45 protein-coding genes (2 of these 45 cut by a window edge) are annotated in these 57,671 nt (G+C 71.3%); 17 read left to right on the forward strand and 28 right to left on the reverse strand.

The genetic code is table 11. The annotated features are described in order from the left end of the window. From P2424_RS25200 to P2424_RS25235, 8 genes are all read right to left on the reverse strand, one after another. Nucleotides 1-1,079 carry the 5' portion of an ABC transporter substrate-binding protein gene (locus P2424_RS25200; protein WP_276477995.1) on the reverse strand. Its footprint begins 565 nt before the window's first position, so 1,079 of the gene's 1,644 nt are visible here — the first part of the coding sequence; it begins with the start codon at nucleotides 1,077-1,079; its stop codon lies off the left edge, out of view. Between the two features lie 197 nt (nucleotides 1,080-1,276). Beyond that, nucleotides 1,277-2,323: a dipeptide ABC transporter ATP-binding protein gene (locus P2424_RS25205; RefSeq protein WP_276477996.1), complete on the reverse strand. Its 1,047-nt coding sequence runs from the start codon at nucleotides 2,321-2,323 to the stop codon at nucleotides 1,277-1,279. Beyond that, nucleotides 2,316-3,293 carry an ABC transporter ATP-binding protein gene (locus P2424_RS25210; protein ID WP_276477997.1) on the reverse strand — a complete coding sequence of 326 codons (978 nt, stop codon included), beginning with the start codon at nucleotides 3,291-3,293 and terminating at the stop codon, nucleotides 2,316-2,318. Before P2424_RS25210 ends, P2424_RS25205 begins: the two co-directional genes overlap by 8 nt. Before the next feature lie 17 nt (nucleotides 3,294-3,310). Next, a complete protein-coding gene (locus P2424_RS25215) occupies nucleotides 3,311-4,219 on the reverse strand; it encodes an ABC transporter permease (RefSeq protein WP_276479122.1) in 909 nt (302 codons plus the stop codon). 28 nt (nucleotides 4,220-4,247) lie between these two features. Continuing rightward, nucleotides 4,248-5,177: an ABC transporter permease gene (locus P2424_RS25220; protein WP_276477998.1), complete on the reverse strand. Its 930-nt coding sequence runs from the start codon at nucleotides 5,175-5,177 to the stop codon at nucleotides 4,248-4,250. A gap of 86 nt (nucleotides 5,178-5,263) precedes the next feature. Then, nucleotides 5,264-6,874: an ABC transporter substrate-binding protein gene (locus P2424_RS25225; RefSeq protein ID WP_276477999.1), complete on the reverse strand. Its 1,611-nt coding sequence runs from the start codon at nucleotides 6,872-6,874 to the stop codon at nucleotides 5,264-5,266. A 445-nt stretch (nucleotides 6,875-7,319) separates the two neighbouring features. Then, nucleotides 7,320-9,191, reverse strand: coding sequence for a translational GTPase TypA (gene typA, locus P2424_RS25230; protein WP_276478000.1), 1,872 nt, complete (start codon nucleotides 9,189-9,191; stop codon nucleotides 7,320-7,322). A gap of 211 nt (nucleotides 9,192-9,402) precedes the next feature. Next, a complete protein-coding gene (locus P2424_RS25235; RefSeq protein WP_276478001.1) occupies nucleotides 9,403-11,661 on the reverse strand; it encodes an ABC transporter family substrate-binding protein in 2,259 nt (752 codons plus the stop codon). Between the two features lie 600 nt (nucleotides 11,662-12,261). Between P2424_RS25235 and P2424_RS25240 the strand changes: the two genes are divergently transcribed. The 6 genes from P2424_RS25240 (at nucleotide 12,262) to P2424_RS25265 (ending at nucleotide 18,523) form a co-directional block, all read left to right on the forward strand. Then, nucleotides 12,262-12,549 (forward strand): hypothetical protein, encoded by a 288-nt coding sequence (locus P2424_RS25240; protein WP_276478002.1) that lies wholly within the window; start codon nucleotides 12,262-12,264, stop codon nucleotides 12,547-12,549. Nucleotides 12,550-12,700: 151 nt separating this feature from the next. Continuing rightward, nucleotides 12,701-13,483, forward strand: coding sequence for a hypothetical protein (locus tag P2424_RS25245; RefSeq protein ID WP_276478003.1), 783 nt, complete (start codon nucleotides 12,701-12,703; stop codon nucleotides 13,481-13,483). Nucleotides 13,484-13,499: 16 nt separating this feature from the next. Beyond that, nucleotides 13,500-15,485 carry a fumarate reductase/succinate dehydrogenase flavoprotein subunit gene (locus P2424_RS25250; protein ID WP_276478004.1) on the forward strand — a complete coding sequence of 662 codons (1,986 nt, stop codon included), beginning with the start codon at nucleotides 13,500-13,502 and terminating at the stop codon, nucleotides 15,483-15,485. After that, the gene (locus tag P2424_RS25255; protein ID WP_276478005.1) at nucleotides 15,482-16,270 is read left to right on the forward strand and encodes a succinate dehydrogenase/fumarate reductase iron-sulfur subunit; all 789 of its coding nucleotides are present in this window, start codon (nucleotides 15,482-15,484) and stop codon (nucleotides 16,268-16,270) included. Before P2424_RS25250 ends, P2424_RS25255 begins: the two co-directional genes overlap by 4 nt. 83 nt (nucleotides 16,271-16,353) lie before the next feature. Continuing rightward, nucleotides 16,354-17,784, forward strand: coding sequence for a histidine kinase (locus P2424_RS25260; protein WP_276478006.1), 1,431 nt, complete (start codon nucleotides 16,354-16,356; stop codon nucleotides 17,782-17,784). A 13-nt stretch (nucleotides 17,785-17,797) separates the two neighbouring features. Continuing rightward, complete coding sequence (locus P2424_RS25265) at nucleotides 17,798-18,523, forward strand: response regulator transcription factor (RefSeq protein ID WP_276478007.1); 726 nt, start codon at nucleotides 17,798-17,800, stop codon at nucleotides 18,521-18,523. A 97-nt stretch (nucleotides 18,524-18,620) separates the two neighbouring features. Here the strand turns inward: P2424_RS25265 and P2424_RS25270 are convergent, their stop codons facing one another. From P2424_RS25270 to P2424_RS25280, 3 genes are all read right to left on the reverse strand, one after another. After that, the gene (locus tag P2424_RS25270) at nucleotides 18,621-19,400 is read right to left on the reverse strand and encodes a phosphatase PAP2 family protein (RefSeq protein ID WP_276478008.1); all 780 of its coding nucleotides are present in this window, start codon (nucleotides 19,398-19,400) and stop codon (nucleotides 18,621-18,623) included. 261 nt (nucleotides 19,401-19,661) lie between these two features. Further along, entirely contained in the window at nucleotides 19,662-20,453 is a 792-nt protein-coding gene (locus tag P2424_RS25275) for an ABC transporter permease (protein ID WP_276478009.1), read from the reverse strand. A gap of 100 nt (nucleotides 20,454-20,553) precedes the next feature. After that, nucleotides 20,554-21,498 (reverse strand): ATP-binding cassette domain-containing protein, encoded by a 945-nt coding sequence (locus P2424_RS25280; RefSeq protein WP_276478010.1) that lies wholly within the window; start codon nucleotides 21,496-21,498, stop codon nucleotides 20,554-20,556. Between the two features lie 166 nt (nucleotides 21,499-21,664). Between P2424_RS25280 and P2424_RS25285 the strand changes: the two genes are divergently transcribed. After that, a complete protein-coding gene (locus tag P2424_RS25285) occupies nucleotides 21,665-23,044 on the forward strand; it encodes a histidine kinase (RefSeq protein WP_276478011.1) in 1,380 nt (459 codons plus the stop codon). Continuing rightward, nucleotides 23,041-23,727 (forward strand): response regulator transcription factor, encoded by a 687-nt coding sequence (locus P2424_RS25290; RefSeq protein ID WP_276478012.1) that lies wholly within the window; start codon nucleotides 23,041-23,043, stop codon nucleotides 23,725-23,727. The genes P2424_RS25285 and P2424_RS25290 overlap by 4 nt, the downstream gene beginning before the upstream one ends. A gap of 139 nt (nucleotides 23,728-23,866) precedes the next feature. On the opposite strand, the gene P2424_RS25295 is transcribed toward P2424_RS25290, so the two are convergent. The 4 genes from P2424_RS25295 to P2424_RS25310 form a co-directional block, all read right to left on the reverse strand. Continuing rightward, a complete protein-coding gene (locus P2424_RS25295; RefSeq protein WP_276479123.1) occupies nucleotides 23,867-25,969 on the reverse strand; it encodes a SpoIIE family protein phosphatase in 2,103 nt (700 codons plus the stop codon). A gap of 253 nt (nucleotides 25,970-26,222) precedes the next feature. Next, on the reverse strand, nucleotides 26,223-28,808 hold the full coding sequence (locus tag P2424_RS25300) for a SpoIIE family protein phosphatase (protein WP_276478013.1): 2,586 nt from the start codon (nucleotides 28,806-28,808) through the stop codon (nucleotides 26,223-26,225). Nucleotides 28,809-29,000: 192 nt separating this feature from the next. Continuing rightward, entirely contained in the window at nucleotides 29,001-29,216 is a 216-nt protein-coding gene (locus tag P2424_RS25305; protein WP_276478014.1) for an SPOR domain-containing protein, read from the reverse strand. A gap of 143 nt (nucleotides 29,217-29,359) precedes the next feature. Then, nucleotides 29,360-30,112, reverse strand: a complete 753-nt coding sequence (locus P2424_RS25310) for a GntR family transcriptional regulator (RefSeq protein ID WP_276478015.1) — start codon at nucleotides 30,110-30,112, stop codon at nucleotides 29,360-29,362. Between the two features lie 391 nt (nucleotides 30,113-30,503). Here P2424_RS25310 and P2424_RS25315 point away from each other — a divergent pair, with 391 nt between their 5' ends. Together P2424_RS25315 and P2424_RS25320 are read left to right on the forward strand one after the other, a co-directional pair. Further along, the gene (locus P2424_RS25315; protein WP_276478016.1) at nucleotides 30,504-31,073 is read left to right on the forward strand and encodes a hypothetical protein; all 570 of its coding nucleotides are present in this window, start codon (nucleotides 30,504-30,506) and stop codon (nucleotides 31,071-31,073) included. Nucleotides 31,074-31,369: 296 nt separating this feature from the next. Next, the gene (locus P2424_RS25320) at nucleotides 31,370-31,768 is read left to right on the forward strand and encodes a hypothetical protein (RefSeq protein WP_276478017.1); all 399 of its coding nucleotides are present in this window, start codon (nucleotides 31,370-31,372) and stop codon (nucleotides 31,766-31,768) included. A gap of 119 nt (nucleotides 31,769-31,887) precedes the next feature. On the opposite strand, the gene P2424_RS25325 is transcribed toward P2424_RS25320, so the two are convergent. The 3 genes from P2424_RS25325 to P2424_RS25335 all read right to left on the reverse strand — a co-directional run bounded on the left by P2424_RS25325 (nucleotide 31,888) and on the right by P2424_RS25335 (nucleotide 35,560). Continuing rightward, nucleotides 31,888-32,550, reverse strand: a complete 663-nt coding sequence (locus tag P2424_RS25325; protein WP_276478018.1) for a helix-turn-helix domain-containing protein — start codon at nucleotides 32,548-32,550, stop codon at nucleotides 31,888-31,890. A gap of 14 nt (nucleotides 32,551-32,564) precedes the next feature. After that, nucleotides 32,565-33,908: an MFS transporter gene (locus tag P2424_RS25330; protein WP_276478019.1), complete on the reverse strand. Its 1,344-nt coding sequence runs from the start codon at nucleotides 33,906-33,908 to the stop codon at nucleotides 32,565-32,567. Nucleotides 33,909-34,141: 233 nt separating this feature from the next. Then, nucleotides 34,142-35,560 (reverse strand): FG-GAP and VCBS repeat-containing protein, encoded by a 1,419-nt coding sequence (locus P2424_RS25335; protein WP_276478020.1) that lies wholly within the window; start codon nucleotides 35,558-35,560, stop codon nucleotides 34,142-34,144. A 537-nt stretch (nucleotides 35,561-36,097) separates the two neighbouring features. Here P2424_RS25335 and P2424_RS25340 point away from each other — a divergent pair. Then, a complete protein-coding gene (locus P2424_RS25340) occupies nucleotides 36,098-37,387 on the forward strand; it encodes a glycoside hydrolase family 18 protein (protein WP_276479124.1) in 1,290 nt (429 codons plus the stop codon). 160 nt (nucleotides 37,388-37,547) lie between these two features. Here the strand turns inward: P2424_RS25340 and P2424_RS25345 are convergent, their stop codons facing one another. From P2424_RS25345 to P2424_RS25360, 4 genes are all read right to left on the reverse strand, one after another. Further along, nucleotides 37,548-40,874 (reverse strand): lantibiotic dehydratase, encoded by a 3,327-nt coding sequence (locus P2424_RS25345; protein WP_276478021.1) that lies wholly within the window; start codon nucleotides 40,872-40,874, stop codon nucleotides 37,548-37,550. Then, nucleotides 40,871-42,268 carry a lanthionine synthetase C family protein gene (locus P2424_RS25350; protein ID WP_276478022.1) on the reverse strand — a complete coding sequence of 466 codons (1,398 nt, stop codon included), beginning with the start codon at nucleotides 42,266-42,268 and terminating at the stop codon, nucleotides 40,871-40,873. Before P2424_RS25350 ends, P2424_RS25345 begins: the two co-directional genes overlap by 4 nt. Before the next feature lie 195 nt (nucleotides 42,269-42,463). Beyond that, nucleotides 42,464-42,616 carry a hypothetical protein gene (locus P2424_RS25355; RefSeq protein ID WP_019357929.1) on the reverse strand — a complete coding sequence of 51 codons (153 nt, stop codon included), beginning with the start codon at nucleotides 42,614-42,616 and terminating at the stop codon, nucleotides 42,464-42,466. 130 nt (nucleotides 42,617-42,746) lie between these two features. Next, nucleotides 42,747-44,846: an ABC transporter ATP-binding protein gene (locus tag P2424_RS25360; protein ID WP_276478023.1), complete on the reverse strand. Its 2,100-nt coding sequence runs from the start codon at nucleotides 44,844-44,846 to the stop codon at nucleotides 42,747-42,749. 506 nt (nucleotides 44,847-45,352) lie between these two features. On the opposite strand from P2424_RS25360, the gene P2424_RS25365 reads away from it, so the two are divergent. Further along, nucleotides 45,353-46,543, forward strand: a complete 1,191-nt coding sequence (locus tag P2424_RS25365) for a hypothetical protein (RefSeq protein WP_276478024.1) — start codon at nucleotides 45,353-45,355, stop codon at nucleotides 46,541-46,543. Between the two features lie 116 nt (nucleotides 46,544-46,659). Here P2424_RS25365 and P2424_RS25370 read toward each other — a convergent pair whose 3' ends face one another. After that, entirely contained in the window at nucleotides 46,660-47,883 is a 1,224-nt protein-coding gene (locus P2424_RS25370) for a GNAT family N-acetyltransferase (protein WP_276478025.1), read from the reverse strand. Nucleotides 47,884-47,950: 67 nt separating this feature from the next. Here P2424_RS25370 and P2424_RS25375 point away from each other — a divergent pair, with 67 nt between their 5' ends. Then, a complete protein-coding gene (locus tag P2424_RS25375; protein ID WP_276478026.1) occupies nucleotides 47,951-48,268 on the forward strand; it encodes an ATP-binding protein in 318 nt (105 codons plus the stop codon). Between the two features lie 607 nt (nucleotides 48,269-48,875). On the opposite strand, the gene P2424_RS25380 is transcribed toward P2424_RS25375, so the two are convergent. The 5 genes from P2424_RS25380 to P2424_RS25400 all read right to left on the reverse strand — a co-directional run bounded on the left by P2424_RS25380 (nucleotide 48,876) and on the right by P2424_RS25400 (nucleotide 54,050). Next, nucleotides 48,876-49,373: a nitroreductase family deazaflavin-dependent oxidoreductase gene (locus P2424_RS25380; protein ID WP_276478027.1), complete on the reverse strand. Its 498-nt coding sequence runs from the start codon at nucleotides 49,371-49,373 to the stop codon at nucleotides 48,876-48,878. Continuing rightward, a complete protein-coding gene (locus P2424_RS25385; RefSeq protein ID WP_276478028.1) occupies nucleotides 49,370-50,533 on the reverse strand; it encodes an FAD-dependent monooxygenase in 1,164 nt (387 codons plus the stop codon). The genes P2424_RS25380 and P2424_RS25385 overlap by 4 nt, the downstream gene beginning before the upstream one ends. Continuing rightward, nucleotides 50,530-51,123, reverse strand: coding sequence for a TetR family transcriptional regulator C-terminal domain-containing protein (locus P2424_RS25390; protein WP_276478029.1), 594 nt, complete (start codon nucleotides 51,121-51,123; stop codon nucleotides 50,530-50,532). The genes P2424_RS25385 and P2424_RS25390 overlap by 4 nt, the downstream gene beginning before the upstream one ends. A gap of 423 nt (nucleotides 51,124-51,546) precedes the next feature. Next, entirely contained in the window at nucleotides 51,547-52,809 is a 1,263-nt protein-coding gene (locus P2424_RS25395; RefSeq protein ID WP_276478030.1) for a hypothetical protein, read from the reverse strand. A 122-nt stretch (nucleotides 52,810-52,931) separates the two neighbouring features. After that, entirely contained in the window at nucleotides 52,932-54,050 is a 1,119-nt protein-coding gene (locus tag P2424_RS25400) for a TOMM precursor leader peptide-binding protein (RefSeq protein ID WP_276478031.1), read from the reverse strand. 1,077 nt (nucleotides 54,051-55,127) lie between these two features. Between P2424_RS25400 and P2424_RS25405 the strand changes: the two genes are divergently transcribed. From P2424_RS25405 to P2424_RS25420, 4 genes are all read left to right on the forward strand, one after another. Further along, nucleotides 55,128-55,592 carry a hypothetical protein gene (locus P2424_RS25405; RefSeq protein WP_276478032.1) on the forward strand — a complete coding sequence of 155 codons (465 nt, stop codon included), beginning with the start codon at nucleotides 55,128-55,130 and terminating at the stop codon, nucleotides 55,590-55,592. Next, nucleotides 55,589-55,909: a transcriptional regulator gene (locus P2424_RS25410; protein WP_276479125.1), complete on the forward strand. Its 321-nt coding sequence runs from the start codon at nucleotides 55,589-55,591 to the stop codon at nucleotides 55,907-55,909. Before P2424_RS25405 ends, P2424_RS25410 begins: the two co-directional genes overlap by 4 nt. A gap of 290 nt (nucleotides 55,910-56,199) precedes the next feature. Then, a complete protein-coding gene (locus P2424_RS25415; protein WP_276478033.1) occupies nucleotides 56,200-57,135 on the forward strand; it encodes an ABC transporter ATP-binding protein in 936 nt (311 codons plus the stop codon). Beyond that, nucleotides 57,132-57,671: the 5' portion of an ABC transporter permease gene (locus tag P2424_RS25420; RefSeq protein WP_276478034.1), read on the forward strand. 249 nt of this gene lie beyond the right edge of the window; only the first 540 of its 789 coding nucleotides appear in the window; its start codon is at nucleotides 57,132-57,134; its stop codon lies off the right edge, out of view. The genes P2424_RS25415 and P2424_RS25420 overlap by 4 nt, the downstream gene beginning before the upstream one ends.

The raw sequence follows: 57,671 nt of genomic DNA on the forward strand, positions 1-57,671 counted from the left end.
CCCGGCTGGTAGCCTCCGGCGGCCTTGAGTACGGGCGAGGTGAGGTCGGTCGCCGGCTCCCGGGTGCCGTGGTAGATCTTTTCGGACACCTGCTTGCGGTTGATCGCCATGGAGATTCCGCGGCGCACCTTGATGGCCTTCTCGCTCTGCCACGCCTTGTCGTACATCGGGAAGGAGATGGTCTGGATGATGCCTGCGGGCTGGTTGATGTAGCGCCCGCCCAGGTCCCGCTTGGCGTTCTTGAGCTGCCCGGCGGGGAGTTCGTCGACGACGTCCAGGTTTCCGGCCTGGAGGTCGGTGTAGCCGGTGTTCTGGTCGGTGTAGACCTTCAGCTCGACGCCCTTGTTGCGGGGTTTGTCATCCCCGGCGTAGTGGGTGTTCCGGGACAGTTTCATCGACTGGCCCTTGGTGTAGGAGTCCACCTTGTACGGGCCGTTTCCGACGGGCTTCTCCAGCCAGCCGCTGTGATCGGTGAAGAAGGATTTCGGCAGTGGCGCGTAGGCGCTGTACCCGAGGGTCTGCGGCCAGAGGGAGAACTTCTGGTTGAGCTTCACGGTGAAGGTACGGGCGTCCTTCACCTTGAGTCCGGAGAGGGTCTTCGCCGTCGGCTTGCCCTTTTCCGGGTGGACATCCTGATAGCCCTCGATGTACTGGAAGAAGTACGAGTTGATCTGCTTGTTCGTGACGAGCGCGCCGTAGTTCCAGGCGTCCACGAAGGACTTGGCCGTCACGGCGGTGCCGTCGGAGAACTTCCAGCCCTTCTTCAGCTTGACGGTGAAGTTCTGCTGGTCGTCGCTCTCGATGGACTCGGCCACGGCGTTCTCGGCCGCGCCCGTGGTCGGGTTGTACTTCTTCAGACCCCGGGAAATCATGTCCAGGACCTTGCCGCCCTGCACCTCGTTGGTGTTGGCGGGCTCGACGGGGTGCTGCGGATCCGTCCAGAACGCGCGTACGACCCCGTCCGCAGAACCGCCCCCGCCGCCGTCCGAACTGCTGGCACACGCTGTCGCCGTCAGAGCGACGGCCCCTGCGGCGGCGAGCGCCCGCCGGATCACGGTGGTGCGGGTGGCTGCACGCATGGTGCCTCCTGGTGCGCTGGGGTCCGAGTACGCCTCAGATCCACATAACACCTTTTGACACCATATGCCTGGCTGCCCTGCCCGGCGCGGAACGGGCCGGAACCCGTTCGGAGGACACCGCCGGCCGACGCCGGCGGTGTCCTCTCCCCTCCGAGTCCCCTCCGAGCCCCCCAGCCGGGGCGCGAAGGCCCGCGATGTCAGGCGGCGACCACCGCGGCGTCCTCCTTCGCGAAGTGGCAGGCCGAGGGGTGCGCCGCACCGGACCCGGTGCCCTCGAACACCGAGGGCACCGCCAGCAGCGGCACCTCCTCCGCACACCTGTCCGTGGCCTTCCAGCAGCGGGTGCGGAACCGGCATCCGGAGGGCGGGTTGGCCGGCGAGGGCACATCGCCCTCCAGCACGATCCGCTCGCGCTTCCCCTCCGCCTCCGGGTCGGGCACCGGCACCGCCGACAGCAGGGCCTGGGTGTAGGGGTGGGTGGGGTGCTCGTAGATCTGCTCGTCCGTCCCGATCTCGGCCATCCTGCCGAGGTACATCACGCCGACGCGGTCGGAGATGTGCCGCACGATGGACAGGTCGTGCGCGATGAACATGTAAGAGAGCCCGAACTCGTCCTGCAACTGCTCCATCAGGTTCACCACCTGCGCCTGCACCGACACGTCCAGCGCCGAGACCGGCTCGTCGGCCACGATGATCTCCGGACGCAGCGCCAGCCCCCGCGCGATCCCGATCCGCTGCCGCTGACCACCACTGAACTGATGCGGATACCGGTTGATGTACTCGGGATTCAGCCCGACCACATCCAACAGCTCCCGCACCCGACGACGCCGGTCCCCCTTCGGCGCCACCTCCGGATGAATGTCGAACGGCTCCCCGACGATGTCCCCCACCGTCATCCGCGGATTCAACGACGTGTACGGATCCTGGAACACCATCTGAATGTTCCGCCGCACCGCCTTCAAAGCCCGCCCCGACAGCTTCGAGATGTCCTCACCCTTGTACCGGATGCTCCCGGAGGTCGGCCGCTCCAGGTTCATCAGCAGCTTGGCGACCGTGGACTTGCCGCAGCCCGACTCCCCCACGATGCCCAGCGTCTCGCCCGGGTACAGGTCGAAGGAGATGCCGTCCACGGCCTTGACCGCGCCGATCTGCCGCTTGAAGAGGATGCCCTGCGTCAGCGGGAAGTGCTTGGCCAGATCCCGCACCTCCAGGATCGGCTCGGAATTCTCGCACCGCTCAGGCATCGATCGTCTCCTTCCAGAAGTGGCACGCGCTGCCGCGGGCGTCGTCGACCTCGGCGAGCGGGGGGAGCTCGGTGCGGCAGATGTCCCGCGCCGCCGGGCAGCGCGGATGGAAGGCGCAGCCCTCGGGCACCCTGGCCATGTTGGGCGGCAGCCCCTGGATGGCGTACAACTCCTGGCCCTTGCGGTCGAGCCGCGGGATGGATTCCAGCAGGCCCTTGGTGTAGGGATGCGCCGGGGCCCGGTAGAGCTCCTTGACCGGCGCCGTCTCCACGATCCGGCCCGCGTACATCACCGCGATCTTGTCGGCCACGTCCGCCACCACGCCCAGGTCGTGCGTGATCAGGATGAGCCCCATGTTGTACTCGCGCTGCAGATCGGCGAGCAGCTCCATCACCTGGGCCTGCACCGTGACGTCCAGCGCCGTCGTCGGCTCGTCCGCGATGATCAGATCCGGCTCCAGCGCCAGCGCCATCGCGATCATGATCCGCTGCCGCATACCCCCGGAGAACTGATGCGGGTAGTCGTTCACCCGGGCTTTGGCCGCAGGGATCTTCACCCGCTCCATCAGTTCGATCGACCGGGCCTTGGCCTCCTTGCGCCCGAGGCCCTGGTGAACGCGGAACATCTCGGCCAGCTGGTAGCCCACGGTCAGCACCGGGTTCAGCGACGAGAGCGCGTCCTGGAAGATCATCGCGATCCGGGCGCCGCGTATCTTGCGCCGTTCCTCCTTGGACATGGTGAGCATGTCCTCGCCGTGGAAGAGGATCTCGCCCTGGGGTATGCGCCCTGGCGGCATGTCGAGGATGCCCATGACCGCCTGCGCGGTCACCGACTTGCCCGAACCGGACTCGCCCAGCACCGCGAGCGTCTCACCGGCCTCGACGCTGTAGTTGACGCCGTTGACGGCCTTGACGACACCGTCCCGGGTCTGGAAATCGACGTGCAGGTCGCGCACTTCGAGGAGGGTCATGTCTTCTCCCGCCTCCCTCAACGGCTCTTCGGATCGAGGGCGTTGCGGACCGCATCGCCTAGCATGATGAACGCCAGCACGGTGAGGGACACCATGACGGCGGGGGAAATCAGAATGTGCGGCGCGGTGCGCAACGCGTCCTTGCCGTTGGAGACGTCCACACCCCAGGAGACCGCGGGTGCGGCCAGGCCGATGCCCAGGTAGGAGAGGGTCGCCTCGGCCGCGATGTAGCCGCCGAGCGCCGTCGTGGCGACGACCACCACAGGGGCGAGCGCGTTGGGCACGATGTGCCGGAACATGATCCGTACCGTGCTCGCGCCCAGCGACTTCGCAGCGTGCACGTAGTCGCTCTGCTTGACCGTGATCACCGAACCGCGGGCCACCCTGGCGATCTGCGTCCAGCCCAGGAAGAGCAGCGCGGCGATGACGACCCACAGGTTGCTCTTGGTGAAGGTGGTGAGCACGACCATGGCACCGAGCAGGAAGGGGATGCCCTGGAAGATGTCGGTGATCCGGGAGAGCACGCTGTCCAGCCAGCCGCCGAAGTACCCGGCTACCAGGCCGACGATGCCGCCGACCAGCGTCACCGACAGCGTCACCAGTACACCGACGAGCACGGAGGCCCGGGCGCCGTGGACCATGCGAGCCCACACGGATCGGCCCTGGGTGTCGTACCCGAACCAGTCCTCGCCGAAGAAGTGGGTGTAGCGGGGCTCGCCCTGGTAGTGGTGCGTCAGGTCGCCCACTGTCGGAGAGGCGGAGGTGAACAGGCCGGGGAAGGCGACCATGGTGAGCAGCAGCACGATCAGCACGGCCGAGATGACGAACATCGGGTTGCGGCGCAGGTCCTGCCAGGCGTCGGTCCACAGACTGCGGCCCTTGGCCGGCTTGGCGTCCGCGCCCGACGGGTCGGGCTGCGGGTCCATGGACGCCGATGCGGGCACGTTCAGGGTCTCAGTCATAACGGATCCTCGGGTCCAGGACCGCGTAAAGCAGGTCGACGAGCAGGCTGGCGACGAGATAGACGATGACGATCAGCGTGGCGATGCCGACGACTGTGGAGCCCTCGCGCCGGTTGAGCGCTTCGAAGATGGTGTTGCCGACGCCGTGCACGTTGAAGATGCCCTCGGTGACGACCGCACCGGCCATCAGCGCGCCGATGTCGGTACCGAGGAAGGTGACCACCGGGATGAGCGAGTTGCGCAGCAGGTGGATTCCGACGACCCGGCGACGCGGCAACCCCTTGGCGATGGCGGTGCGTATGTAGTCGGCCCGCAGGTTCTCCGCCACCGAGGTGCGGGTGAGCCGGGTGACATACGCCAGGGAGAGCGCCGCCAGCACGATGGCGGGCAGCAGCAACTGCCCGATATCCCGGGAGTCCTGCACGGTGGGGGTGAGCCAGTCGAGCTGGAAGGCGAAGAGGTACTGGAAGAGGTAGCCGAGCACGAAGCTGGGGATCGAGATCAGCAGCAGCGTGAAGATCAGGACGATCCGGTCGAATGCCTTGTCGGCGAACAGGCCGGAGACCATGCCGAGCAGCACGCCCACCAGGACGGTGAAGACGAACGCGAAGAGCGTGAGCCGGATCGTCACCGGGAACGCCTGCTCGATCACGTCGGCCACCGGCCGCTGGGTGGCTATCTGGGTACCGAAGTCGCCCTGGAACAGCCCGATGAGGTAGTTCCAGTACTGGTGCCACAGGGGCAGGTCCATCCCGAGCTGGTGCTTGATGGCCGCGATCTGTGCGGGGTCCGGCTGCTTCTCGCCGTAGAGCGCCGCCACGGGGTCGCCGGGCAGCGCGTACATCATGCTGAAGATCAGCAGAGTCGACCCGATGAAGACCGGGATCATCTGGAGCAGTCGCCGCGCGACATAGCGCCCCATAGTGCCTCCGTAACGGAAAGAGGATTCAGGCGACGGCCGGGACCGCCCGCGTCCGTGCGGGCAGCCCCGGCGTCAGCGACGTGCTGCTACTTGACGGTGATGTCGGTGATGAGGACGTTGCCGTCGAAGCCGACCTTGACGCCGTCGATGTCCTCGCCGTGCACGATGTTGGCCGCGTAGTCCCACAGCGGGATCGAGGGCATCTTCTTCAGCAGTTCCTTCTCCGCCGCCTGGTAGTCCTTGACGGAGGCTTCGAGGGAATCGGCGTGGTCGCCCTTGGTGAAGAGCTCGTCGACCTTCTTGTCGGAGAACCGGCCGTAGTTGGTGGAGGCGCCGGTCTTGTACAGGTCCTGCATGAAGTTGATGTTCAGCGGGTAGTCCGCGAGCCAGCCGCCGCGGTACATGCCCTTGACCTTGTCGGCCTGGCGGCCCTCGAGGTCGGTCTGGAAGTCGGGCTTGGAGTCACCGACGCACTTGACCCCGGTGGCCTTGGTGATGCTGTTGCAGACCGCGGTCACCCATTCCTTGTGGCCGCCGTCGGCGTTGTACTGGATCCAGATCTTGTTGCCCGGGATGCCGCCGCCGTCCTCGATGTACTGCTTGGCCTTCTTCGGGTTGTAGGACAGCACATCGGTGTCGAGCTTCTGGTAGCCCTTGACCTGGGGCGGGGTGAAGCCCTTGGAGGGTATGCGGGTGCCCTGGAGCACCGTCTTGGTGATCGTCTTGCGGTCGATGGCCATCGACAGGCCCTGGATCACCTTGGGGTCGACGTCCTTGAACGGCTTGGAGTAGAAGGCCGGGACGATGCTCTGAGTGCCGGCGTAGGGCACGTCCAGGGCGCGGTCGCCGAAGTCGGCCTTACGCTTGGGCAGGTCCTTGGGACCGACGCCGTCGACCAGGTCGAGGTTGCCGGAGAGGGCGTCCTGGTAGGCGGACTCCAGCTTGGAGTAGTTCTTGAACTGGATGCCCTTGTTCTTGGCCTTGTTGGACCCCTTGTAGCTGTCCACGGCCTTGACCTGGATCAGCTTGTTGTGAGTCCACTTCTGGAACTCGTAGGGGCCGTTGCCCACCGGCTTCTGGCCGAAGCCCTTGGGGTCCTTGTAGAACGACTCGGGCAGCGGGGTGAAGGTCTTGTAGCCCAGCTTGTACTCGAAGTACGGGACCGGCTCGGACAGCTCGATGGTGAAGGTCTGGTCGTCGACGACCTTCAGCCCGGACATCTCGTCCTTCTTCGGGTCGCCCTTCTCCGGGTGGACGTCCTCGTAGCCCTTGATGTCGCCGAACCAGTAGCTGTTGGCCTGCTTGTTCTTGACGTTGGCCATCCAGTTCCACGCCTTGACGTAGGACTCGGCGGTCACGTCCGTGCCGTCGTGGAACTTCCAGCCCTTCTTGAGCTTGACGGTCCAGGTCTTGTTGTCCTTGGTGTCGACCGACTCGGCGTTCATGTTGACCAGGCCGCCCTTGGCGTCATACCCGACCAGCCCGGTGAACAGCGCGTCGATGACGTAGCCGCCGAACTTCTCGTTGGTGTTGGACGGCATCAGCGGGTGCTGGGGCTCGCCGTTGAACATCGAGACGTACCCAGCGGGCTTTCCGGCGGCCGAGCCGCCGTCACCGTCCGAGCCGCCGCAGGCCGTGGCCGCCAGGGCCACCGCCGCCGCGAGAGCGGACCACTGCATCGTCTTCGCGCCGCGCATGGGGCGTCCTCCTCAGAGTTTTCGCCAAGAGAAAGGGGGCGGTGCCCGGATCCGACAGTTCTGCCGGATCAACACAACACGCCCCCACGCTCGCGGAGTCGGCACCCACATGACGGTGCGTGACTCTCTAACCCGAGCTCGATGACTTCACTATCCGCCTTCACCCCCTTGTTGAACCAGAGTCAACGAGTCTCATTTTGGTTACACATGCAACTTCTTATCCGTTATTCGGAGAGCGAAAGTGCGCCAATACGGATCAAACGGACAATCCCTCTAGGGATTCTCTGCTTACCGAACACGAGCGAAGGACGGTGCGCAGTCCAGGATGCACGAAGGGGCCCCACCCGTCGGGTGGGGCCCCTGTACGCGCGAGCGGACCGCTACGGAACGCAACCGGGATCGGAGAGCGGACGGCGGCGCCGCGCCTCCGGAAAAGCTCCTGCGGTCAACGCTTGGCGCGGGCCGCAGCCCGCGCGCGCTCCTTCATGTCGAGGTTCACCTTCCGGATCCGCACCGTCTCGGGCGTCACCTCGATGCACTCGTCCTCGCGGCAGAACTCCAGCGCCTGCTCCAGCGAGAGCCGCCGCGGGGGCACCAGGTTCTCCGTGGTGTCCGCGGAGGCCGCCCGCATGTTGGTGAGCTTCTTCTCCTTGGTGATGTTGACGTCCATGTCGTCGGAGCGGGAGTTCTCGCCGACGAGCATGCCCTCGTACACCTCGGTGCCGGGCTCGATGAAGATCGTGCCGCGCTCCTGCAGGTTCATCATGGCGAACGGCGTCGCCGTCCCGGGGCGGTCCGCGACCAGCGATCCACTGCGCCGCGTGCGCAGCTCGCCGAACCACGGCTCGTGCCCCTCGAAGATCGAGTGCGCGATACCGGTGCCGCGGGTCTCGGTCAGGAACTCCGTACGGAAACCGATCAGCCCGCGCGAGGGGACGAGCCACTCCATGCGCACCCAGCCGGAGCCGTGGTTGGTCATGGTCTCCATCCGGCCCTTGCGGGTCGCCATGAGCTGGGTGATGGCGCCCAGGTGCTCCTCGGGGGCGTCGATGGTCATCCGCTCGACCGGCTCGTGCAGCTTGCCCTCGATCTCGCGGGTGACCACCTCCGGCTTGCCCACGGTCAGCTCGAAGCCCTCCCGCCGCATCGTCTCCACCAGGATGGCCAGCGCCAGCTCACCGCGGCCCTGCACCTCCCAGGTGTCGGGGCGCTCGGTGGGCAGCACCCGCAGCGAGACGTTGCCGATCAGCTCGCGGTCCAGCCGGTCCTTGACCAGCCGCGCGGTGACCTTGTGGCCCTTGCCTCCCTTGCCGACCAGCGGGGAGTTGTTGGTGCCGATCGTCATCGAGATGGCGGGCTCGTCGACGGTGATCAGCGGCAGCGCCACCGGGCTCTCGGCGTCCGCCAGCGTCTCGCCGATCATGATGTCGGGGATGCCGGCGACCGCGCAGATGTCCCCCGGCCCGGCCTCGCTGGCGGGCTTGCGGGTCAGCGCCTCGGTCATCAGCAGCTCGGTGATCCGCACGTTGTGCACCGTGCCGTCCCGCTTCATCCAGGCCACCGTCTGGCCCTTCTTCAGCGACCCCTCCTTGACCCGCAGCAGCGCGATCCGGCCCAGGAAGTTGTCCGCGTCCAGGTTGGTGACGTGCGCCTGCAGCGGCGCGCCCTCCTCGTACACGGGCGCGGGCACCGTCTCCAGCAGGGTGGTGAAGAACGGCTCCAGGTTGCTGCTGTCCTCGGGCACCGCACCGTCGGCGGGCTGGGTCAGCGAGGCGACACCGTCACGGGCGCAGGCGTAGACGATGGGGAACTCGATCTGCTCCTCGTCCGCGTCCAGGTCCAGGAAGAGGTCGTAGGTCTCGTCCACGATCTCGGAGATCCGGGCGTCGGGGCGGTCCGTCTTGTTCACGCAGAGGATCACGGGGAGCCGCGCCTGGAGCGCCTTGCGGAGCACGAAGCGGGTCTGCGGCAGCGGGCCCTCGGAGGCGTCGACCAGCAGGACCACCGCGTCCACCATCGACAGGCCGCGCTCGACCTCGCCGCCGAAGTCGGCGTGACCGGGGGTGTCGATGATGTTGATGGTGACCGGGTCGCCGCCGTCCTTGGGGTGGTACCGGACCGCGGTGTTCTTGGCGAGAATGGTGATGCCCTTCTCGCGCTCCAGGTCGTTCGAGTCCATCACCCGGTCGTCGACGGATTCGAGCTGGTGGGCCGCGAAGGCTCCGGCCTGCTTGAGCATGGCGTCGACCAGGGTTGTCTTGCCGTGGTCGACGTGGGCGACGATAGCGACGTTGCGGATGTCGTGGCGCGTGGGCACTGGGGGGTGTCTCCCGGGTTGACGGATCGGGCCGCGCTTCCCCGGCCTCCCGGCCGGTGGTGCCCGGCCCTGTGCGACCGGCCGCGGTCCCTGACGCCGGGCACGGCTCGCCGCGGCCTCGTCAACCATGGTACGGCCCCGTCCGCCGAGTGCCGGACGGGGCCGTGGTAGCGGGTCCCGGCGGTCCGGCAGGCCGGGGCCGGGAGCCCGCTCAGCTCTTCCGGCGGCCCATGTCCTGGTACGCGGGAGAGGCGAAGCCGGAGGCGCCGACGTTGGCCAGGTCCCGCTTGACCGCCACGAGCTGCGGGCGCTGGTAGAGCGGCAGCGAACCGGCCACCGCCCAGATCCGCCGGTCGGCCTTCTCCATCAGCTCCTGGCGGCGCCCGTCGTCGAGCTCGGCCGCCGCCTGCTCGAAGAGCTGATCGATCCGGTCGGTACCGACGCGCGCGTAGTTCTGCTCCACCAGCAGCGAGCCGTCGGACGCAGCTCGCGGCTTGGCGAAGATCGGCCGCGCCTCGGTGGCGGGGAAGGCCGTCGCGGGCCAGGAGAACAGCGCCAGGTCGTAGTCGCCCGACGCGATGTGGTCCTTGAAGTAGCTGTCGCCGGGCACTTCCTTGATCTGGGTGCGGATGCCGACCTCGTTCAGCATCCGGGCGATTCGCTTGCCGGTGGCCCGCAGCTGCGCCGAGCCCTTTCCGCTCGGCAGCACGAACCGCAGCGCGAGCGGCTTGCCGTCCTTGCTGCGCACCGCGCTGGCCGGATCGCCCGCCAGCAGCCGCATCTCCCGGGCCGTGGCCTGCACCTTCTCGGCCGTCTCGAGCGCGGCTCTGGCCCGGCTGAGCTTGCGCTCCGAGCCGGCCTGCTCGGCGGAGGCCAGGCTGGAGTGCGCGGCCTGCGCCAGGACGGCGCCGCGCTGGGCGGTGGCCGAGGCCGCCAGACCCAGCGGCCGGTCCACGACCCGGGCGATCTGCCCGGCGGTCAGCCGTACGACGGACGCCTCGGCCGCGGCGCGGTGCGGCGCGCGGCCGCCCGCGTCGGGGGAGCCGGCCGCCGCGGGCGGCTCGGCGGGCCCGCCGTCGGCCCGGTCCTGCTCCCCGTCCTTGCCGTCCTTGCCCTTCCCCTGCTTCTTCTGCTCGCCGTCCGCCTTCCCGGCGCTCCCGTCGGCCTTCGGCCCGGCGAGGCCGCCGGTCTTCCAGCCCGCGTCGGCCAGCAGGGACTGCGCGGAGTCGAGGTCCGCGCTGCCGAAGGCCCCGCTGTTGTCCCGGTAGCCGTCCTGGTCGGCCATCCGCAGATGGCTGCCGAGCGGATCGTCCGGCAGCCCGGTGCCCGCGAGCGCCTTCTCGGCCAGCTCGTCCCGGTCGATGGCCTGCGCCACCGCGCGGCGCACCCGCTCGTCGGCGAGCGGGCCGCCGGAGGCGTTCAGGGTGAGCTGGGTGTACGCGGGGTCGAGGGCCCGGCGCACCTCGTAGTCGCCCAGGGCCCGCGCGGTGGCGGCGCCCAGCCGCTCCCGGGCCTTGCGCTTGCGTGCCTCGCGTCGCTTCGCCTCCTGCTTGCGGGCCTCCGCCGCGTTCTTGGCCCCCTCGGCCGCGTCGGGGCGCTGCGGGCCGCCCAGCCCGTTCGAGGCGCCGATCCGCTCGGCCGTCGAGGCGCCGATGTCGGCCACGTCCACCTTGCCCTTGGCCAGGGCCGCGGTCCGCTCGTCGCGGGGTACGGCTGTCAGCACGATGCTGTCCAGCTTCGCGCGATCACCCCACCAGCGGGGGTTGCGCTTGAGCAAGGTGCGGGAGCGGTCCTTGCCCGCCTTGGCCACCCGGAACGGGCCCGCGGCGGCGGGCAGCGAGGTGCGGAGGCCGTCGTTGAAGACTTTCGGGCTGCGCATGGCCTGCTTCGGGTACAGCGGTGTGAACAGCGAGCGCCAGTCCGCGTAGGGCTTGTTGAAGACGACCTTCACCTCGTCGTTCCCGTCGCCCTTGGTGATCTTCCGGATCCGGTCGTATCCGGCGTTCCGCGCGGTCCAGTAGGCGTGGTTCTTGCCGCGCAGCGCCTTCCACTGGGCCCGGAAGTCCGCCGCGCCCAGCCGCCGCCCGTCGCTCCAGCGGGCCTTGGGGTTGAGCTTGTAGACGACGGTCTGCCGCGGGTCGGTGTCGGTGACCTCGGCGCTGCGCAGGAAGTGCGGGTCGGCCTGCGGGCGGCCGCGCTTGTCGAGGGCGAACAGCGAGGGCAGGGTGGCCCCGGCCACCCGCTGGGTCGCCTCGGTCGAGTCGGGCTGGAAGACGTTGAACGTGCTGGGCGGCGCGTCCACCGCCCAGCGCAGGGTGCCGCCGGAGGCGATCTGCTGCCGCGCGGCGGCCCGTACGTCGCCACCGGCCCGGGCCGAGCCGACGTTTCCGGCCTCGGCGTCCTGCGAGTCCGAACTCCCGCACGCGGCGAGTGGCAGCGGCAGCAGCACCCCGGCGGCCAGTGCGGCCACCCAGCGCCGGGTGCGGCGCCGGCTCCTGCTCAGCGGGACGGTGGCGTACCGGCCGGGGTTCCTCTCCGACCGGGGCGGCCTCGAGGGCCTTGGTGATTCGGCTGGGACGGCTCGCATGCTGAAACCTCCGGGGCTGACCGCGCCCGCGTACGTCCACTTTCGGCGGCTTTGGCGGTTCATCACATCTTTTCGCCCCGCCGAGGGCGCCCGCACACCCGGGAGACGGGCAACACGACGTACGGAGTACACACGCCACCCGTGCGGAGCACTCCGGAGCGGCACGCGAGGAGCGCGCAGCCCCTCCCCGGCGCCCCGTGGTCACTCGGACAGGCTGACTCGCGCGGCGATCCCGTACGGGCATTCGAGGGAGCCGGGGCGACGCCCCCGGAACACCGCCCGGAACCGAGGCCCCGGCCAGGGCCTCGCAACCAGCGGTCCCACCGGCGCCCCGGAACCGGCTGCCGCGGGCCCCGGGAGCCGCCCGGGTGGCCCGTACGGCGGAAAGGCGTACCGCACCCTTCACAAGCGGGAGTGTGACGCGCAACACTCGCCACGCGCATGGACCGCGCCAGCCGCCACCACCGCGGAGGTGGGCAAGTCATGTCTCTGCACGATGAACTGACAGCCGCTCAGCGCTGCCTGGACGATCTCGCGCGCTGCGTGGGCCGACTGGAGGAACACGTCGGCACCGGCCTGGAGATCAGGCGGGTACGCAGCGACACCGAACACCTCAAGGAGTCGCTCTCCCTGCTGAGAGCCACCGCTCCGCCACCGAGGGCCGAGCCGCCCGCGGAGATGGTGACCATCCCCGACCAGCCCTACGACCCGGGCCTGTGGACGGATGTCGACGACGAGGGGCTCGGAGCGCGCGACCGGCACGCACCGTGACTCGTTGGACAGCGAGTCGTTGAAGGCACGCCCTTGCTGCCCGGGCCTGCCCTGACCCCAGCCGTCTCAACCGGAGAAACCGTTGGCCACTGGCACCGAACCCCGACCCGACGCCGGGTCCCGCCCTACCGCGGACCCGGGATCCACCGGCGTGCGTACCAGCACCCGCGCCGACATCGACGCACCGCACCTGCGCACGGACCGGTGGTGGCTCGCACCCGCCGCCACCGCGCTCGGGCTGCTGGCGTTCGTCGTCTACTCGACGTGGCGCGCGTTCGCGAACGCCGACTATTACCACGCACCGTATGTCTCGCCGTTCTACTCGCCCTGTCTGGCGGACAACTGCTCGACGATGAAGGGCGGGCCCAACTGGGGCCTTTTCGGGGAGTGGTGGGGGCTCTCCCCCGCGCTGCTCATCCTGATCTTCCCGTTGGGCTTCCGGCTCACCTGCTACTACTACCGCAAGGCGTACTACCGCGGCTTCTGGGCCTCTCCCCCGGCCTGCGCCGTCGCCGAACCGCACAAGAAGTACACCGGCGAGACCCGCTTCCCGCTGATCCTGCAGAACGTCCACCGCTACTTCTTCTACGCGGCGCTGCTGGTCGCGGGGATCCTCACCTGGGACACCGTGCTCGGCTTCCGCAACGAGGAGTACGAGTGGGGCCACATGGGCCTGGGCACGCTGGTCTTCCTCGTCAACATCCTGCTGATCTGGGCGTACACCCTCTCCTGCCACTCCTGCCGGCACATCATCGGCGGCAGGCTGCGGCACTTCTCCAAGCATCCGGTGCGCTACCGGATGTGGGGCTGGGTCGGAAAGCTCAACGAGCGGCACATGCTGCTCGCCTGGGCCTCGTTGCTCAGCGTGGCGCTGGCGGACTTCTACGTCTACCTGCTCGCCACCGGCACCTTCACCGACCCGCGGCTCTTCTGAGAGGGATACCAGCGACATGGCACACGTCGAACGTCAGCAATGGGACGTCGTCATCGTCGGCGCGGGGGGCGCCGGACTGCGGGCCGCGATCGAGGCCCGGGAGCAGGGGCTGCGTACCGCGGTGATCTGCAAATCGCTCTTCGGCAAGGCCCACACCGTGATGGCCGAGGGCGGCATCGCCGCCAGCATGGGCAACGTCAACGAGGGCGACAACTGGCAGGTGCACTTCCGCGACACCATGCGCGGCGGCAAGTTCCTGAATCAGTGGCGGATGGCCGAACTGCACGCCCGCGAGGCACCCGAGAGGGTGTGGGAGCTGGAGACGTGGGGCGCGCTGTTCGACCGCACGCCGGACGGCCGGATCTCGCAGCGCAACTTCGGCGGGCACGAGTACCCGCGGCTGGCCCACGTCGGCGACCGCACGGGCCTGGAGCTGATCCGCACGCTCCAGCAGAAGGTCGTCTCGCTCCAGCAGGAGGACTTCAAGGAGAGCGGCGACTACGAGGCCCGGATCAAGGTCTTCCAGGAGTGCACCGTCACCCAGGTCCTCAAGGAGGACGACCGGGTCTCCGGGGTCTTCTGCTACGAGCGGGAGAGCGGCCGGTTCTTCGTCCTCGATGCGCCCGCCGTCGTGCTGGCGACCGGGGGCATCGGCAAGTCGTTCAAGGTGACCTCCAACTCCTGGGAGTACACCGGGGACGGGCACGCGCTGGCGCTGCTGGCCGGCGCCTCGCTGATCAACATGGAGTTCGTGCAGTTCCACCCCACGGGGATGGTCTGGCCGCCGTCGGTGAAGGGCATCCTGGTCACCGAGTCGGTGCGCGGCGACGGCGGAGTGCTGCGCAACTCCGAGGGCAAGCGGTTCATGTTCGACTACGTCCCGGACGTCTTCAAGGAGAAATACGCCGAGTCCGAGCAGGAGGCCGACGGCTGGTACGAGGACCCGGACAGCAACCGCCGCCCGCCCGAGCTGCTGCCCCGCGACGAGGTGGCACGGGCCATCAACGCGGAGGTCAAGGCGGGACGCGGCTCGCCGCACGGCGGGGTCTTCCTGGACGTCTCCACCCGGATGCCCGCCGAGACGATCAAGCGACGGCTGCCCTCCATGCACCACCAGTTCCGCGAGCTGGCCGACGTCGACATCACGGCCGAGCCGATGGAGGTCGGCCCGACCTGCCACTACGTGATGGGCGGCGTGGACGTCGACTCGGACACCGCGGCGGCCCGGGGCGTGCCGGGGCTGTTCGCGGCCGGAGAGGTGGCCGGCGGGATGCACGGTTCCAACCGGCTGGGCGGCAACTCCCTCTCCGACCTGCTGGTCTTCGGCCGCCGGGCCGGGCTGCACGCCGCGGAGTACGCGCGCGGGCATGCCGAGGAGCGCCCGCGGGTCGGCGACGCGCAGATCGACGCGGCCGCGGCCGAGGCGCTGCGGCCCTTCGGCGTCGGCTCGGCGTCGGAGGAGGAGCGCGCGCAGGAGCCGGCGGCGGCCGAGAACCCGTACACGGTCCACCAGGACCTGCAGCGGTCCATGAACGAGCTGGTCGGCATCATCCGCCGCGAGGAGGAGATGTCCGAGGCGCTGGAGCGGCTGGCCGAACTGCGCGAGCGGGCCCGCCGGGCGAAGGTGGAGGGGCACCGGCAGTTCAATCCCGGCTGGCACCTGGCGCTCGACCTGCGCAACATGCTGCTGGTGAGCGAGTGTGTGGCCCGCGCCGCGCTGAACCGTACCGAGTCGCGCGGCGGGCACACCCGCGACGACCATCCCGAGATGGACCGCGAGTGGCGCCGCGCCAATCTCGTCTGCACCCTCGCCGCTGCCGCGCCGGAGCCTCCGGTGCCCGGCGCGGAGACGGGTGCGGTGGCCGAGGCGGAGACCGGCCGCGCCGGGCGGATCGCGCTGCGGCGCCGCGAGATGCCGCCGATCCGCAAGGACCTCCTTGAGCTGTTCGAGAAGGAGGAGTTGATCAAGTATCTGACCGACGAGGAGCTGACGAGCGAGTGACTACCGCACCGGACACGACGAGTTACGACGCGCACTTCAAGGTCTGGCGCGGCGATGTGGACGGCGGCGGCCTGGAGGACTTCACCGTCGAGGTGAACGAGGGCGAGGTCGTCCTCGACATCATCCACCGCCTCCAGGCGACCCAGGCCCCGGATCTCGCGGTCCGCTGGAACTGCAAGGCCGGCAAGTGCGGTTCGTGCAGCGCGGAGATCAACGGGCGACCCCGGCTGCTGTGCATGACCCGCATGTCGGTCTTCGACCGCGCCGAGACCATCACGGTGACCCCGCTGCGGGCCTTCCCGGTGGTGCGGGACCTGGTCACCGACGTCGGCTTCAACTACGAGAAGGCGCGGCAGGTGCCCTCCTTCGTGCCGCCGCAGGACCTGGGCCCCGGCGAGTACCGGATGCAGCAGGAGGACGTCGGGCGCTCGCAGGAGTTCCGCAAGTGCATCGAGTGCTTCCTGTGCCAGGACACCTGCCATGTGGTGCGCGACCATGAGGAGAACAAGCCGGCCTTCGCCGGGCCGCGCTTCCTGATGCGGGTCGCCGAGTTGGACATGCACCCACTGGACGCCGCAGAGGACACCGGCCTGGACCGCAAGACCGCGGCGCAGGACGACCACGGGCTCGGCTACTGCAACATCACCAAGTGCTGCACCGAGGTCTGCCCCGAGCACATCAAGATCACCGACAATGCGCTGATCCCGCTCAAGGAGCGCGCCGCCGACCGCAAGTACGACCCGCTGGTCTGGCTGGGCAACAAGATCCGCCGCCGGACGAACTGAGAGGCGAGCGTTTCGGGGCGGCCGGTGGAGCTACGACTTTCGGCAGTACCACCGGCCACCCGGCGCCCCTACCGTCAGCACCGTTGACGGATGCACGTGAGTGGACCTCGACCCACGCCCTCCTTGTCGCCGCCGGGCTCTCGGCGCTGCTGGGGGTGCTCGCCGGCCCCTGGTGGACCGGCCTGGCCGCCGGGTGCGCCTTCCTGGCCGGACGGCGCCCGGGCAGCGCTCGTGTCCCGGCCCTGTACCTGGCCGGAGCCCTCGCCGGAGGGATGGCGGTGGCCCTGGCCCGCCCCTCCTGGCTGACCGCGGGAACCCGGTTCGTGGCGGTGGTGCTCACCGCCGGGATGCTCTGCTGGTGTGCGGGCCGGTTCTGGCGGCAGTACCAGGACCTGAACCGCGCGGGCTGGGAGCGGGCCGGCCATCTGGCCAGGGAGCGTGAGCTGATCGCCGACCAGGCCCGGCTGCGCGAGCGGTCCCGTATCGCACAGGACATGCACGACGCGCTCGGCCACGAACTCAGCCTGCTCGCCCTCTCCGCGGGAGCCCTCAAGCTGGCCGACGGACTGACCGCGGCACACCGCGACGCCGCCGCGGACATCCGCAGCCGCGCCGAGAGCGCGGTGGACCGGCTCGGCACGGTCATCGGTGTACTGCGGGAGACCGCGGACGAGACCCCCACTCGCGCGCCCGGGGCCGACGTCCGGCTGCTGGCCGAGGAGGCGTCGGCGGCCGGGCTGGCCGTCACGGCGCGGATCGACGAGGTGCCGGACGGCGACGCGCACAGCCCGTCGCCGTACACGCTCCGGGACGCGTACCGGATCGTCCAGGAAGCCCTGACCAATGTCGCCAAGCACGCGCCCGAGGCCGACGTCACGGTCGAGGTGGCCCACGGCGAGGACGGGACCCGGGTGACGGTGGAGAACGCTCCGGCCCCCGCAGCGGCCACCGGTCGGGACGTCCGTCAGCACATCGGCGGATGCGGGCTGATCGGACTCGAGGAGCGGGTACGGCTGGCGGGCGGCACGCTCTCCCACGGGGCGACTCCCGAGGGCGGATTCGCCGTACGGGCCCTGCTCCCGCACACCCGCGCCCCGCAGCCGTCGGCGGCCCCGGCCACGGTCGGTGCGGGCCCCGGGCCGGAGGAGCGGTACGCCCGCCGGAGGCTGGGCCGTACGGTGCTCGTCGCCGTGACCGGCTGTCTGTCCCTGGGAGCCGTGCTGGGCGGCGCACTGGCCTGGTGGGACACGCTGGTGACCGGGCGGGCGGTACTGTCGGCCGAGGACTTCGGCATGCTGCGGGTCGGGCAGCAGCGGGAGCGGATCGCCGGGTACCTGCCGGCGGAGCAGACCCGGCACCGGCCCGCCCACACCCCGCCCCCTCCGCAGAGAGCCGGAACCACGTGCGAGTACTACGCGATGACCGCGAACCCCTTCGACGACCGCTCCGGCGACGTCTACCGGCTCTGCTTCCGCTCGGACACGCTGGTGTCGGCCGAGGTGCTGGGTGCGTGAGGAGTCCGGGGCGGTGAGCGCGACCACGATCCGGGTACTGATCGCCGACGACGAACCGATGGTGCGCACCGGTGTACGGACCATCCTGGGCACCGATCCCGGGATCGAGATCGTGGCCGAGGCGGGCGACGGCCACGAAGCGGTGGAACTGGCGTGCAGGCACCGGCCCGACGTGGCCGTGCTCGACATCCGGATGCCCAGGGGCGACGGGATCGAGGCGCTCGCCTCGCTCGGCCGGCTCGTCCCCGGCACCCGTGTGGTGATCCTGACGACCTTCGGCGAGGACGACTACATTCTGCGTGCCCTCGGCGGAGGCGCCGTCGGCTTTCTGGTCAAGGCCGGAGAGCCGGAGGAACTGCTCGCCGGCGTACGGGCGGTGGCCGACGGTGCCGCCTACCTCTCCCCGAAGGTGGCGGCCCGCGTCGTCGCGCATCTGGCGGCGGCCGACGCCGGATCATCGGCCGGGCGCCGGAGCTCGGCACGCGCCCGGGTGGACACCCTGACGCGCCGGGAGCAGGAGGTCCTCTCCCACCTCGGAGCGGGACTGTCCAACGCGCGTATCGCCCGGCGCCTGCGCGTGGTGGAGGGCACGGTGAAGGCCCATGTCAGCGCCATCCTCTCGGGTCTGGGAGTCGAGAACCGTGCGGCTGCGGCAGTGGTGGCCCACGAGGCCGGCCTGGTATCGCCCACTCCGGATCCCGGGCCGTCGGGCGGCCACGCTCCGGGAGGGCGCGGATAGCCGCACGCCGGCCGCGCGCCCACGACCGGCGTGCGTCGGGTCGGAAGCCCCGTCCACCCGCGGGGAGAGGACAGCCGCGGCCGGCGCAGGAGTGGGCTCAGCCGCGGGTTCCGCCGCCGTGCGGGGCCGGGCCGGCCCCCGGAGGTACAGAGGCCGAGGCCGCGGGTGGCGTCCCCGTCACCGCTGGGCGGACCGGGTCGCGCCGTCGGGGCCACGCCAGGACCGCCGCCGCCGCGCACGCCGCGCCCAGCAGCGCGCCCGCCAGCACATCGTGCGGGTAGTGCACCCCCACCAGCACCCGCAGCAGCGCACCCGCTCCAGACACCGGCAGGGTCACCGCCGCGAGCCGGGGCACCACCAGAGCCAACCCGACCGCCAGCGCGGCAGCCAGCGTGGCGTGGTTGCTCGGGAACGACCAGTCGCCCGGGGGCGGGCACTCCGCCACCGGATGCGCCCCGGCCAGCGCCCGGCACGGCCGCTCCTCGTCCACCACCAGCTTCAGCAGCTCGCTGGTCGCGTAGGCCACCACGGTCCCGACCCCGGTCAGCACCGCCCCCACCAGTCGGGGGTCCCGCACACCGGCGCCCCGCAGACCACTCCACGCCACCCACAGCAAGAGCAGACCCAAGGCGACCAGAGTGCCTTCCGTGGCCACTTCGAACAGCACTCCGAGCCAACCGGGGCCGTCCGACGCCATCCCACTCAGCTCCCGGTAGCCGGAGGCCGAGACGCCGCCGGTGACCCTTATGGGGCCCTCCCGGCCGAGACCGCCCGGCCAGAGCCCCCACACGGCCGTTGCGCCGAGCGCCAGCGCCGCTGTCGCGCCGTACAGCTGGCGCAGAACCGAATGCCGCCGCTCTCCTCGTTCTCTTGACATGCACGCAAGCTACGCAGCGCGCGACCTGCGGCACCCGGCGCGAAAGTGGTCCCGCCGATTGGCCGTTCGTCGGGGTTGACGTACCGCCGCTATGTGGCACACCTTTGGGCCGACCGGCGAGGTCCGGCTCGCGAGCCGCGGCGAATCCAGCCGGCCGCCCGTTCCGAGGAACCGGAAGCCACGGGTGCTCCCCGGCGCGATCCTGCCCGCAACCCCCGCAGCCCCGCGGCTTTCTCGGCGCCCTCTCTCTTCGCCGGTTTCTCACACTTCCCTTCCCCGGAGGCTCAGCCGGCCGATGAGCAGGACCGCCGCCGTCCAGCCGGCCACGACGAGGATTCCGCCCCAGGGGCCGAGGGAGGGATCCGCGTCGGCACCCACTTTCAGTGCCTGGATGCCGGCCCTGTCCGGTAGGTAGCGCGCCACGTCCTTCAGCACCGGAACGGCCTGGGTCAGCGGGGAGAGGGCGAACAGGAAGACATAGATCGCCCCCAGCGCGCACCCCGTGGAGCGCACCGCCGTGGCCACACCGAATCCGAGCAGGGCGATCAGGGTCAGATACACCGTTCCCAGCACCATGCCCCGCACCACACCGGGCTCGCCGGGTGAGGCGCCGTGAGCGCCGAGTGCCACTTGGTCGAGAAGCCAGGCAGGCACAACGGTGGCCGCGGCAAGGGGCAACGCCACGGTCACACATACGGCTGCCTTCGCCAGGTACAGCAGCCCGTGCCGGGGCACGGCCGCCAGGGACATCCGGATCATTCCGCTGCTGAACTCGCCGGTGATCAGCAGCACCCCGAAGGCGACGAGGCCCAACTGGGTGTACCAGACGATGTCGAAGCCGGAGTCCACCGGGTTGAAATCCGGACGCACCCGGCCGTTGTCGGCGTCGAGTGCGCGCCCGACCGAGAGGCCGGAGACCAGAGCCAGGCCGGTGCTGACCACGAACGTGGCCACCAGCACGGCGAGTGTGGAGCGGAGCGTGCAGACCTTCGTCCACTCCGCGCGGATCGCCGCGAGCAACGCACGGCGGCGGGCGGCCCGCTGGACGCTCACCCCAAAGGAGGGCTCGGCCCCGGAACTTCCCCGCGTTGCCGAGGCCGCCCCGGAGGACGGCGGGTCCGACGGGCCGGGGCCGGGAGTCGCGGAGCCGGTCTCAACGCGCGGCATGCGCGCCACCTCCCCGCAGGGCGACTCCTGCGCCGCCGGAGCACCCGGGCTCGCGTGCGGTCATCTCGAGGAACGCCTCTTCCAGCGACGTCGACTCCGCCGCCAGCTCGTCGACTCCGATCCCGTGTGAGCGGGCCAACTTCGCCACGTCGCGGCTCTCCATCCCCGTGACCCGCAGGGTGTCGCCGCTCTCCGGCTCGGCCTCCGCACCGGCTTCCCGCACTATCCCGCGCAGCCGTCCGGGCTCGTGGCTGCGGACGCGGACCACACTGCGGCAGTGCTCGGCGGTGAAGTCCGAGAGGCTCATGTCGGCAAGCAGCCTGCCGTGCCCGATGATGATCAGCTGGTCGGCGGTGACGGCCATCTCGTTCATCAGATGGCTGGAGAGCAGCACGGTGTGCCCGGCGGCGGCCCGCTCCTTGAGCAGGTTCCGGAGCCAGCGCACGCCTTCCGGATCGAGCCCGTTGACGGGCTCGTCCAGCAGCAGCACCTCCGGGTCGCCCAACAGTGCGGCGGCGATGCCCAGCCGTTGGGACATACCGAGTGAGAAGCCGCCGGATCTGCGTTCCGCCGCTTCGGAGAGACCGACCATGTCGAGCACCTCGCGCACCCGGGACGGTGGAATCCGGTGGGTGCGTGCCAGCCACAGCAAGTGGTGCCGGGCGCTACGGGTGCGCTGGGTCGATGTGGCGTCCAACAGTCCTCCGACATGCAGCAGCGGATCCGTCAGCTCCCGGTAGGGCTTGCCGAACAGCAGGGCCCGGCCCGCGTCCGGCACGCCGAGGCCGAGCAGCAGCCGGAGTGTGGTCGACTTGCCCGCGCCGTTGCGGCCGAGGAATCCGGTGACCTTTCCCGGCCGGACCACGAAGCTCAGGTCGTCGACGGCCCGCGTGGGGCCGTAGGACTTGGTCAGATGCTGGACTTCAATCACCCCCCGAGCATGTCTGCGGGCACCGTCCGCGCGCATCGCACCGGGCTCCGAAGTTCGGAGGCGACCGGGGGTGGACGCCTCCCGGTCCGGGACACGCGCTTCCTACCGTGGTCCGACCTACCGTGGTCCGAGGTGCGGAAGCCGGGTTCCGGGCTACGGTGTGCGCGTGGCCGGTGACTCCGGGAAGAGCGGGGAAGAGCAGCGTCACGGGCAGTTGCAGGGCGATCCGACCCGGCGTCGGCTCGTGGCATGGGACGGTGCCGCGGCGCTGGCCTTCGCCCTGCTCTACGTCATGCTGTCGCCGGTACAGCGCGGGGCCCCGGCTCCCGCTGCGCTCGAGGTACCGCTGCTCCTCTCGATGAGCCTGCCGCTCGCGGTGCGGCGCGTGTGGCCGCGCAGCGTGCTGCTGCTCGTCGTGACCGCTTCGGCGACGGCGGCGGTGCTGGACGTGCTCCTGGAGCCGTTCCTGGCCGTGGCGTACGCGCTGTACCCGGTCGCCGTCTCCACCACCCGGGCGGGCCGGGTGGCGCGGTGGGTCGTCGTCGGCTGCAGCGGGCTGACGTTGCTGCTGCTCGTCGCCGGTGGCACGCCGACCGCCGCCCTCGGCGCGAGACTTCCCGCCTGGCTGTCCGGCCTCATCGTGTGCGGGCTGACCTGGGCCTCGGGGCAGGCCGTCCGGGAGCGGCGCGGATATGCCGAGCGAGCGGCCAGGGAGCTGGCGCAGAACGCGGTGGCCCAGGAGCGGCTGCGGATCGCGCGCGAACTGCACGACGTGGTCGCGCACCACGTCGGAGTGATCGCGGTGAAGGCGGGGGTCGCGCGCCATGTGGCGGCGACGGCGCCCGAGGAAGCCGCCGAGGCGCTGCGGGTGATCGACCTGGAGAGCCGTACGGCGCTTCAGGAGATGCGCGGAATCCTGGGTCTGCTGCGCACCCGGCCCGACGGCGAGGAAGGACCGCGCCATCCGGACCGCAGCCTCGGCAACGAGGCGGACATCCACGCCATGGTCCGGCGCGCGGCCGAGTCCGGCGTGGAGGTCGAGCTGAGCGTCGAGGGACTGGCCAGGCTGCCGGACGGAGTAGCCCGAGCCGGGCACCGCGTGGTGCAGGAGGCACTGACGAACGTCATCAAACACGCCGCGCCCTGCTACTGCCGGGTCGCCCTGGTCGCCGGACTCGACGGGTTGCTGCTCGACATCGTCGACGACGGCGGGAATTGGCAGACACACGGGCGCCGGGGCCCCATGCACCACCCGCTGCCCAGAGCGGCTCGTGCCACGCGCGAGGGGGCGGCCGGTCCGACCGGCGGCGAGACAGTGGCCGCTTCGACGCGGGCCACGGGGCACGGGCACGGACTGCTCGGCATGCGCGAGCGCGTGGCGATGTACGGCGGTGAACTGACGGCGGCTCCGCTGCCGGGCGGTGGCTTCGCGGTGCGAGCCCGGATCCCGCTGCGCGGACGACGGGCGTCCCCGGAGGACACCGAGCGGGAGACGGCTCAGCAGAGTGGGCAGGACACGATGCACAAGGCGGCACGACCGAGATGAGCAATCCACCCGAACCGGTCCGGGTACTGATCGCCGACGACCAGAAGTTGTTGCGCGAGAGCTTCCGGGTGCTGGTGGACGCCGAACCGGGACTCCGGGTCGTCGGGCTGGCGGAGGACGGCGACGCCGCGGTGCGGCTGGCGCTGGAGGAGCAGCCGGACGTGGTCCTGATGGACGTGCGGATGCCCGGCCTCGACGGGATCGAGGCGACGCGGCAGATCCGATCGCACCCGGACGCGACGGGCGTGCGGGTGCTGGTGCTGACCATGTTCGACATGGACTCGTATGTGTTCGACGCCCTGCGGGCCGGGGCCGGCGGCTTTCTGCTCAAGGATGTGGCCCCGGCCGATCTGGTACGGGCCATCCGTACGGTCGCCGCGGGCGAGGGGTTGCTGGCGCCGAGTGTCACGTACCGCTTGATCGAGGAGTTCTGCCGCCTGCCACGGGGTGCGCCCGACGTCTCCGACAGCCTTGCGCCGCTGACGGGGCGCGAGCGCGAGGTTCTGCTGCTGGTGGTGAAGGGCCTGACCAACATGGAGATCGCCGGCGAACTCCATGTCTCGATGGCGACGGTGAAGACGTACATCGGACGGCTGTTGGACAAGCTCGGGGCCCGGGACCGCGTCCAGTTGGTGATCGCCGGCTACGAACACGGCCTCGTCACCCCGGTGAAGCGGGGCTGAGACCACGAGGCGGCGGCAGCGGGGGCATCGGCAGGGGTGTGCGGCCGGGTCCGGCCGCACACCCCTGCTTTCGAGGAATCCGGCCGTACCGGAATGAGATGTCGCGCTCCGTCATGTCCGTGGACCGGGCCGAGGCCGCTCAGAACAGGTTCAGCAGCGCCTCGGTCGGGTCCGGCGCCGCCGCCCCTTCCTCGGGGCGGGGCAACTGGAACCAGACGGCCTTGCCCGAGGGCACCCGACGGCTTCCCCAGCCGGTGGAGAGCAGGTCGACCAGTTGCAGTCCCCGGCCGCCCTCGTCGGTGTCCCGGGCCCGGCGCCTGCGCGGCTGGACCTGTCCCGCGTCCCACACCTCGCACACCAGCGTCCGCTCCAGCAGCAGCCGGAGCCGGATGTTCCCCTCGCCGTACCGCAACGCGTTGGTGACCAGTTCACTGACCAGCAGCTCGGCGGTGTCACTGAGCGCTTCCAGGTCCCAGGCGGCGAGCTGCTCACACATCAGGTCGCGGGCCCGCGCGACCGACCGCGGCTCGGGCGGCAGGGTCCAGTCACCGACGTGCTCGGGGTCCAGCCCCTGTACTCGGGCGACGAGGAGGGCGATGTCGTCCTCGCCGTGGTGCACGTTGAGGGTGCGCAGCACACGGTCCGCGGTGTCCTCCAGCGGCTCGGCGGCGTCGGTGAGCGCCGAGCGGAACCGGTCCAGGCCCTCGTCCAGCGGATGGTCCCGGGACTCGACCAGGCCGTCGGTGTAGAGGGAGAGCATCGCCCCCTCCGGCAGTTCGATCTCGATCTCCTCGAACGGCTCGCCGCCCACGCCGAGCGGCACCCCCTTGGGCACTTCCAGCAGCAGCGCGGGCTCGCCCGGCTCGACCATGATGGGCGGCAGATGCCCGGCGTTGGCGAAGGTGCAGCGCCGGGAGACCGGGTCGTAGACGGCGTAGATGCACGTGGCCAGGTAGACCTCGGACAGGTCGGTGTCACTGCCCCGCTGGCCCCGCTGGGAGTGCTGCTTGCGCGGATCACCCAGACCGCGCGCGATCTCGTCCAGCGCGCCCAGCACCTCGGCGGGTTCCATGTCGGTGAGGGCGAGGGTGCGTACGGCGGTGCGGAGTTCTCCCATGGCCACCGCGGCCCGCAGCCCGCGCCCCATCACGTCGCCGACGACGATGGCGGTGCGGTGTCCGGGCAGTTCGATGACGTCGAACCAGTCGCCGCCGACCTCGGTCGCCGGATTGCCCGGCAGGTAGCGGCAGGCGATCTCCAGCCCGGCGGCCTCCGGGTCGCCTGGCGGCAGCAGGCTGCGCTGCAGGATGAGGGCGCGCTCGTGCTCCCGCCGGTAGAGGCGGGCGTTGTCGATGCAGACGGCGGCGCGGGCCGCCAGCTCGGCGGCGAGGGCGCCGTCGCGCTCGCCGAACGGCTCGCTGCCCTTGGCCCGGGAGAACTGCGCGAGGCCCAGCACCCGGTCCCGGGCGACCATGGGCACGGCGAGCGTCGACTGCACGACGGCGCCGAACTGCGCCGGTACGGTGCCGTCCTGGCCGGGGATGTTCTGCACCCTGCCGGTGCGCAGTGCGGTGGCGAACGGGGAGTGCTCGGCGTAGCAGTGCGTGGAGCCCACCTCCGCGGGCTGCCCCGGCTGCGCGGCTGCGGACGCGGTGCCGTCGGCCAGGGCGCGGGCCGCGGCGCCCTCCGCCGGGTCCGCGCCGTCCGGTGCGGCTGTGCCCTGCGGGGCGCCGCGCGGGCGGATCACGGCTTCGCCGGACCGCGCCTCCTTGTCGGGAAGCACGTATCCATAGGGGGTGTTGGCGACGGCGCTGGCGAAGGCGACCCGGCGCAGCTCTCCGCGCGGCGAGCCGACCGGCCCCCGGCGGCGCCGGGGCAGCCCGCCGGACAGGCGGCTCTCGGCCGCCTCGCACCGGCCGGATTCCGGTCCGTCGGAGGAGCCTTCGGGGCCGTCGGTGTCCTCGGGAGGCGTCGGTCCGACGGGGCGGGGTTCGTCCCCGGCCAGCACGCTCTCGTAGAGGTCGACGGAGGCCAGGTCGCAGAACTGGGGCACCGCCACGTCCAGCAGTTCGCGGGCGGTGGTCTCCAGGTCCAGTGAGTTGCCGATCCGCGCGCCCGCGGCGTTCAGCAGGGCCAGGGCACGACGTACGTCGTCCTGCTTACCGGCCGCCTCCACCGGGATATCGCTCAATGCCGCCCCTTCCACTGCCGGTGCTCGCCTCCGGTCCGAGAAGTGTGGCAGGCCGGAGAGCCATCCGGAGCCCGCTCTTCCCGATCGCCACAAGTCTTCCTTGTCACGACGAGGCAATACGCGCACACCCCCGCTGTTCACGGGAGTCACCCCTGACTCCTAACCAGGGAATGCCGGATCGAACCCCAGGAGTGCGCACCGGCCACGGACCGAGCCGGGCCGGGGTTTCGCGCCACCCCACGCCACCCGAGCCGCATCCGGTGCTGCTGTTGCGGACGGGGCGACCGGCACCGTCCCGGTCCACTCAGGGCAGCGGCAGTTCGAACCACACCGTCTTGCCTTCGGGGCCGTGCCGGGTGCCCCAGCGGCGGGCCTCGCTGGCCACCATCTGGATCCCCCGGCCGCCCTCCTGCTCCTCGGTGACGATGCGCTCGCGGGGCGGTTCGGGAAGCAGGTCGGACACCTCCACGATCAGCGATCCGGCCGGGCCGGCCGGATCGCGGCCGATGTCGCGTACCACCCGTACTCCGACGGGACCGTGCGCGTACCGCAAGGCGTTGGTGACCAGTTCGCTCACCAACAGCACACAGGTGTCCTCCAGATCGCTGAGCCGCCACTCGCGCAGTGTCTTCCGAACGGCTTCCCGCGCCCTGCGCACGGCGTAGCTGCCGGGGGTGAAGGACCAGGAGGCGGCGGTGTGCCCGGGCAGTCCGCCGAGTCTGGCCATCAGCAGCGCGACGTCGTCCCCCGTGCCGGGCCGGCCCCGGGCCCCGGAGTGCTGCCCGCGCAGCGAGTCGATGAGCAGGTCGCAGGAGTTCTCCAGCCCGCCGCAGCCGGTGGCACCGACGGGCCCCGCCGAGACGTGGGCGCCCGCGCCGTTCCAGGTGCACCCGTCCTCGGGTGCCGACCGGCGGGAGCCGGGACCGGCGAGCAGCGCACAGACCCGGTCGATGCCCTCGGTGATGTCCTCGCCTCTGCTCTCGACCAGGCCGTCGGTGTACAGCACCAGGGTGCTCCCCTGCTCGACCTCGGTCTCGGTCAGCGGGTACTCCTGGTCCGGTTCGGGGCCGACGACGCCGAGCGGGACGCCCGAGGGCACGTCGACGGGCCGGGCCCGGCACCCGCTCTCACCCTCGCGGGTGACCAGCAGCGGCGGCACATGACCCGCGCTGGCCATGGTCAGCACTCCGCATCGGGAGCCCGCCGAGGTGGGAGCCGGTTCGTAGACGGCGTACAGACAGGTGGCCATCAGGGGGTCGTCGGGCCCGTGGGAGAGGTCGTCGCCCACCGTGCTGACCCGGGCGAGCAGTTCGTCCGGCGGCAGGTCGAGGCCCGCCAGCGTGCGGACGGCGGTACGCAGCCGTCCCATCGTGACCGCCGCGTGCAGTCCGTGCCCCATCACGTCGCCGACCACGAAGGCGACCCGGCCGCCCGGCAGCGGGATGACGTCGAACCAGTCGCCGCCCACCTCGGTGCCGCTGCTGCCCGGGACATAGCGGTAGGCGAGGTCGACGCCCGGCGGCTCGGGGATGCGCTGCGGCAGCAGGCTGCGCTGGAGCATCAGCGCGCCCTCCCGCTCGCGCGCGTACAGCCGGGCGTTGTCCAGGAAGGTGCCGGAGCGGTCGGCCACTTCCGTCGCGAGCGCGCGGTCGTCGTCCCCGTACGGCTCGTCCTGCTGCGCCCGGCTCACCAGCAGCAGCCCGAGTACGGTGCCGCGCGCCCGCAACGGCACCGCCATCAGCGAGTGCACCCCCAGCTCGAAGGTGGCCTCGACCCGGGGGTCGCCGGACCGGGTCGCGCGCAGGATCTCCTCGGGTGTACCGGCGAGTTGCGGCATCCCGCTGTCCAGTGCCCGGCCGAGCAGCGACTCGCGTTCGTACCGGACCTCGCTGCCGAGGCGCAGCAGATGCTCCACCCGCTCGCCGCCTTCCCGGGCGGCGAACCCGAACAGGCGCAGTGGTGTGCCGACGGGAATCACCGATTCGGGCAACTCTCCCCCGACGGCGACCTCGTCGCGCAGCATGATGCCGGCGTAGCCGGCGAACCGCGGCACCAGCACCTCGGCGAGTGCCTGCGCGATGGCGTGGACGTCCAGCAGGTTGCCGAGTGCCACGCCGACCTCGTCGAGCAGGGCGAGCCGCTGCCGTGCCGCCTCCGCTTTGTTGAGCGCCTCCAGCCGCTCGGTGATGTCCATGACCGTGCAGCTCACTCCGCGCACCGTGCCGCTGCGGTCGGTGATCCGGGCGTAGGAGAGGGAGCGGGCTCCTCTGCCGTCGGGCGCGGTGGTCACCAGGTCCACGACCGAGCGCCCGGTCTCCAGCACCCTGGACTGGATCTGCAGCACCTCCTCGGCCATGGCGGCCGGGAGCAGGTCGGCGACGGTGTGGCCGATGAGCTCGCCGCGGGTGGCGTTGTTCAGCCGTACGAGGGCGTCGTTGAAGCGCACGAAGCGCCGCTCGGTGTCGAAGACCGCGATGCCCAGCGGCGAGGAGGCGAACAGGGCGTCCAGCACGGCCAGATCGTGCTCGACGGCGCGCAGCCGACTGGTCTCCATGATGCTGGCCAGCACGAACGGACGCTGCTCGGTGTCCCGCAGCATCGAGCCGCGGCCCTCGACCTCGACCACGTTCCCCGCCCGGTGGCGGATGTGCAGGATGCCCTGCCAGCTTCCGGTGCGCCCGAGGCTGTTGCGGCGGGCGCGGCGCTCGGCCTCGTCACTCTCGACGAAGTCCTCGATCGAGCGTCCGACGGTGTCCTCGGCCGACCAGCCCAGGATCTCCTGGGTGGTCGGGCTCCAGACCAGGACGGTGCCGTGCCCGTCCAGCATGACGACACCGACGCGGAGGGTGTCCAGGAGCGAGGTCGCCTCGTCGGCGGGTTCGGTGCTCACACGGCCCACGCCCCTGGTCGGGAACTGGATACCTACAACGTGGGCTCATTATCCACATGTCGGACATCGGGTGCGAAGGGGCACACGCGGAGCGCCGCGTCCGACGCCGGGGCGACGGGAAAGGGGACGCCTGGGCGACGGGAAGAGGGACGAGGGGGCGACGGGAAAGGGGACGAGGGGGCGGGTGCGACGTCAGCCGCGACCGCCGTCCATGTGTTCCGGGTGCGCAGCCAGCCGGTCCCGGTGCTCCACCAGGTACCCCTCGGCCTGTTCGCTCAGCCGTTCGGCGAGATGCTGCGCCTCGGCCCGGGTGGCATAGCTGCCGACGCGGTAGCGGTTGCCGTGGCAGTCCTGGCGGATGAGCTGCCAGGGCAGCACCGCGTCACTGTCGCCGCTCGCACTTCGCATATGCCGGAGCTTACGCCCGGCCCTCACTCACCGCATTCGGCTTTGCACATTGTGGTCAACATTTCGGCCAGGCGTTCGTCCGGTTGACGGCGGCTCCCCGGCGCACTTCAGCAGCAGAACCGCACCGTAGGCGCTGGGGACGGCTACTTCACCGGCAGGTGGTACGCCAGCTTGAACCGGTCGGCGGGCACCACCACATCCGCCGTCTCCACCGGGCGCTTCCCCGCGTAGTAGGTCCGTGCGATCACCAGCACCGCGTGCCCGGGGACGCCGCCCAGCGCCGCCATCTCCCCCGCCCGCCCGGGGCGGCTCGCGACCTCCTCCGTGACGTTGTCCACCACCAGGTCGATCGCCGCCATCCGCTCCACCACCCCCCGGCCGCCCAGCGGGCCCTCCTCGGGCAGCATCACCGGGGTCCGGCCCGTCACCGCCAGCGGCTCCCAGGAGACGGAGAGCATCACCGGGTCGCCGCCGACATGGAAGACGTAGCGGGTGCGCATCACCCGGTCGCCGCGCTCGATGAACAGCCGCTCGGCGATGTCGGCCGAGGCGTCCCCCTGTTCGCTCTGCGACTCCCAGGTACCCCGCACCCGCTCGTCGGACTGCTCCTGGCGGAAGGGAGTGCACTCCCCCAGCGAGCGGTAGCCGGTGCGGGAGACCCGGCGGGCGGCGGGCAGTTCCCGCACATAGGTCCCGGAGCCGGAACGGCCCTCGACCAGCCCCTCCGCCATCAGCACCTTGCGCGCCTCCAGCGCGACCGTGTCCGAGACGCCGTACTCCTCGCGGATGCGGGCCTGCGACGGGAGACGGGTATGCGGCGGAAGGGACCCGTCCGCGATCTTGCTGCGCAGATCCGAGGCCACGCGCAGGTACGCGGGTTGCTCACCGAATGGCACGTGTGCCCTCCCCGTTTCGGCCAGATGCTGAGTGAAGCTGACTGGTACCGGGCGATACTGACGGTCAGCAACAGCTTGACAACAGAGTGTTGTTGGCCGCAACGGTCGGCCAAAGTTTCACCCGATGTGATGAGCACCTGCTCAGGCCTGCCGACCCGCCCACGACAGCGCGCCGCGGGGCGGGCAGTCGGCGGACCCCGGGAACGGGAACGACGCCCTGGCCGAGGAACGGTACGGTGCGCGGAGCCGATGATCTGCCGCACCACCGGCCACTCGGGCCGGATGCACCCCACACACACCAAGGCCGCACCCGCCGCCCCAGTCGCTCCGCAACGACGACGACACACCACTCCCGCACTGGAGAGCGCACCCGATGACGTTCCGGCAGCACATGAGGCAGCAGACGGTCAGCACTCTGCCGGAGCTGACCGGCAGACCGGCCTCCGACGTCTACGCCGTCACGTTCCGCATCGACAGCGTCGACCAGGACCCGCGCTTCCCCTACCTGGCACTCGGCTGCACCACGGAAGACGAGCCGGCCCGGCTGCTCGCACAGCCGGACGCACCGGACCCCTGGGAAGCCCGCTGGCACTACGCCTACTTCCCCCCATCGGGCCTGGAGGGGATCCGTGTCCTGGGGCACCACACGGAACACGACGCGCACGGCGCCGCACTGCACCGCCGAGAGGCCGAAGCGGACGGCCTCTGGTACGAGGACGACGCCCCCGACCATGTGCAGGACGAGCGCGGAGCACTCCTCGACGCCCGGTTCCGCGAACTCTGCGTCGACCTGGCCCGGCTGCTCCACACCCAAGGCGACCTGGTGCGCGTCCTCGGACGGCCGGTACCGGTCCTCCTCTACGACATGTTCGACCCCGAGGCGATGTTCACCCTCACCCGCTCCGCCAACCCACCCGGGCCGGTGGCGGACTTCCTGGCCGGGGACGAGCCACCCGGCTGAGTCCGGAGGGCCGTTCGCGGAGGTGCGATCCGGCAGGGCCGCACGCACGACGGGCTGCGGTACAGAGCGCGAGGTTGCACCGCCCACCCGCAGAACACCCCAGACATAGACGCGTCCGGGCATTTCGCATGCGTGCCTCCGCGAACTCATCTCTTCGACATACCGCACACACCGCGTCGGCAAAGAAGTGCCCATGCAACCCTGGCAAATCGGGCTTGTCCGGGGCATGATCCTCTTCGGACAACCCGACGGGCTCGCCGCTCGGGAAACCTGGGAATGAGGAGAGTGGGGGGCGTATGTCCCGTATCAAGCGTGCTCTGAGCGTGGCGGTCGGCGCCGCCGCCTGTGTCGCCCTGGCGCAGGCCCCGGCGAACGCAGTCGGTTCCTGGCACATCGCGGACGCGTCGAACGGCCGCGGAACCGGGGCGTTCAACAGCGGCGACAACAACAAGTTCCGGATCGCGGACACCAAGGCGGACGGCTACAGCATGGTGCTCCGCATCAAGCTCCCCGGCCGCTCCGAGATCACGTGGTGCGACGACCGCAACGGTGCGAACAACGGGTACGAGTACTGCAGGATCAGCAACATCCCGCACAACACCGAGGTCCAGATCAAGGCCTGCGCGAAGGACTTCAGCGGCGGCCTTCCGGGGTGGATCGACTGCTCCTACTGGATCAAGGACTACACCAGCTGACGGGCGGGCGGGGTGGCGGTACCGAACGCGCGGATTCCGCCACCCGCCCGCGCACCGGCCGGGTGCGTCCGCGCGCCACGGCCTCGTCCGCCGGCTCCGCACGACCGGCCGGACGAGACCTAGCCGGCCGGCTCGGTGGGCGGGGTGCCCTCCCCCGCCCGCATCGCGAACAGGACCATCGTCGCGCTCACCCGCACCGCGCCGTCCGTACCGGGCGGCAGCGCACAGCGGTGCAGTTCGTCCCCCACTTCTCTGGCGCGCTCGCGCACCCCGGCCCACACCTCCGGCTCCAGCCAGACCTCCGCGTCGGTCATCTCCCCCCGCACCCCGGTGTCCCGCTGGGCCGTACGCCGCCGCAACTCCTCGCCCAGCGCGCCGGCCAGAGCGAGATACGCGTCGACGCCCTGCGACATGCCGCGGCCGAGGCGGTCTCCGCTGTCCGGGTCGTGGCGGTAGCGCTTGGCCGTGCCGCCCCGTACGGCCACCTCGCCCACCGCGTCCACGAGCCCGGCCTTGTGCAGCCTGCGCAGGTGGTAACTGACGTTCGCCTGCGACTGGTCCAGGGTCCGGGCCGCCTCCGCCGCGCTGTACGCCTCTCCGGTCAGCAGGGAGAGCAGTCGCAGCCGCAGCGGATGGGCCAGCACCCGCAGATCCGCCATGGACGCTTCGGAGGCCCCGGAACCGGCGGCGGCGCCTGGAGCGGCAGCGGCACGGGAGGGCTGCGCGTCGGTCGGGTCGGGCGGGCCGGGCGAGTCGGTCGGGCCGGAGCGGGAGTGCGGCATCCGGTCAGTCTGCCTCACACCGCCGCGCGCTCCGCAGCTCCCTCGTCCGGCACCGGCCCGCCCGCCGTCAGCCCCCGCACCTGGCTGCTGCCGAGTGCGCCCGCCGTCACCAGCAGGACGAGGCCGACCCCGCACAGCAGCGTGGGACGCACACCGAAGCGTTCCGCCAGCGGCCCGGCCGCCATCTCGCCCAGCGGAAGCGCGAGGGTGGACCCCAGCGCGTCGTAGGAGTAGACGCGGGCCAGCGTCTCCTGCGGGACGTTCTCCTGGAGCGAGAGGTCCCAGGCCACGCTGAACTGCTCGAGCGCGATGCCGTTCGCGAACATCGCCATCAGCAGCAGGGCCAGATCGGCCGACTCCGCGAGGGCGAGGAGCGGCAGCGCGTCCAGGGCCACCACGGCCACCCCGATCCGCAGCGCGTGACGCGAGCGGGACCGCGCCACGAGCAGCCCGCCGACCAGCGCGCCGGCCATCTGGGTGGCGAGGACGAAGCCCCAGGCGGTACGGCCGAAGGTCGCGTCGGCGACGGCCGGTCCCAGCACCTGGATACCGCCCGCCGAGACCGCGTTCACCACGAAGAACTGCAGCACCACCACCCAGACCCAGGTGCGGGAGGCGAACTCGCGCCAGCCCTGCCGCATCTCCTGCCAGGGCCGCGCCCGCTCGGTACCGGCCGCGGACTCGACGGCCCGCACGTGGCCGGCGGGCTCCGCGGCTGCCGCGGACGGCGGGGCACCGGCGCGTCCGGCCAGTACGCGCCCGGCCAGGCGGTAGGCAGCCGCGGCGCCCAGGAAGGCCACGCCGTCGAGCACCATGCCCCAGCCCGGGCCGGCGACGGCTGCCAGCATGCCGCCGAGCGAGGTACCCGCGATCATCCCCGTGTTGATCCCCATCCGGGAGAGCGCGTTGGCGGGCCGCAGTTCGCCCGGCGGCACGGTGCGGGGCAGCAGCGCGGCGGACGCCGGTACGGAGACGGCCGCCACGGCACCCTGCACCACGCTGAGGACCAGCAGCACGCCGATCGGCGCCCGGTCGGCCAGTACGGCCAGCCCCACACCGGTCTGCACCAGCGCGGCGGACGCGGCGGCGCCCTGGAGCACCAGCGCCCGGGGCAGCCGGTCGGCCAGCAGTCCGCCGAAGAGCAGCAGCAGCACGCTGCTGACGGACCGGGCGCCGACGACGAGTCCCACGTCCACCGCGGAACCGCCGAGGTCCAGCACCGCGAAGGCGAGGACGACGGGCGCCATGGAGTTGCCGAAGAAGGTCAGGGACCGGCCCAGCGTGAGCGCGCGGAAGGCGCGGTGACGCAGGACTGAGCGGAGTACTTCGCGGTCGGGGTGGGAGGAGGGGAAGGCCACGGGGTGAGTGTGCGGCACCCGGAGGCCAACCGTCAAATACTTCTTTGGGGGTAGTCGGCGGCGGCTCCTGCACACAGACGGAAAGCGCATGGTCCGTCGAGAACGCCGGACACCCAGGGGTCCGGGACCGAGGAAGGCGGCCGCGGGAACCCGGGCCACGCACGGCAACCGGGGGCCCGAAACACCGCACCGGGGCCGGAGCCGACCGGCTCCGGCCCCGGTGCCGTCCCGCGTCACTTCAGCAGCAGCGGCACTCCGGCGACCGAGGGGGTGAACTGGCGGGAGCGGGTGGGAGCGAAGCCCTTGTCGGAGCCGGCGATCTGCAGGACCGCGCCCTTGCGCTTGTTGAACAGGGGAGCGAGGACGACAGCTTCGTCGTGCCCGTCGCCGTCGGTGTCCAGCAGCGGAGGCCGGAAGTCGAAGAGGTTCCGGGGGGCGCGGTTGGGGGTGCCCGGCAGCCCCTCGGTCCTGGCGTCGACCTCCTGGGAACCCTCGGCCGACGGACCGTCGGCGCCTCCTGGGAGCAGGGTGACCAGCCCGTCGTTGCCCCGGAAGTCGGGCGTGTTGACGACGAGGTCCGGGTGGTCGTCGCCGTTGACCTCGCCGACCGCCGGAGATGCCCCGAAACTCTCCTTCCGTCCCGCGAAGATCCGGCGGGCGGGCTTTCCGGCGCCCAGGCCGGAGCGTGCGCCGTGCAGTACGCCGACTCCGCCCCCCTTGCCCTTCTGCGGCTCCGTGTCCGACGCCGTACGGCGGAGCGGCAGCAGCAGGTCGTCGGTCCTGTCCCCGTCCGCGTCGCCGACGGACAAGCCGCCGCGACGGCCGCCCGTCGCCTTCAACACCGTCTGTTCGGTGTCGCGGTCGCGGGTCAGGCCGTGCTCGGCACCCCGGTAGTAGGCGAGCGGGGTGAGATCGTCGGGGGCGGTGTCGTCCTGCTCGGCGTCGTAGCCGTAGGTGAGGACGAGGTCCGTGCGGCCGTCGGCGTCGAAGTCGCCCGCCGCGACGCTGTTCGGGGACGCGTAGCCGTGCTGGCCGACATCGACCGTGACGGGCTTGCGCGGACTCTTGCCGGACGGGGGGCCGTCGCCGCCGAACGGACCGTAGAGGATGCGCGCGGGCACATCGCCCCGGGGCCCGTCGGGATTGCTCGAGGGGTCGCCCTTGCCGCCGCCGGGGTCGAACAGGTCGGCGCGTCCGTCACGGTCGAAGTCGCCCGCCGCCATCGGGCCGAAGTTCCGCGGAGCCTCGAGCTTCCGCGCCTTCCCGAGCCCGCGGGGGCCGCCGAAGAGTACGTACGGCTGGACCTCGGCGTCGCGCGTCCGCGCGGCCACCAGGTCGGTGAAGCCGTCCGAGTCGAGATCCGTACGCAGCAAGGAGGAATCGAATCGCCCATCGAGCCGCGTCGTCCACGAGGGATTCAGCCCCTTCTCGGAGCCGTAGACCACCAGCAGGGTGTCCTTCGTGCGCTTTTGGTCCTTGCTCGCGGAGTGGACGGACGTGGCGTAGTCGTCGTAACCGTCGCCGTTGAAATCCCCCCGGTCCGGGCCGTCTTCGGAGTCGTCGGCCTTGCCCGCGGGCGGGCGCGCCTTCTTCGCGGTACCGGCCCCGTCGTCCGACGATCCGCCGCACCCGGCGAGCACCAGCAGCAGCACGCAGGAAGCGGAAGCCGCGGCGACAGCAACCGCCCGCGTCCGGCGCTCCGGCCGTTCACCTCTGTCCCGCCGCCTCATGACATCGGACATCACCACAGGGCCCCCTTCCCTTTCGGAGGAAGAGCGAGTAACCCAAGTCCGTTCGAATACAGCGACGTTGGGTACCGCGAGGCGCGCTTCGGCCGCGTGCCGCACACCTCCGCGACCGACAGCCCGAGCGTGCCGGGGCCCGGGAGACGGCTTCCGGGCCGGGGCATACCAGCCGACAGGGAGAGCGCGCCGGGACGACCGGCCGCTGCGCACCCGGCCCGGCCGCGCCGTCCGCCGCCCCCACGGAAGCGCCCTGAGTACGCGCATGCCGCCCACCCCGCCGCACGGACCGCGTGTGCGGAATGAACCGGACGGTCACCACATCCGTTTCCGGGACCGGTGCCGGCAGAACCGACAGCGGTCCGCGACATCGACGGGCCGGTGTGGTTCTCACGTGTCCAGGGGTGAACGCCGGGCACCTTCCCCCGCCCCCTACGCGAGGTGACCATGCTCGGATCGGACAGCAGACAGGACTTCTACCCCGCCGCCGGAGGGCTCCGCCGCCGCGCGCTCTTCGCGGTACTGAGCGGCTTGTGCGTGGCAGCCGTGGTCGCCGCGCTGCTCGCGGTCGACACCTCCGGCGGGAGCGACGAGCGGGCCGGGCTGGCCGGGGGCACGCACACCTCGGAGACGGGCGGGCCCAAGAACGTCGGGTACTTCACCAACTGGGGTGTCTACCAGCGCGATTACCACGTCAAGAACATCGAGACCTCCGGCTCGGCGGACCGGCTCACGCATATCAACTACGCCTTCGGCAACGTCCAGGGCGGCAAGTGCACCGCCGGTGACAGCTACGCCGACTACGAGAAGTCCTACAGCGCCGCCCAGAGCGTCGACGGCAAGGCCGACACCTGGGACCAGCCGCTGCGCGGCAACTTCAACCAACTGCTGAAGCTCAAGAAGAAGCACCCGGACCTGAAGGTGCTGTGGTCGTTCGGCGGCTGGAGCTGGTCCAAGGGGTTCACCGAAGCTGCCAGGAACCCCGAGGCGTTCGCCGAGTCCTGCTACGACCTGCTGAACGACCAGCGGTGGCGCGGCCTGTTCGACGGCATCGACATCGACTGGGAGTACCCCAACGCCTGCGGGCTGAGCTGCGACACCAGCGGCGAGGGCGCCTTCGCGAAGCTGATGAAGGCGCTGCGCGGAAAGTTCGGGGACAAGCTGGTGACCGCGGCCATCAGCGCCGACGCCACCGACGGCGGGAAGATGCAGGCGTCCGGCTACTACCGGGAGGCCGCCCAGTACGTCGACTGGTATCTGCCGATGACCTACGACTACTTCGGCGCCTTCGACAAGGAAGGGCCCACCGCGCCCCACTCGGCGCTGGAGGACTACGACGGCATCCCCAAGAAACTCTTCGACACCAAGTCCTCCATCGCGGCCCTGCTGTGGAACGGCGTCCCGGCGGAGAAGATCCTGATGGGGCTCGGCTTCTACGGCCGCGGCTGGAGCGGGGTGACGCAGAAGGAGCCCGGCGGCACCGCGACCGGCCCGGCCCCCGGCACCTATGAGCAGGGCATCGAGGACTACGAGGTGCTCAGGACCCGCTGCCCCGCCAACGGCACGGTCGGCGGCACGGCCTACGCGTACTGCGGCGACGAGTGGTGGAGCTACGACACCCCCGAGACCCTCAAGGGCAAGGTCGCCTGGGGTGAGAAGCAGAAGCTGGGCGGCACCTTCGTCTGGGAGTTGAGCGGCGACACCCCGGACGGCGAGCTGATCAAGTCCATCCGTTAGGCGGGGGCCCGACCCGCACCTCACCGACGGCCCCGCGGTCGCGTACCGCGGGGCCGTCCGCTGCCCGGACACGAGGGTACGGACGGCTGCCGCCCCGGGCGCAGGTGACGGCCCACCTCCCCCGGAGTGTGCGCGGCCCGCCGCCGCCCGCTCCGGCTGCTCAGGCCGGGGCGTGGGCCGCGCGGTCGAGGAGGCGGCGCCAGACTCCGTGGGCGATCGCCTCGTCGGAGGGGCGCAGGCCCATCCGGTTGCAGTGCATGTGCAGCAGAGAGAGGACGATGTCGTCGCGCTCGGCCTGGAGTTCGCCGCCGCGTTCCAGTTCGGCCATCCGCCGGGTGAGCCGCTCGGCGGCGGGGCGCCACACGGCGTCGGCCGCGTCGAGCAGTTCGCGGGCCGGTCCGTCGTCCGTGCGGGCGGTCCACAGGACGCGGCCGGCCGCGCGGTAGAGGTCGCCGCCGGCGTTGCGCCGCGCCGCGAGGCGGGCGAGGGCGTGGCGGGCCTCGGGATCGGGGACGAGGGAGCCGCAGAGCCGGTCGAGGGTGAGGGCGACCAGCGCGGCGCGTTCCTGGGACGCGTCCAGGCCGAGGGGCGGCAGCCCCGGCAGACCGGTGCCGGAGGCGCGCAGCCGCCGCAGGAGTTGGAGGACGGCCGCGCTGTCCTGCCGGAACCATTCCTCGGCGGCGGCTATCAGCTCGGGGCCGCCGTAGCGTTCGATCTCGCGCTGATAGCTGACGAAGGTGTGGTCGGCGATGTGCCCGCCCCGGGCGAGGTCGTACGCCCAGGCCGACACCTCGCGCAGTACGTCCGCGCGTGCCGATTCCTCGGGGGTGTGGAACCGCACCCGCAGGTGGGGCGCGGGATCGCCGTAGCGCAGGAAGAACGGGGAGGGCACGCCGTACTGTTCGGACAGCCTCGCGGTGAGGTCGGCCAGGCCCACGCCCAGCAGGGTGTCGTGCGCGTCCGGCTCGGCGTAGAGCTTCACCGCCAGCCAGTCGCTGCCGATCCGCTTGCTGCGTATCCCGTATTCCTCGGCGCCGGGGACGGCCCGGGGCCGGATGTGCCGGGCCACCGGGCCCGGGTCCTCACCGACCCGGACGAGGGGCACGACGATCTCGGAGGCGTACGGTTCGCCGGCGGTGTCCCGCAGGAAGCCCTCGTCCGGTGCGGGCAGGACCTCCTCCAGGGTGATCCCGTCGTCCGTGGCCCGCTCCAGGCTGTCGCGCAGCTCGCGCAGCGAGGCGGCGCTGGTGAGGTCGAGCAGCAGGGCGTTGTCGTTGTCGGTGAGGTTGACCAGGCGGGGCACCATCCACGTGTCGGCCCAGGCGCGGACGGCTTCGGCGAACACGGCGGCTCCCTCTCCGTCGCGGCGGCCGCCGCAGGCCGGTGCGAGGTCGCCGGGACGCAGCCGCCATCGTGCTCGGCGGAGCACGAGGTCGCCTCGTTCGACGCGGGGCAGGAACGGCATGGTCCAGGTCAGACTCTCCCAGCTGAACCACGAGACCGTGCCCGAGAGGCCCTGGGAGACCTCCAGCATGAACCGGCAGGGGTCGGGCGCCCCGGCCCAGTTGAGCATCGCGCGGTCGGTGACGTGCAGTCGGCGGCCCAGTGTGCGGCTGCGCAGGTAGAGCTTCCCGTCGGCCACCCCGACCAGGACGTCGTCCAGTCGGATCACGCGGTCCGTCTCCCGGCCGGGTGTCACGTTGACCGGCAGCTCCCAGGTGTGCACCGTGGGGCGGATGGTGACGTTGATGGAACGGGCGTGCTGGGGCAGGGAGGACAGCTCGGCGCAGACGGCGTCGCCCTGACGCTGTTCCTCGGCGGCGGCCAGCTCCCGCAGCGCAGCGCGGGTCTCCTCGTCGAAGAGGTGGTGGAAGCGGGAGAAGGTCCTGCCGCCCATCACCACGCCGGCGGTGCCGCAGACGGCGCGCCAGCGCTCGCGGCCGGAGCCCGGCGCCAGCAGACCGAGGTAGAGGTCGAGGACCGGCATCGGCGGCCGGTGGTCGTCCTCGGCTGCCGAGACCTCGGTGAGTTCGTCGAGCAGCCGGTCGTCGAGCTGGACGCTCAGCTCCCGGCGGGCCAGGGCCCCGGTGACCATCCGGTTCAGCACGGCCTCCCGGGGCCGCTCCTCCGGCCGGTCCGCCCCGTCGACGGTCCGGGGGACGACGCCCGGCAGCGGGTAGGCCTGTCCCGGGGAGCGGTATCGGCGCGGTGGGCCGAGGCCGGTCTCCGGGGTCAGCGCCTCCAGCAGGGGGATCTCGGAGCGGTGGCCGTAGCGTTCGGAGAACGCCTCGGCGTACTCCGTGAGATGCGGCGGGTAGCGGTCCTCCGCCCCCACGCGCCGGAAGACCTGGGCGGCCTCTTCGGCGAGGTCGGCCACGGCCCGGGGAAGGACGAGAGGCCCGTCGAGGTTCAGCGTCGAGTCGAGCTGGAGCGTCGGGCCCGAGTGGCCTCCGACGGCCTCGGGCATCGGCGTGCTCGCCGCCTCCAGCAGTTCGGACACCGGGATCCCGCCCTGGTTGAACGCGCCGATCGCGGCCTCCACCCCGTCGATCGCCCCCGCGACGGCGGCGTCGGTGACGGGGGGCAGCATCGAGCGCAGCAGCGAGTCGTCGCGGTCCGTCCGGCCGGCCGGGGGGATCAGCAGCCGGGGGCGCTCGGCGGTGATGAGGATGTCGCTGTCGAGGAGGCCGTCGAGCAGGGACGCGATCCGCTCGGCGCCTGCCGTCGGGAAGTCCTCGGTGAGCCGGGCGGTGAGGTCGCCGAGTGTCGTCGGGGTGCGAGTGTGGTCGAGCACGGAACGGATCGGTCCGGTGAGCCGTACGCTGACGGAGCGTCGGCCCTTGGGCGCGGTCCGGCCTCCGTCGCCGGGTGCGCCGGCGCGGGCGGCCTCGGTACCGGCGTCGAGCCCGTAGCCCTCGGCGGTGGAGAGCCACACCCGGCCGCGGGCCGCATGGAGCAGGTCGTTGCGCCGCACCCGCAGCTCGGAGGGCTGCTGTGCGCCGAAGGCGAGCCGCTTGACGAGGTGCATGACCCATCCGGAGTCCGCTCGTGCCCGGGCCGCTCCGATGGCGGTGTCGCCGAGCCGGGTGCGCTGCTCCTCGCCGAACACGCCGGTGGTGACGCCCGCGAAGAGGCCGAACGGCGTCGCGCGGAAGCTCATCCGGTTCAGATAGCGGCTCAGGCCGCGGACGGCCTTGCGCCGGTCCTTGCCGTTGAGGCTGTCGAACCGCTCGACGGCGTCCGCCAGATGGGGTGAGGCGGCCCGCACGGCGTCCGGTACGCCCGGGGTCGACCACAGCTTGCGGAGCCGGTCGGCGTAGTCATGGTGATCGCCGTCGTCGTCCTGCCAGGCGTCGGCGCGGGAGGCCGCGCCGTCCGCGGCGGGCAGCGACCTGAGCAGGTCGAGCATCGGGCGGGCGGGCAGAGCCGGGGCCCTGAGCATGAAGAATCCGCAGGCCCGGTAGGTGTCGGCAGTCTCTTCGGTCATGTCTCCCCCATGCCTCGGTCCGGTCCCGTCCGCGCCCCGGCCCCGCCCGGCTGGTGTACGCGGGAAGGTCCGGGTGTCAGGAACAGCAGCTCGTCCCACCCGGCCGCCGTGTCGGAGACGGCGCCGAGGAGGGCGAGCATGGCTCCGGCCGCACCGGTCAGCAGGCCGGGATTGTGCTCGTGCCCTCCCCACGGGTCGTAGTCGGGGAAGAGGTAGGGGTGCTCCGGGTCCGCGTAGGAGCACATCCGGGACAGGAACGCGTCGTGCATACGCCGCAGATCCGGCAGGCCGGTCTGGGCGGCGGCCCGGCCGTAGACGGTCACCAGCCCGGCCAGCCCGTGGCAGAGCGTGGGCGAGTTGATGCGCTGCTGCTCGGCCGGGGTGCGTTCGACGCCCAGCAGGGTGGCCACCGCGAGGTCGGTCGGCTCCGGGTCGCCGCAGGCCGCCGAGGCCGGCAGCAGGGACGCGGCGACCCCGGGCGGGCCGTAGCACCAGGCGCTCCTGGCCGGTACCTGCTCGGCGCCGGTGTCGGGGCGCCCGGTATCCGGGTGGGGCAGCAGAAGGTTGGCCCATGCCGGGTAGTCGAGGCTGTCGATGCGCAGCGCTTCGAGTGTCCGGGAGAGCTCGCGGACACCCTGCCGTACCCGGCGTGACCGTGCCTCCCGGTCCGCGGTGCCGGTCGCGTGGGCGATGTCGGGGCGGCAGAGGGCCGCGAGGATGCCGGGCGGCCCGTGGGCGAATCCCAGGTTGTACACGCCGTCGGGAAACTGCTTCACATATCCCGGCAGAGGCGTCGGCTCTCCGTCGGGGCCCAGAATGGTGGGAAAGTGCGAGGGCGCGCAGAACCATCTGAGCGGGCCGCCGTCGTCCCGGGTCAGCTCCACCAGATAATCGACGAGGCGGTCTGCGGCCTGCCGGGTGGCGTCCGTCGCCCGCCCGCCGAGGAGGTCCGCGGCCCTGAGGAGCGCGGCGAGCCAGCCGGCCGCGCCGCCGATGACGTCGTAGTCGTGCGAGGCGACGCTTCCCGCGGCGGGATTCAGCGTGATCGCCTGGGTCTGCCGGGCGAGTTGGTCGGTCATCGTGGCCAGTGTCGGGAGGTAGCGCGGCTCCAGTCGGGCGTACTCGGTCACCGCCCAGACGACGCCCGCGGTGCCGAGGTACAGACCGGGCGCCTGCAGGGGGGATGCGGCACTCACCTCGGCGGTGCGCCGCAGATGGAGCTGTCCGGCTTTGAAGTAGCGGTCCTCGTCGAAGACTTCGGCCGCGTACCGGAGGGCGAGCGCGATGCCGGGTGCGCCGTCGGCGAGATCCGCTTTCTCCGCGGCGCCGCCGGCGGATTCCATGAGCCGGTCGGCCACCTCGCGAGCCAGCCGCAGAGCCTCTTCGTCGGTCACTCTTCCCGCCGAACCGGACCCCATAGCGCCGCCGTTCCCTCTCTCAGCCGTTCCGGTGCCTCTCAGCCTTCGGGGCGAACAACCAGACGGAGGGCTCTGAGACCCCCTGTGCCCGGACCGCGGGGCCCTCCGCGTGGCTCACCATGGATGTGCGTCACCTCGAATGCGGCGGGTCAGCACATCAGATGTGGCGTCTCAGCAGCACGTGCTGAGCGTGTCGGTGCAGAGCGAGGTGCGCGAGGTCTCGCAGCCGCCGTTGTTCGTCGCGGCGGCGGAGCTGGTGGAGACCGCGGTGTGCCCCACACGCAGGTCGAGGGCGAACTCGTCGTCGAGCAGTTCTTCGTTCATTTCGTTCCCTCCGGATAGAGGTCGGCAATGACTGCTCCGCGAGATCGACGCTCGTGCACGCCGGGCCTCCCGGAGCTTCGTGGAACGTAATCGAGCAACATCGGGAACGTCAACACACCAGTCACAGCTGTCACTTGAGAGTTCGACGGTCCGCGTCGGCCGCCTCGGTGGGGCCGGCCGTGTCAACAGCGGCCTCCTCCGAAAGCGACGTGAGCCCGTACTGCGCGGCCTGCGCGTCGAACATCCCCCGGTACAGCCCGCCGGCCCGGTCCATGAGCCCCTCGTGGGTGCCGTGTTCGGCGATGTGCCCACGGTCCAGCACGTAGATGTGGTCCGCGGAGGCGGTCGCGGCGAGCCGGTGGGTGACCAGCACGACCGCGACACCGCTGTCGGCCAGCGTCCGCAGCCGGTCGAACGCCTCGATCTCGGCGTGCGGATCGAGTGCCGAGGTCGGCTCGTCGACCAGCAGGAACGGCGCGCCCCGGTAGAGGCTGCGGGCCGTACCCAGCTTCTGCCACTGACCCCCCGAGAGCTGGACGCCGCGTTCGTACCCCTTGAAGACGATGGAGTCCCAGCCGTGCGGCAGTCCCTCGATCAGTTCGGCCACATCGGCGCCGCCCGCCGCCTCCCGGACCCGGGCCGCGTCCCTCGGACGGTCACCGGCACCGACGGCGATGTTCGCGGCGGCCGTCATCTGCCAGTTGGGGAAGTCCTGGGTCAGCATCCCGACCGACCGGAAGACGTCGGCGCGGGCGGCCTCGCGCACCTCCACCCGCTCCCCCTCCGCGCCCACCCACCACACGTCGCCGCTGTCGGGCAGCAGCAGCCCGCCCAGGATCTTGGCCAGCGTGGACTTGCCGGAGCCGTTCGCACCCACGAGCGCGGTCACCGCACCCCGCCGCACGGACACGTCCACCCGGTGCAGCGCGGGCACCGTGGCCCCGGGATAGGTGAAGGAGACGTCCCGCACCTGGATCCGGCGCACCGGCGAGGGCAACGGCCGCCCGTCCGGGGGGATGGCGTGTCCGGCCGCCAGCCGGATCGCCTCCTCGGTGTCGCTGAGCCGGAGCATCTCCTCGTACATGCGGTTCACCTGCTGCACCAGCGAGGTGAGTCGCGCGGTGGAGGTACGGATGGCGACCACGGCGGTGCCGCCCACCGCGATCGGGAGCCCGCCGCTGGTCAGCAGCCACCACAGCACGCCATAGCAGCCCAGGGACGCCAGACCGGAGAACGCCGCGGCGACCAGATCGGTGCGCGCCTGGGCGCGGGCCAGGCGCCGCTGTTCGGTCTCCATCAGCCCGGACATCTCCTCGTACCCGCGCAGCAGCAGCGAGCCCGCCGCATGCGCCCGGATCTCCCCGGCGGCGTGCGGCATCGTCAGGTACTGGAGCAGGGTGGCGACCGCCCGGCGGTGGTCCACCCAGTGCCGCCGCGAGGTGTACTCCCGGCGTGCCGAGCGCACCGCCCCCCATGCCTTGGGCAGCGCGATGGCCAGCAGCATCGGCAGCAGCGCCCAGTGCAGCGAGGCCAGCACGAGGGCGGCGGCCACCATGCCGATCACGACGTTGGAGGCCCCCACGGACAGGCTGAGCATGCGCCGGGCCGACTCCGTGCCGAACTTTCCGGCCTCCAGATGGCGTTGGATCTCGGGTTTCTCGGTCGCCGCCACCTCCACCTGGGTGACCGCCCGGTAGTAGCGGAGCGAGACGGCCCTTTCGACCTGCGGCTCCAGCCTGCCGGACATCGCCGTCGACCAGGCTGACATCACCGCCATGCCCACGGAGACGAGGGCCAGCAGCGCCAGCGCCGGAACCGACTCCCGCAGCTTGTCGTCCGTCGGTCCGTTCGCGAACAGACTGCCGAGCACGCCGTTGATCGCCACGAGCCCGAACGCGGTGGTCAGGCCCTGGCCGGCCTGCGCCACCACCACCCCGGCCAACGCGCGCGGGTCGGTTTCCCAGCCGGCCCGCAGGACCACGCCCATCATGCGCGGCAGCGCGGCCGCCATCTGCCCGAACCGCAGCCGCGCCACCGAGCCCTCGTGTTCGACGAACGCGTCGTCCCAGCGCAGTCGCCCTCCGAACAGCTCCCGTTCCGCCGCCGAGACGCCGTCCTCGGCCGCGGCCCCCGAGGGCTCGGGGCCGCCCGCGCCGGCCGTCCCGCTCACTTCGACCTCCCGGGCTCCGGCGCGCAGTGTGCGGAGCTGTCCGCCCGGAGTCGTCGGCATACGGCCAGGCCGTTCTCGGGGGTGCGGCTCGGGGTCACGTGGCCTCCAGTGCGGGCGCGTCGGGGGACGAGGGCGGTTTTCCCCGCGTGCAGCGGACCCGGCGGACACGTGAAGCAGGAACAGCCCCCGAGCCCGCGCCCCGGCCGGTTTCAGAACCCTGGCCTCCAACAGGTGGACGGCACCACCGGGACCGGGCCCCGGCCAACGGACCGCGGGGGATCACCGTACTCACGCACCGGCACAAATCCGAGTGCGGGGCCGCCAGTTCGTCCGCGCACACCGTCCGGACGGGGCCGGGTGCCGGTGTCGATCCGGGGCGAGCCCTGAACGCCGCGCGCCCACCGGACGGGACGCCCCGCACTCGGCGCCGGCCGGCACCGCGCAGGGCGTCCGGCACGGCGAGCACCACGCGGAGGGCCGGAGTCCGCAGGGAGCAACCGCACCGGCGTCCGGCCTGTCCGTCCCGGCCGCACCGGATTGTCAGTGGCCACTGCTTCGATGTCGGTATGAGCACTGTGCACGAGACCGCCGCCCTTCTCTCCCACCCCGATCAGCTCCGTGCCCATCTGCGCGCGCTGGCCGTCCTGGACGCGGCGATCGGCGACGATCCGAACTTCGTCGAATACACCTTCGATCCCGCCTGGGGTCCCCACACGGCGGCGGCGCTCATGGACAACGGCTCGGGGGACGACTTCGCCGTCCTCTTCACCCCTGCCGGGGTGCTCATCCGCGGCTTCGACCACGAGTCGGAGATGAGCCCGTACGGCACGGAGGACGAGCAGGTCTGGCCCGGGGTCGTCGACGAGGTGCCCACAGCGCTGCGCCCGCTCCTGGACGAGCCCGCCTTCCACGAGGCGGGCCTCGACGCCCCCCGGATCACCGCCTGCCTGTGGCGGGAGACCGGCGACACGGCCTGGCGCACCGGCTCGTCCATCGCCTTCCCCACCGGCACCGACGACCCGGACGGCTCCGGCTTCCTCTTCCACCTCCTCACCGACCGCTCCCCCGAGGCCGTCCAGGCCCACTTCGAGGACTACTACGAACGTCCCGTCCCCCTCGACGCCCTCCGCGACGTCCTCGCCGGACATCCCCTCACCCCCGCCCTCGCCGAAGTCCTCAACCCGACCGCCCTCTCGGAGGAGGCCCTGCTCCGGAGGATCACCGCCCATCCCGAAGCCGCCGCCTACCTCGCCTGCGACGGCGAGTTCGACCTCGCCCGCACCGACCCGATCGAGTCGATCACCCTGCCCAACGGCCTGCCGGTGGAGCCGGTCGCCGGCTGCAATGCGGGCGGCACCCACTACCTGTGCGGCCCCGCAGTGCCCGGCCCCCGCCCCGTCCTCTACACCGACTCCGAGGGCCAGGCCGCGCTCATCGCCGAGTCCCTCGCCGAGGCCCTGACCCTCGCCATCGTCCTGCCGTCCTGGCACGACGCCCTGGCCGGCCTCCGGCCTCCGGCCCTCGGCTCCGACCACCTCGACGACCATCCGGACCACCCCGCCGTCCGCGACCGGCTCCTCGCCGCCCTCCGACTCCCCCCGGCCACCCAGGAGGACGTCCTGGACCGCCTGCTCACCGCGGCCGCCCGCACCGTGCCCGACGGGTTCCTCCCCCAGGCGGGGGACGAGGAGGAGGCCGCTTTCGAGCCGATATTCCAGCCGTCCGCTGCCCCGCACAGCCGCACCGGCCGACCCTGACGATCGTGCGTCCCGGTCCCGGCCTCCGGGGGCGAACGGCGTCGCCGGGCCGCTCCGCCCCGCGCGCGACCGCCGGGCGGATGTCCGCGCGCTGCAGGCCGTCGGTCACCCGGCCGTCAGAAGGCGGGAAAGGCCCGGCCCGAGGGGTGGAACGGGGCCCGCTCACCGCGGAAGGCGAGCGAGGCGGCGGCGACCGCGCCCGGCCGCAGCTCCTCGACGCGCCCCGCGGCGGCCAGCTCCGAGAGGGTGGTGCCGCCCAGATACGCCGCGCCCAGTTCCGCGGAGGTCACGCGCAGGTCGGGCCGGGCCCGGGTGGTTTCGCAGGTGACGGAGTCGCCGTCGGCGGACAGGTGGTGGCGTCCGGCGTTCCAGGGGCAGAACGCGTCCTGGACCTCCAGGACCACATCCAACGGGGTCGCGTAGCGGCGTGCGGTCAGCGCCCGGTCGATGTCCACCAGCCGGACCCAGAGGTTGTCGGTGACCGTGGGGCGGACAGCGCGCGGGTCGGTCAGCAGGTGTTCCAGCGGCTCGTCGACGGCGCCGTCGTGGACGAGACCGTCGTGGGCGTCGAGTTCGACGAGGAAGTGCCACAGGGCGGCGTACGACTGCCGCGAGGCGGCCGCGACCTCGAGGACCCGCGCCACGCCGGCCTTGGACCGGTAGAGGGCGTAGCCGGTCGGCTCCCCACCGGGTTCCCGGTGGACGGCGAAGCGCAGCGCCGTGCCGCCGTCGCGTGTGTACGGGCCGTCGGCGAGTCTGGCCTGCCAGTACTTCTCCGTCCGGTCGACCCACCCGACCGCGGTGCCGCGTACGGTCTCGTAGACCTTCTCCAGCAGTGGCCGAGCCTCGGCACGGTCGAGCAGGCGGACCGTCCCGTCGCCCAGGTCGGTCTCGGCGCGTAGGGCCATGGACCTCAGGTCCGCCCGGATCTCGGCCACCCGGCTGGCGAGGCCGTACCCGAAGCGGCTGTAGATCGTGGCTTCGGAGGCGTTGAGGGCGGCGATCGGCTCACCGCCCGTGTCGTGCAGGCCGGTGAGCTGCTCGCGCATCATCGCGGTGAGGATGCCGCGCCGCCGGTGGGTGGGCAGGACCGCGACGAGCGTGATGCCGGCGACGGGCACGGCCCCGCCGGGAACCGTCATGACGCGGCCGTAGACCGACGCGCCACCGACGATCTCCCCGCCGTCCCAGGCGGCGATCGTGCGGTCGGGATCGAGCGAGGAGGCAGCGTTCCGGAGGCCGCCCTCCTGCCAGTCCTGGCCGTAGGTCGTGGTGACCATCCGGGCCCACGCGTCGAGTTCGTGGGCGGCGATGGTCCGCAGGGGGTAGGTCGCTGTCATGTCTCGAGCGTGGCAGGGTGAACAGTCGCCGCGCATCGAAAGATCTGCCTATTCACATGCCGGCGAGGTGGTGGCGCAGCGCGTGGTCAGCCCGGTGTTCGTCGGCCGGGGCGAGGAGCTGTCAGCGCTGGCGGCGGCGCTGGACAACACCGCTGTGGAACAGGGTCCGGCCGTGGCGCTGCTGGCCGGGGAGGCCGGGATCGGCAAGGCGCGGCTGCTCGCCGAGTTCACGCGGTCGCTGGGCCCGGCGGTCCGGGTGGTCGGGGGGCGTCTGCGCGGAACCGGGCCGGGACGCGCTGCCGTACGCACCGCTCGTGACGGCCCTGCGCACGCTGATCCGGACAGCGAGGCGGATGCGCAAGCTGGTCCCGCGGATGACGGCTGACGGGGTGCTGTGCATTCAGACCCCACCGGGGGCCCGCCGCAGCGGGCCGGCTCGAAGCGGCGGAGCCGCGCGCTCACGCCGACGCCGCGACGGAGTGGGCGACCGCGCCGTGGGGCTCGGGATTCACCTGCGCCGACGGCGTCGCTCGGAGGTCACGACGATGGCGATGATGATCGTGACGACAACTGGGATGATGATCCCCATACAGACTCCTTGTCCCTCCGCCGGGCTACGGCGGCAATGGCGTTCCCGAGGTGTTCCGCCGGGCGCGGCACCGGTCCGGAGATCGGTCCCACACCTCGCGGAGGTGTCATGTACCCCGCCGCTCCGGATATGAACGTCAACGGCCCGATCCTCTCAGCGCAACTCCACCCGCCCGGACCGCGCCGGTGGGCGGGCACGCCGAGCGCGTTCGACAGCCCGGCCGGGCCCGTCCGCAGGCCGATGCGCCGCCCCGCACGTCCTGCACCGTCTCCGTACGGCCCGCTCGCGCGGGGCGCCGCAGTGCGGTGCCTGTGCGAGACGGCAGAAGGTGTCGGCTGTGTGGCGGCTGCCGTCACCCGGAGGGGAGGCGGCCGTGGAGGCCGCTTGCCCGGACACTGCCGCTCTACGGCTTACGCGGGCTGAGGCGCACGAAGGGCAGTTTGCGCCCGACCGCCCGGTAGTCCTCCTGTGTGCCGTCGACGGAGAAGCCCATGAAGCGCACGAGCTTGCGGGCGGTTCGTGGGTGGCGGGGCGCGTAGCGGGCCATGAAGTCACCGCCTTCCTCCGTGTCGAGCGGGTGTGCGGTGACGGGCAGGGTCCGCACCCCCACCTGGATGCTCGCCTCGGGTGTGGCGAGGAGGTTCCGGTACCAGGCGGCCTCGGGCCCGAACCCGGAACAGACCACGTAACTGCCGTCCGTCCGGTCGTGCTCGACGACCTCGATGACGACCCGGCGCGGTTTGCCCGAGACCCGCCCGGTGTGGTTCAGCAGCAGCAGCCGGCCACCGAAGAGCCAGCCCAGACGCAGCCGGTAGAGGTGGATGGGGGCGCGGAAGAGCATGCGGCGGATGCCGGTGGGCGGAGCCGGACGCTTGACGATCTCCATGACGGTGCCCTTCATATGCGGTCGAGAATGCTCGTGGTGTCGCCGTAGCCGCGGCGCAGCAGCCCGCTGAACAGGTCACGCAGGACGAGCCGGCTGATGAGGTGCTGGGCGGCGATGCCCGGGCGGCTCGCGGGGACGAGGGAGCGGGCGAAGGCCCGGGCGCGCTGCTGGCGTTCCTGGACGGCCGGGCGCAGCCGGGTCTGGTAGGCGCGGAAGGCTGCTTGATGATCGTCGTGCTGGTGCAGGGCCTGGGCCAGCAGGTAGCCGCCGGCCATGGCCATGGAGGCGCCCTGCGCCGAGGTCAGCGTCATGGCCGAGCAGGCGTCGCCGGTCAGTGCGATGCGGCCGGTGTGCCAGGACGGCATGGTGATCTGCGTGAGGGTGTCCATGAACAGATCCTCTTCGGGTGCCGCGTCGAGCAGTTGCGAGGTGAGCGGGCCCGTGTCGGCGAAGGCGCTGCGCAGCACTGCTCGCCGTTGTGCGCGCGGCGGGGGTCGGCGATCCCGCGTGCGGTAGAGGAAGAGCGCGATCAACTGCCCGGGAACGTCGCTGGGATAGAGGATGGTCTGTCTGCCGGGCTCGCTGTAGTGGATGCGGTGCGGTCCGAGCCCGTAGGTGTCGGGTACCGGATAGCAGGCCATGGTGTAGCCGAGGTGGTGGGCGTAGTCGCCTTCGGGTCCGAAGGCGAGCTCACGGGTCTCGGAGTGCACGCCGTCGGCGCCCAGGACCAGGTCGAAGTGCTCGCACTCGCCGTCGGTGAAGGTGACGGCGACGCCGCCGGGGGGCTGCTCGAGAGCTGTGATCCTGCGGCCGTACCGGATGTCGACCCTGTCGCGTACGGCATCGCCCAGTGCCTCTTCGAGGGTGGTGTGCATCAGGGCGAGGTACGGCCCGCGGATCACCTTCTCCAGCAGTCGGCGCTCGAGCCGCGCCGTGACACGTCCCGCCTCGTCGACGTAGCGGATGCTTTCGGTGGGGAGTTGGTGCGCCGCCAGCCGGTCGGTGATGCCCATCCGCGCGGCGACGTCGTACCCGGTGCCGAAGAAGTCGATGCCGTAGCCGCCGAGTCGGCCGTGCGGTGCACGCTCGATCACGACGGGAGTGTGGCCGTAGTGGTGCAGCCAGTAGGCGAGTGTGAGGCCCGCGATCCCGCCGCCGGAGATCAGGACCTTCATGACGGGGCCCCGATCAGGTCGCCGAGCGCGGTGAGTGCGGCTTGCACGGGCACTTCCTCGTCCAGCAGCTGGTGCAGCATCATCCCGTCGATCAGCGCCGCGACGAGGGTGGCCGCCCCCGCTCTCCGCTCGGCCGGCACCTGCGGGTCGAGGGTTCCGAGCCAGTCGGCGATCCGGGCTCGGGCCTCGCGCAGCCCCTGGCGCAGCGCCTCACCGATTTCGGGGTTCCGCAGCGCCCCGGCCGTCAGTTCCACGGCCAGCCGGAGGGTCTTCTCGTCTTCGGTGATGCGGGGGACGGCGTTGCGCAGGACGTCGAGGGCCGTGCGGGCGTCGGGCGAGGAGAGCAGGTCCTCGACGAGGGGCATCATCACGTCCTCGCCCGCCTGCCGGGCGATCGCCAGGTGCAGTGCGGGCAGGCCGCCGAAATGGTAATGGATCAGCCCCACATTGGCGTCGCCTCGCGCGGCCACGGCGCGGGTGGTGACCGCGGGCCAGCCGCCCTCGACGAGCAGCGCGAGCCCTGCCTCGATGAGCTCTTCGCGGCGGCGGCGGCCACGAGGAGAATTTGGTCGACTGACCAAGTTAGTCATGTGAATAACTTAGCGCTTCGGCGCGGTGGCTGCAATGTGCGCCGCCGCCCTGGCACGGCGGACACCCCCGGAGAGCTCCGAGCCGGGCCGCGTCCCCGCTCGCCGTCGACGGTGCCGCCTCCGTGGTCGGCGGGCTTCCCCGAGGGGCCGTCCCTGGCGCGCGGAAGAACCGGACCTCTCCGGAACGCCGACCACACCACCTCTCGCACTGTCACGGTGCGTACACGTCGAAGGCCAGCCGACGCGGGGCCGTGCCGACCCGGGCGAGCGGCACCCTGGCGTGGACCACTGCTGGTCAGATTGACCGTGCATCCATCCACAGAGAGTGACTCTCCAGGGAAGACCTGCGCCGCGCCGCCCACGCTTCCCCGAAAGGGGGGCCGACCGAATATCGCCTCTCGGTCTCCCGTAAATCGGCCGCGGTCAGACCGGTTCTGACGACCTCCGGCCATCCGAGGCGGGCGCTGCCGCCTGCGCCTCCTTCCTGGCCGCGACCCGGCGCCGGCTCCGGAACCAGTGCGGATGCCCTCGTACGAAAGTGATCACGAACATGACCTGGATACCGCCCTCGACGAGGATCAGCACGCCGGCGTCCACGGCGCGCAGCACTGGCCCACCGGAAAGCCCCGCCCTCATGGCCGACAGCGCTTCGAAGAGCACGCCGAGGGCGATCGGCAGACCGTAGAAAACCGCGACGGACAGCGCCAGGGCGGTCCCTGCTGTCAGAAAGCACGCGTAGACCCGGGTCGCCCGGCGGTGCTGTGGGGCCAGCTCGGCCGTCGGATCGGCCGGCTTGTCGGGCCGCCGTCGAAGCTGCGACGCGAGGCGGGCGGCCAGGTGCCGGCTCCAGGCGATCCCGTCGTCGAAAAGGTTGCGGCAGCGCAGCAGATCCCGCAGCACGTAGTACAGGTCGGTGCGCGTGTACACCTGAAGCTGAAGCGGGATGCACAGCAGCACGGCGAGGGCCAGCGACTGCAGCAGCGCCCGGGGGACGCCGTTGACCGGGGTGTGTGCGAGAACGAGGATCAGCACGCAGAGCAATCCGAGGTCCCAGACCAGGCCGGCCAGGTAGACCCGGTAGCGCCGCCTTCTCGGCAAGCCCCACACAGCGGTGACATCGGTCTGCAGCACGAGGTTGTGCAGCCGGGTGCCGAATCCGATCCGCCCCGGACAACCGAGCGACCGTGCGGCTGCCAGATGCATCAGTTCGTGCACGGAGAGAGAGGCCGAGAACAGTACCGTGTTGACCAGAACCGCGAACCCGGTGTAATCCGTCCAGAAGAAGTCGGCACCGCGTGGAATCACTCCCGGCTGCGCCACCGCTGTCGCCACGGCGCACCCCACAAGCAAGACCCACAGCGCTTTCATCGGTGTGCTGAAGACCCAGCCGACATGCCGACTGGTGAGGCGCGGCAGGTGCGGAGCAGGTGCCCCGTCTGCGGGGTCCGCCACCGAATGGATTCCGACCGCCCGCACGAATCCTTCCTCGATCAGGAGGTCGACGAACTCCCCCGCCTCCACCTCGATTCCCTCGCAGGCCAGCAGCCGTTCCTGCGCCGCACCGATGGTCATTCCATCGCGCAGCAGGTCGAGAAGCGTTCCGTAGGCAGCCGGCAGTTCGAGGAACTCCCCGGTCGCGGGACGTCCGATCACCACGGAGTCGGGATCGTCGTCATCAGGGCGCATCACCAGAGAGTGAAAGGTGACTGTCGCTCCCTCCTCTGCTGCCGCGGCGGTGACTACCTCCACACCCGTAGCGGATGAGGCCGGGTGGTCTGCTGAGACATCGCCCGCGGGTTCGGCTTCCCTCATCGGGGGACAGCCGTACAGGCGGGGCAGTCCGGCGCCGGTGTGGCCTCGACCGCGTAGGAGTGGTCCCACCGCGCGAGGTTCCAGTGGAAGACGCGGCCGCGCGTCTGAACCGGCAGTCCCGCCAGGTGATATTGGATGTCGAGGGCGCAGAGTTGGCCGCTGATGTTGGCACCCGCGGCATTGACGGCGTTGGGCCTTCCCCCTTGCGACAACGGGCGCCCCTCCGCGTGGTGCTCCCGCTGCATTTCCGCCTTGTACAGACAGTTCCAGCATGCCGTCTCACCGGGCACGAATGAGCCGACCACAGTCATGGGCCCGGTGTACAGGCTCATGAACCAGGGGGTCCTGGTCCGCCGCGCGGCCTGGTCGACCCACCTCATGAGATCGGGTAGGGGCTCGTCGGCGCAGAGCACGAAGACATCGCAGCCCTCCATCAGGGCTACGATCGACTCCGCCCCGTCGGCACGGACCTCGCTGCCGGTCACTTCGACGTTGCTGTTCATGGCCCGTAGCCGGGCCACAGCACTGGTCACCTTCGGCTTCCCGATCTCGGCTTCCGAGTACAACAACTGCCGGGTGAGATTGGACTCCTCGACCCGGTCGAAATCCGCGACGTGCAGAGCACCAATGCCACCGACAACCAGTCCGGACGCCACGGCCGACCCGGTTCCACCGACTCCGAGCACGGTCACCCGCGCGCTCTTGATCGCTGACTGGATGTCATACGGCGAGCTGCGCGCAGTGGTGTCGATCCAGGAGAAGAAGTGCCGAGGCGGCGCGTAACGGGCGACTTCACGGGCGCTGAGGTTGGCCGGGGGGTCCGCCCCGGCATCCTCGACGAAGCCGCTGTCGGTCAGGGCCTGGACGACCTCCCGTACGCACTCTTCATCGACATGGGGGTGCGTCTCACCGAACTCGGTGCACATCTGCTCCACACTGCGGGTGCCGTCCATGAGGACCAGAACGCGTTCGACAGCACCGTCCTCGTCGTCCTGGATCTCCTGGGCTACGCCGAACTGCGTTCCGCCGATCAGAATACGTCCGCCGGGGAGGGCCAGGGGCTGGTGCACCTGCTTGATCCGGGGTCTCAGCACGAATGCGCCGCCTTTCTGCATGTACCTCTCCGTGACAGCGGACTGTCACCACCCTTACGCCTGTTCTGGCAGAGGATTGGAGGGTTCCTCCCGCGCGGGCCATCCGGACCTATCCGGATGACTTCGCGCCTGTTTGCCGAGTGTCACCTCGTTGTACCGAGCCGCTCAGGGCGGCCTCGGACGAGGAGGTGCAGCATGGCGCGTGGCGGCTGCCCCGCGCACTACCCGGCGCTCATAGGTGCCGCGGGCCGGCTCCCGGGGCAGCCGCTGCTCCTCGGCACTGCGCTGTCGGATGAACCCAAGCCGGCACCGGGTAGCCGGTGCCGGCTTGGGGCGGGCAAGGTGTCAGCCGCCGGCGCCGATGACGCGCCAGCCGGTGGTCTCGACCTTCTCCAGCTTCCTGGCCTTGAGTTCGATCTTCTTCTTCGCCGGTGCCTGCTTGTCCTGAGCCATACGGCCCCCTTTCGAATCCTGCTCCTGCGCTGCCGGGTGGCAGCGCGAGGGATCCTGACACGGCGATGCGCAAGAACGGTAGACATACCGTGAAAGAATTTTCCTGACGGGCAGTCACCAAAGACGGCTTCGCGAATGCGATCACGCCTTCAAGTGGAGACCGGATTCCACCGGCCGTCGACCCCGCCTTCGGGTGGCCATGATTGCCGGTAACCACCCCTGAACAGGGAAAACGGGATACCGACGGTGGCGGCCCCAGGAGGCAGCCGCAGGGCGGGGCCTTCCGTGAGACCGGGAGCGATCGCAACGGAATCCGGAGTCGCGAAAAATCACCGACGCGGAAGAGGGCAGCGAAGGCGCGGACCGCCGGCCCCACACCTGGAATCGGATCGGCCGGTGGAGCGAGGCACGAAAGGTCCGCCAACGACACGAGACGCGGCACCCCCGACTCCGGACCACCGTCTCGACGCGGGGTCGCCCCGGACCCGAGCCCCTGAAGCACAGCGGTCCGGACGCCGCAAGGAGGCGAGAGGGGTGACCCTGCCGCCCACCCGGGCGCCCGCCTGACCCGAACCCGCTCCAGGTCTTGACTTTCCTATCGGGAAAGTGGTGTGCTCGCTTTCCCAGCAGGAAAGTGAGCACACCATGGAGAACACCACTGCGGAGCAGGCCGACGAGGCGATGGCCGTCGTGGACAGAGCGCAACGCCAGGTAGCAGCCGAAGTGGGCCTGCCCCGGATCTACTGGTGGGGCATGGCGGTCGGCTGGCTCGCCCTGGGGCTGATCGACCAGTTCGGGCCCGCGTGGCTGACCGTGGTGGCGACCGTGGGCTTCGGCATGGGGCACTCCGCATTCGCCGCACGCCTGCTCAGCGGCCGCCGACGCACGGGTCGGCTGCAGGTCAGCGCGGCGGTCGCCGGCCGCCGGGTCCCGTTCGTCGTCGTCGGCATGCTCCTCGGGCTCGTCGGGGTCACGATCCTCGCGTCCATGGCGCTCAAGGCGGACGGCACCGGCCATCCGGCCGTCTGGTCGGCGGCGCTGACCGCCCTCGTCACCGGGTTCGGCGGCCCCGAGATCTTGCGGACTCTGCTTCGGTGGACGCGCGCATGACAGACGCGCGCTTCGACGAGCTGATCCATCCCAGCACCCGGCTCTCGCTCGTCGCGACACTGGCCGCTGCCGATTGGGCGGAGTTCGCTTTCCTCAGGGAACGGCTCGAGCTGTCCGACTCGGCCCTCTCGAAGCAGCTCACCACACTTGAAGATACCGGGTACATCCTCACCGAACGCCGCCTCGAAGGCAGGCGGCGCAGGGTGTACGCGCGGCTGACAGCCACGGGCCGGGACGCCTTCAACGGCCACGTCGCCGCGCTGAGAATGATCGTCGCCGGGGCCGCCGAGCCGGCCGACAGCCCGGCGCAGCCATGACGCGGCCGCCCGAACCCGCCGGTCGGCGGCGTACCCGGGTTCCGGAGCGTCCCACGGCGGCGTAGGCGTCCGGGCAGCGCAGGACCGGGGGCACCGGCACGGCGGAACGGTCGGACTCCGGCGCCACCGCACCCCGGCATGGGCCCGTACCGGGCGCGTACCGAGGTGCGGAACCGGGACCGCGGCGGTGGCCGGGTCCCCGCTGGGCTCAGCGAGAGCCGGCCGCAGGCAGCACGCAGCAGGGACGGACGGAACGTCCACCCCTTCATACCCGGAGAAGAGAGGTGTTCATGTCTGATGCGGTCGTCGTGGAAGGACTGCGCAAGAGCTACGGCACGGTGGAGGCTGTGGCGGGGCTGAGCTTCACCGTCGGACAGGGACAGATCTTCGCGCTGCTCGGGCCGAACGGCGCCGGCAAGTCCACCACGCTGGAAATCCTCGAAGGGTTCCGCACCCGGGACGGCGGGCACGCGGAAGTCCTCGGGATCGACCCCGGTGACCGGTCCCGGGCGAGGGAACTGCGCGAACGGATCGGCCTGGTGCTGCAGGACATCGCGGTCGAGCCGTATCTGACGGTCCGCGAGACGCTCGCCCGCAGCGCCGGCTACTACCGGAACCCGCGAGACATCGACGAACTGATCGAACTCGTCGACCTCTCCGGACTGGAACGGCGGAAAGTGCGCTCGCTGTCCGGCGGACAGAAACGCCGACTGGACCTGGCACTCGGCATGATCGGCAACCCCGGTCTGCTCTTTCTCGACGAACCGACGACCGGATTCGACCCGAGCGCGCGCCGGAGCGCGTGGCAGGTCGTCCGCAATCTGCGCGAGGCCGGGACCACCGTCCTGCTCACCACGCACCACATGGAGGAGGCACAGGAACTGGCCGACCGCGTGGCGGTCCTCTCCGCCGGCCGCATCGTGTCCGAGGGAACGCCGGAAAGCCTCGGCGGGCGCGACACCGCACGGGTGCGCATCGGCTTCGCGCTCCCCGCCGGGTGCACCGCAGCCGATCTGCCGGTACCCGCGACATCGGACGCCGCGGGCCGATTCATCGCCGAGACCGACGAACCGACCGCGACGCTGCACCAGTTGACCGACTGGGCGCTGCGCCGCCGCACGGTCCTGGAGCACCTGTCGATCGACCGGCCGAGCCTGGAGGACATCTACCTCGGCCTCACCGACCGCGGCACCCCGCAACCCGCGATGAGGAGACCTTCACCGTGAGCACTCTCGCCGTCCAGCACGGATCCCGCCGCGACCTCACCGTGGTCCTGCACCAGATCCGCTACGAGCAACTGTCCTTCTGGCGCAATCCGCAGAGTGCGTTCTTCACCTTCGTCCTGCCGGTCGTGGTCATCGCGGTCTTCGGCATGATGTTCGACGACGTCGCCTCCAGCCCGTACTTCGGCGGCCTCTCGGCCCTCCAATACTACGTGACGACGCTCGCCGCCATGTCCGTGCTGGGCTCCTGCTACAGCCAGTTGGCCATCGTTCTCTCGACGCGGCGCCAGAACGGGGTGCTCAAGAGGGTCCGGGCCACCCCGCTGCCGCCGTGGATGTACTTCGTCGGCCTGCTGGCCCACTGCGTGATGGTGAGCATTGTCGATGTGCTGCTCATCGTCGGCGTCGGCCGGCTGTACGGCGTGCCGATACCGGACGCCGCGGCGTGGCTGCCCCTCGTCACCGCTCTCGTGCTCGGCGCCGCGAGCTTCTGCGCGCTGGGGGTCGCGGTCGCTTCACTGGTCCGGAACGCGGAGGCC

It is taken from the genome of Streptomyces sp. WMMB303 (genome assembly GCF_029351045.1).
Classification (GTDB): domain Bacteria; phylum Actinomycetota; class Actinomycetes; order Streptomycetales; family Streptomycetaceae; genus Streptomyces.

Excerpts from the sequence above, each read along its gene's own strand:
- P2424_RS25405 (WP_276478032.1), top strand. The coding sequence starts at position 55,128 with ATGGAGAACACCACTGCGGAGCAGGCCGACGAGGCGATGGCCGTCGTG.
- P2424_RS25205 (WP_276477996.1), bottom strand. The coding sequence starts at position 2,323 with ATGCCTGAGCGGTGCGAGAATTCCGAGCCGATCCTGGAGGTGCGGGAT.
- P2424_RS25395 (WP_276478030.1), bottom strand. The coding sequence starts at position 52,809 with ATGCGCCCTGATGACGACGATCCCGACTCCGTGGTGATCGGACGTCCC.
- P2424_RS25385 (WP_276478028.1), bottom strand. The coding sequence starts at position 50,533 with ATGAAGGTCCTGATCTCCGGCGGCGGGATCGCGGGCCTCACACTCGCC.
- P2424_RS25305 (WP_276478014.1), bottom strand. The coding sequence starts at position 29,216 with ATGCGAAGTGCGAGCGGCGACAGTGACGCGGTGCTGCCCTGGCAGCTC.
- P2424_RS25240 (WP_276478002.1), top strand. The coding sequence starts at position 12,262 with ATGTCTCTGCACGATGAACTGACAGCCGCTCAGCGCTGCCTGGACGAT.
- P2424_RS25270 (WP_276478008.1), bottom strand. The coding sequence starts at position 19,400 with ATGTCAAGAGAACGAGGAGAGCGGCGGCATTCGGTTCTGCGCCAGCTG.
- P2424_RS25340 (WP_276479124.1), top strand. The coding sequence starts at position 36,098 with ATGCTCGGATCGGACAGCAGACAGGACTTCTACCCCGCCGCCGGAGGG.
- P2424_RS25355 (WP_019357929.1), bottom strand. The coding sequence starts at position 42,616 with ATGAACGAAGAACTGCTCGACGACGAGTTCGCCCTCGACCTGCGTGTG.
- P2424_RS25360 (WP_276478023.1), bottom strand. The coding sequence starts at position 44,846 with ATGCCGACGACTCCGGGCGGACAGCTCCGCACACTGCGCGCCGGAGCC.
- P2424_RS25250 (WP_276478004.1), top strand. The coding sequence starts at position 13,500 with ATGGCACACGTCGAACGTCAGCAATGGGACGTCGTCATCGTCGGCGCG.
- P2424_RS25210 (WP_276477997.1), bottom strand. The coding sequence starts at position 3,293 with ATGACCCTCCTCGAAGTGCGCGACCTGCACGTCGATTTCCAGACCCGG.
- P2424_RS25400 (WP_276478031.1), bottom strand. The coding sequence starts at position 54,050 with ATGCAGAAAGGCGGCGCATTCGTGCTGAGACCCCGGATCAAGCAGGTG.
- P2424_RS25290 (WP_276478012.1), top strand. The coding sequence starts at position 23,041 with ATGAGCAATCCACCCGAACCGGTCCGGGTACTGATCGCCGACGACCAG.
- P2424_RS25345 (WP_276478021.1), bottom strand. The coding sequence starts at position 40,874 with ATGACCGAAGAGACTGCCGACACCTACCGGGCCTGCGGATTCTTCATG.
- P2424_RS25410 (WP_276479125.1), top strand. The coding sequence starts at position 55,589 with ATGACAGACGCGCGCTTCGACGAGCTGATCCATCCCAGCACCCGGCTC.
- P2424_RS25225 (WP_276477999.1), bottom strand. The coding sequence starts at position 6,874 with ATGCGCGGCGCGAAGACGATGCAGTGGTCCGCTCTCGCGGCGGCGGTG.
- P2424_RS25415 (WP_276478033.1), top strand. The coding sequence starts at position 56,200 with ATGTCTGATGCGGTCGTCGTGGAAGGACTGCGCAAGAGCTACGGCACG.
- P2424_RS25325 (WP_276478018.1), bottom strand. The coding sequence starts at position 32,550 with ATGCCGCACTCCCGCTCCGGCCCGACCGACTCGCCCGGCCCGCCCGAC.
- P2424_RS25370 (WP_276478025.1), bottom strand. The coding sequence starts at position 47,883 with ATGACAGCGACCTACCCCCTGCGGACCATCGCCGCCCACGAACTCGAC.
- P2424_RS25315 (WP_276478016.1), top strand. The coding sequence starts at position 30,504 with ATGAGGCAGCAGACGGTCAGCACTCTGCCGGAGCTGACCGGCAGACCG.
- P2424_RS25390 (WP_276478029.1), bottom strand. The coding sequence starts at position 51,123 with ATGACTAACTTGGTCAGTCGACCAAATTCTCCTCGTGGCCGCCGCCGC.
- P2424_RS25220 (WP_276477998.1), bottom strand. The coding sequence starts at position 5,177 with ATGGGGCGCTATGTCGCGCGGCGACTGCTCCAGATGATCCCGGTCTTC.
- P2424_RS25215 (WP_276479122.1), bottom strand. The coding sequence starts at position 4,219 with ATGGACCCGCAGCCCGACCCGTCGGGCGCGGACGCCAAGCCGGCCAAG.
- P2424_RS25320 (WP_276478017.1), top strand. The coding sequence starts at position 31,370 with ATGTCCCGTATCAAGCGTGCTCTGAGCGTGGCGGTCGGCGCCGCCGCC.
- P2424_RS25380 (WP_276478027.1), bottom strand. The coding sequence starts at position 49,373 with ATGAAGGGCACCGTCATGGAGATCGTCAAGCGTCCGGCTCCGCCCACC.
- P2424_RS25365 (WP_276478024.1), top strand. The coding sequence starts at position 45,353 with ATGAGCACTGTGCACGAGACCGCCGCCCTTCTCTCCCACCCCGATCAG.